The following is a 55,358-nucleotide window of genomic DNA, read 5'->3' on the forward strand; positions in this document are numbered from 1 at the left end:
GCGTCCGCCCGCCGCCGGGCCCGGTCGCCCGTCCCGGCCCGGTCAGGGCCCGCTCAGAACGGGCACGAGCTCTCGTACTTCTCGACGTCCGAGAGCCACCCCGTCGACGGTCCGGGGCAGAGGAACGGCGTGTACCGCGTGTCGTCGTCCACGAACCGCTTGAGCCAGGAGATCGAGTACTTCGCGATCGTGGTGTTGGAGGTGTTGGGTGCGAAGTGGCTGGCCCCGTCGAGCTCGAGGTACGCCTTGGGCAGGTCCTGCTCGAAGGACTCGTAGAACGGCTCGGCGTGCGTCTCGTGGCGGGCGACGGAGTCGTTCTCCGCCGCGAAGATCAGCGTCGGGGTGCTGACCGACGACCAGTCCTTCTGCGGGTGCCACGGCGTCATGGGGATGGCGGCCTTGATGTCGGGGTTGTCGTCCACGGCGCGCAGGGTCCCGCCGCCACCCATCGAGTGGCCCATCAGCGCGAGCCGGTCGGCGTCGATGCGGTCCGCCACCGGGCTCGAGCCGGTGAGGTAGTCGAGAGCCGACTGGAGCTGGCGGGCCCGGGAGTCGGGCTGGTCGTAGATCGAGTTCGTGGCCATCGTCAGGACCACGAAGCCCTGGGACGCGAGGCGGGGGCCGAGCCACGCGACGGTGCTCTCCGTGCCGGTGTACCCGGGCGAGATCACCACCGCTCCGAAGTCGCCGTCGCTGGTCGTGGTCGGGTAGTAGATCGTCCCACCACCGAACCCGGAGACCCAGCGGGAGACGGAGCGCTCGGAGACCGCGTAGCTGCCGCGGAGCGCCTCGATGCTGGACTCGGTCGGGTCCGGGCCGCGCTCGTGGGGGTTGTCCGCGCCGTGCGCGGCCGGGCCGGCCGCGATGCCGACGCCCACGGCGACGGCGAGCGAGGCCAGGACGGCGGTGACCCGCTGCCGGGTCTTCGAGGTGCTGATGGAGTGCTGCATCGTTCGTCCTCTCTGACGGGGCTCCTCGACGGAGCCGTGTTGCTGCCCGGCCAGCGTGCGGGGCGCACGGGCACGGCGGCATCGGCAGGATCGCCGGTCCGTCACCGTCGGGACCGGGCCGAGACACCGTCTCAGGCCGTGGCGGCGGCCGGTACCGTGTCCTCACGACACGGGGTGCGCCCACCGGGAGCTGAGATCACACCCGTCGAACCTGATGCAGTCCGCACTGACGAAGGGATGTCGCCCATGCCGTCGACCCTGCCCGCCGCCGCCCGCCCACCGTGGCGACCCCGTCCCGTCCCGCGCGTGCTGTCCGTCGCGGGCTCGGACCCGTCCGGCGGTGCCGGGGTCCAGGCGGACCTGAAGGCGGTGGCGGCGGCCGGAGGCTACGGGATGGCCGCGGTCACGGCGCTGACCGCGCAGAGCACCCGCGGGGTCAGCGCGGTGCACGTGCCACCGCCGTCGTTCCTCGCCCAGCAGCTCGACACGCTCCGTGCCGACGTCGCGATGGACGGGGTCAAGATCGGGATGCTCGCGTCGGCCGAGGTGGCGGAGGTGGTCGCCCGGTGGCTGGACAGCAGCGGACCGGCGGGTCGTCCGCCCGTGGTCGTCGACCCCGTCATGGTCGCCACCTCGGGCGACCGCCTGCTGGAGCCCGCCGCCGAGGACGCGGTGCGCGGGCTGCTCGACCGTGCGGACGTCGTCACGCCCAACGTGCCGGAGCTCGCCGTCCTCCTGGGCGACGCCGACGCGCCGTCGTGGGACGGTGTGCTCGACCAGGCGCTCCGGCTGGCCGACCGGCACGACGTGCTCGTGGTGGCCAAGGGGGGCCACCTCGCGGGCGACGAGGTCCCGGACGCACTCGTCGGGCCGCGCGGCGTCGTGGCAGAGCTTCCGGGGCCGCGCGTGCGGGTCTCGAGCACGCACGGCACGGGGTGCTCGCTGTCCAGCGGGCTGGTCACCCGGTACGCCCGGCACGGCAGCTGGGAGCGGGCGCTGCGAGAGACCAAGTCCTGGCTGGCGGGGGCCATCACCGCGGGTCCCGCCCTCGAGGTCGGCGGCGGTCGCGGACCGGTCGACCACTTCTGGGCCTTGCGCGAGGCGCTCGTCGAGGGGTGACGGCCGGCGGTGCCCGGTCGGCCGTCAGTCGAACAGGTCGCCGAGGTCGCCGATCTCGTCCAGGATGCCGCCGAGCACCATGCCGCCCAGGACGGCGCCGAACGCCCCCGAGCCCGCGCGTCCGGCCGGTGCGGGCCGTCGGCCGTCCCACGGCTGGTGGTGGCCGGCGTGCGAGACGTCGCGTCGGGCGAGCTCGGCGGCCTCCGCGGCCAAGGCTGCGGCCCGGCGGGCCTGGTCGACGGCGGACTCGGCGTGGGTGGCGTTCCGTGCCGCGGTGAGCTCACGCTCCGCCTCGGCGAGCCGGGTGCGCGCGTCGGGACCCACCGGCGCGCGGTAGTCGTCCACGAGGGCCCGGGCCGCAGCCACCTGGCGGGCCGCGTCGTCGAGGGCGGGGCCGCGCTGCGCCGACGCTCGCCGGGACCGCTCGTCCTGCTCGATCCGGTCTCGCACGGCGTCGTCCAGGGCGGTGTTGGCCTGGCGCAGCCGGGTCAGGGCGGCGACGGGGTCGGTGGGATCCCCGGGCCCCGGCAGCGTCCGCAGGGCCTCCTCGAGGGCGTCGGCCGCGAGGTCGACGGCCCCCCGACGCCGGGTCGCCGGCATGGCGCGCGCCTGGGCGAGCTCGGTGCGCGACTCGGCGACGAGCGCCCCGAGAGCGGCTTCGGCCTGCAGCGCCTCGGCCTCGAAGCCGTCGACGGCGGCGAGCAGCCCCTCGGCGCGCAGCACGGACTCCTCGGCGGCCCGCGTTCCGGCCACGGCCTCTGCGACCTGTTGCGAGGCGAGCCGGCGGCGGGCGGTGGCCGCGCTGCGGGCGGCGAAGTCCAGCAGCCGGCCCGCCTGCGCCGGGTTGTCCGCCACGGGCGCGAGCGCGTGGTCCGTGTAGTCGGTGCGCAGCCGCTCGACGTCGGCGCGGGCCGGCCCGACGGCCTCTCGCACGGCCGCGACGCGCGCCTCGACCCGGTCGATCGCCTCCGGCGTCGAGCGGGCGGCGCGACGCCGGTCCGCCAGCCCGGCGTCGAGGTCGTCGAGCGCCGCTCCGGCGGTGCGGCACAGCTCGACGATGCGACCCGACCACTCGCGGCGCTCCACGTCGGTGTCGGGTACGTGGTCGTGCAGGAGCTGGTTGAGGTGGAACGCCTCGCGCAGGTGCTCGCGTGCTCGCCGCAGCGCCGGGCCGGCCTCGGCGGTGGCCGGCTCGCCGAGCTCCGCCACGGCGAAGGACAGCTCGTCCTCGGCCAGCCGGGCGCGCTCGTCGGTCCGGACCAGCGCCGACCCGGCCGCCGTGGCGAGCCGGTCGAGCTCGGTCCGGTCCGCCTCGCGCCGCCGCTCCCGCCGGCGTCGCCCGCGGAGCACGAGCGCCAGCCCCGCCACGACCACCAGCACCACGCCCGTCACCACACCGACCAGCTGCACGCCATCCATGCCGGGCATCGTACGGGCTGGGGTGGCCACGGGCTCCGACGGTTCTGCGGGACAGCGGCACCGATGGTCCGACAGCTTCAAGAGCTCAGCTCAGCCTGCGCGCGACGACCTCGAAGGTGTGCCAGTGCTTCGTCCCACCGAACGCGGGGCCGTCGTGCTCCCGCTCGTCGACGACGAGCACGTCCAGGCCGTCGAGCAGCCGGTCGACCTCCGCCCAGGGGTGGAAGGTCAGCACGTCCGCCATGGCCGGGTCCGTCGCCCAGCCGTCGCGCTCGCCGAAGAGCGTGACCCCGAGCCAGCCGCCCGGTGCGAGCGCGGCGCGGACGCCGTCCCAGACGTGCGCGAACTGCGACGGCGGCACGAAGGGCAGGGCGTAGGACGCGTGGACCAGGTGGGCGCCCGGGAGCGGGAACACCTCCTGGACGGCGGCGACCCGGACCTGCAGGCCCGCCCGGAGCGCCGGGGGGACCTGACGCGGCACCAGGTCCGCCGTCGCCGGCGCCGGGTCCACGGCGAGCACCCGCCATCCCGCGCGCACGAGCGCCGCGGCCTCCACCCCGCTGCCGGCGCCGAGGTCGACGGCCTGCCGGCCCGCACCCTCCCCGGCGCGCGCGAGCAGGTCGCGGCACAGCTGCCGCGGCGCGCGCCCCACCTGGTCGGCGTTGTACAGGTCCCAGTGCGCGAGGTCGAATCGGGTCACCCGCAGATCATGCCCCGGGCAAGCATGTCGGTGCTCGGTGGGAGAATGGCGGCGATGCCACCCGTCCCGCCAGAACCTCCCGCGCCCGCGGGTTCCCAGCTCGGCACGATCGCCTCGGTGCTGCGGCTGCTGCCCGCCGTCCGTCCGGCGCTGCCGCGCCTCGTCGCCGGGCTCCTCGCCTCCCTCGGCGCGAGCCTCGCCGCGCTCGCCATCCCGCGCGTGCTCCAGCGCCTCGTGGAGGGCCCGCTCGCGCAGGGCGTCGCCGCCCACGACTACGCGGCGCTCCTCTGGCCGACGCTGGCCGTCCTCGGCCTCGGCGTGACCGAGGCGGGGCTCATCCTGCTGCGCCGCAACCTCGTGATGTACCCCGGCACCCGGGTCGAGGCCGCGTTGCGCACGCAGCTGTTCCGCCACCTGCAGCAGCTCCCCGCGGCGTTCCACGACCGGTGGTCCGGCGGCCAGCTACTGAGCCGCTCGATGGGGGACCTGGGCCTGCTGCGACGGTGGCTCGTCTTCGGGCTGCTGCAGCTCGTGGTCAGCACGGTGACGATCGCCGTGGGTGTCGCGCTCCTCCTGGCCACCGCGGGCTGGCTGGGCCTGGTCTACCTCGCCGGCGCGATCCCGGTGACGATCATCGCCTTCCGCTTCTCGCGGCGCTATCGCGTGATCGCCCGGCTCTCGCAGGACCAGTCCGGCGACCTCGCCAACACCGTCGAGGAGTCGGTGCACGGCATCCGCGTGCTCAAGGCCTTCGGCCGCGGTGAGGACGCGCTCGAGTCGTTCTCGGGGCAGGCCGAGGAGCTGCGTCGCACGGAGATCCGCAAGGCCGGCAACCAGGCGACCGTCACCACCGCGCTGCAGCTCATCCCCGAGCTGACGCTCGCCGTGTGCCTGGTGCTCGGGGTGTGGCAGGCGGCCGAGGGGCAGCTCAGCGTGGGGGCGCTCGTCGCGTTCTTCCTCACCGCAGCCGTCGTCAACGGACCCGTCGTCGACCTCGGCATGACGCTGTCCATGACGCTCAACGCCCGCACCGCCGTGGACCGCTACTTCGAGGTCATGGACACCCCCAACCCGTTGACCGACCCCGTCGACCCCGTCGAGCTGGGCGAGGGCCGCGGACACGTCGTCCTGCGCGACGTGGGCTTCCGGTACGACGACGCCCAGGAACCCGTGCTCGCCGGCGTCGACCTCGAGCTGCCCGCCGGCACCACGACGGCGCTGGTCGGCCTGACCGGGTCCGGCAAGTCCACCCTCGCGATGCTGGTCCCGCGCCTCGCCGACGTCACCACGGGCGCCGTGGAGATCGACGGGCACGACGTGCGCCACCTGCGCCGCCACGACGTACGCCGGGCCGTCGCCGTCGCCTTCGAGGACCCCACCCTGTTCTCGGCGTCGGTACGGGACAACGTGCTCCTCGGCGTCGACGACGACCTGCCCCCCGAGGCGCGCGAGGAGCGGCTGCACGAGGCCGTGGAGGTCGCCCAGGCCGGGTTCGTCCACGACCTGCCGCACGGCGTCGACACGCGCATCGGCGAAGAGGGCCTCTCCTTGTCCGGCGGCCAGCGCCAGCGTCTCGCCCTCGCCCGGGCCGTCGCCGCGCGGCCCCGGGTGCTCGTCCTGGACGACCCGCTCTCCGCTCTGGACGTGACCACCGAGGAGGCCGTCACGGCCCGGCTGCGCCAGGTGCTCGAACGCACCACCAGCCTGATCGTCGCCCACCGGCCGTCCACGGTGGCGCTCGCGGACCGGGTGGCCGTCCTCGCCGAGGGGCGCATCCGGGCGGTGGGCACGCACCGAGAGCTCCTCGCCGCCGACGACCACTACCGCTACGTCATCGCCTCCCTCGAGGCGGACTGGCAGAGCAGCGAGCACGACCACGAGGCGGAGGCGACCCGATGACCGCGACGTCCAGCACGCCACCGGCCCGCCGGGACCCTCGCGACGTCCACGCCGACGACGCGGCGCTCCTCGACCGGACGACGTCGCGCGCGGTGCGACGCCGTTCGTTGCGGCTCCTCGGCGAGCTGCTGCGCCCGCGGTGGCGCCCGCTCGCCTGGGCCGGGTTGCTGATCGTGGTCGGGACGCTGGGCCAGGTGGCCGGGCCGCTCCTGGTCCAGGCGGCGATCGACACCGCGCTGCCGGCGCTCCGGGACGGCGACCCCGCTCGCCTCGCGGCGATCGGCGGCGCCTACGTCGCGGCCGCGGTGCTGGGTGGGATCTGCGCCGGTGCCTACGTCCGGGCCGCGGCCCGTGTCGCCCAGAGCGTGCTGCTCGAGCTGCGTCGTCGGGTGTTCCGGCACACCCAGCGTCTCTCGCTCGAGTTCCACGAGTCGTACACCTCGGGACGCGTCATCAGCCGCCAGACCTCGGACCTGGAGGCGCTCCGCGAGCTCTTCGACGGGGGGCTGACGGGCGTCGTGTCCTCCCTCATGCTCATGGTGTTCACCGGGGCGGCGCTCTTCGTCGTGGACTGGCGGTCGGGCCTGGTGCTGACGGCCGCCCTCGTCCCCGCCTGGTTGCTGACCCGCTGGTTCCAGCGACGTTCGCAGCGCCACTACCGCGAGCAGCGCAGCGCCTCGGCACGGCTCATCGTGAAGTTCGTCGAGACGATGACGGGGATGCGGGCGGTGCAGGCGTTCCGGCGTGAGCCCACCACCCAGGCCGAGTACGCCCGCCTCGGCGAGGAGTACCGCGACGCGAACCTGCGCATCTTCGGCGTCAACGGCCGCTACCAACCGGGACTCGTGCTGATCGGCAACGTCACGGTGGCGGCGGCGCTCGCCTACGGCGGGTGGCGCGTCTTCGAGGGACAGCTCGAGCTCGGTGCGTTGGTCGCCGTGCTGCTGTACGTCAAGCGTTTCTTCCAGCCCATCCAGCAGCTCGGCATGTTCTACAACGCCCTCCAGTCCGCCGTGGCCGCGCTGGAGAAGGTGTCCGGGCTGCTCGCCGAGGAACCGACCGTCGCCGAGCCGCAGCGTCCGACGCCGCTGCGCAAGGCCCGCGGCGAGGTGCGGCTCGCGGACGTCACCTTCCGGTACGGCGCGGGGCCGGTGGTGCTGCCCGGGCTGGACCTGACGATCCCCGCCGGGCAGACCGTCGCGCTCGTGGGCTCCACGGGGGCGGGGAAATCGACGCTGGCCAAGCTCGTCACGCGGTTCTACGACGCGAGCGACGGACGGGTGCTGCTGGACGGCGTGGACGTGCGAGACCTGTCCACGCCCGACCTGCGGCGGGCGGTGGTGATGGTGACGCAGGAGGCGTACCTCTTCAGCGGCACGGTGCGGGAGAACATCGCGCTGGGCCGCCCGGACGCCACCGACGAACAGGTCGAGGCGGCCGCCCGCGCGGTCGGTGTGCACGACGTGGTCACCAGCCTGCCCGACGGCTACGACACCGAGGTGAACAAGCGGGGCGGTCGGGTGTCCGCGGGGCAGCGCCAGCTCCTCAGCTTCGCCCGTGCCTTCCTCGCGGACCCCGCCGTGCTGGTGCTCGACGAGGCGACGAGCTCGCTCGACGTCCCGGGGGAGCGGTGGGTCCAGCGCGGTCTGCAGACGCTGCTCGCGGACCGGACGGCCATCATCATCGCCCACCGGCTCTCGACGGTCGCCATCGCGGACCGCGTGCTCGTCATGGAGGGCGGGCGCGTCGTCGAGGACGGGACACCGCAGGACCTCGTGGCGCAGCGGGGCCGGTTCGCCGCCCTCGACGCGGCATGGCAGGAGTCGCTCGTCTGACCCTCTCGGCGCCAGACCGACCGGACGGTATGCTGTGTGTCCGTCCAGAGAAGGGGTGCGACACCGTGGTCGACGTCCGAGAGAGACCGAGCGGCACCCGAGGCCGCGTCATCACGTACCCGGTCGCGCTGCGCGCTGCCAGACGGCGGTTCGCGGCGTCCGGGGGACTGGCGATGGATCAGCTCACCGAGGACCTGTGGGTCAGCAGGGCGACGCTGTACCGGGTCGTCGGCAGCCGGGACCGCCTCCTCGGTGACGTGCTGTGGCAGCTCGCGGCACGGACCCTGGACCGCGCACGCCAGGAGGCGGACGACGCGGCCAGGACGGGCGTCGGTCGTCTGCTGGCGATCGCCCAGCGGTTCGACGACGAGGTCAGGCTCGACGAGCCGCTGCAGAAGTACCTCGCCGTCGATCCCGTCGACGCCACCCGGGTCCTGTTCGGCGCCACGGCACGGGTGCACGTGCGCAACGTCGAGGCGTGGGCGGCGCTCATCCGCCGCGAGCAGGAGTCCGGCGCGCTGGGCCCCTTGCAGTTCTCGGTGGCCGAGACCGCCTTCGCCTTCGTCCGCATCGGCGAGTCGGTCCTGTTCGGCTCGATGCTCGCCGGGATCGAGCCCGACAGGCGCCTCGGCGAGCACCTGCGCCGGACGGTCCTGCCGATGGGCTAGGGCCCGCCGCGGCCGGCTGCCGGCGGGTGGTCCCTCAGGGATGGCCGGCCGCGACGAGCCTCTCCACCAGCGCGGCGGCCGGGGGAGTGGGGGCCCCCACGGTGAGGGCCAGCACCGACCGCCGGGCGCCCGGCAGCGGCACGGTCGCCACCTGGGGGTTCCGGTGCGCCCGCAGCGCGAGACCGGGGAGCAGGCTCACGCCGGCGCCGGCGGCGACGAGCGCCTGCACGGCGACGTAGTCGTCGGTCTCGAAGGCGAGCCGCGGGGCGAAGCCGGCCGCCGCGCACCGCGCGAGGAGGTCGGCGCGGCACCGTTCGCAGCCCGCGATCCACGCGTCGTCCTCGTGCGCGCGCAACAGGGGGGTCCCCGAGTCGCCGGAGCCCGCGGCGGGCCCCCGGCCGTCGCTCGCCGTCACGAGGTGCACCGTGTCGTCGAGCACGCGCGTGGTCTGGAAGCGCGAGAGGTCGTCGACGGCCCGGGCATGACGCACGTCCGCGTGCTCGAACACGAGGGCGACGTCGACCTCACCGGACCGGAGGGCCGCGACGGCCTCCGGGGGCTCCGCCTCGACCAGGCTGACGCCGATGCCGGGATGGTCGCTCCGCAGCCGGGTGACGGCCTCCGGCACGATGGTCGCGAGGGCGGACGGGAAGGCGGCGAGCCTCGCCCGGCCGGCACGCAGGCCGGCGAGGGCGTCGAGCTCCCGCTGCGCCCCCTCGACGCGGGCGATGATCTCGCCCGCACGGTCGGCGAGGAGACGCCCGGCCTCCGTGAGGCGTACGCCGCGGCCCGCGCGCTGCAGCAACGGGATCCCCGCCTCGGTCTCGAGCCGCGCGAGATGGTGGCTCACGGACGGCTGGGCGTAGTGCAGCTCGCGGGCGGCGGCCGTCACCGAGCCGGTCCGGGCCACGGCGGCCAGCACGCGCAGCCGGGTGAGATCGAGCTGCGCGGCGGGGGGCGGGACGTCGGTCATCGCACCAGGATACGAACCACTCATCGACGACGGCGATGGTTCAGGTCACAAGATGGCATTGGACCGATGGATGTGGTGCGGCCGATGCTGGGCGTATGCCTCTCGACCCGCCGACCGTCGCCGATGTCCTGACCGCGCAGCGCCGCATCGACGGGCTCGTCGTGCGCACGCCCGCGTCGACCTACGCCGAGCTCGACCGGCTGGTCGACGACGCCGGAGCCTCCGGGGCGCACGTCGTCGTCAAGCACGAGAACCTCCAGCGCACCGGTGCGTTCAAGGTGCGCGGCGCGCTCAACCTGCTGCTGCGGATGTCCGACGACGCCCGTCGGCGCGGGATCGTCGGCTACTCGACGGGCAACCACGCGCAGGCGCTCGCCGACGCCGCACGGCACGTGGGCGCACCGTGCACGATCGTCATGCCGACCGCACCGAACCCCGTCAAGGAACGCGCCGTGCGCGCTCTCGGAGCGGACGTCGTGCTGCACGGGGAGCGGCTGGAGGACGCCTGTGCGCACGCCGAGCGGCTTGCCGAGGACCGTGGTGCACGCCTGGTGAGCGCCGCCGACGAGCCGGACCTCGTCGCCGGGGTGGCGACGGCGACCCTCGAGCTGCTGCAGCAGCGACCAGACCTCGACGTGGTCGTCGTGCCGGTCGGCGGTGGCTCCGGGGCGGCCGCCGCGTGCCTCGTGGCCGCAGCGGTGGCTCCCCGTGTCCGGGTCGTCGGTGTGCAGGCCGCGGCCTCCCCGGCCGCGCACGACTCCTGGCGCGCCGGCGAGCTCCTCGTCCGCCCCAACCGCACGCGGGCGGAAGGGCTCGCCGTCGGGCGGGGCTTCGCCCTCACCCAGGGGCTGCTCCGTACCCACCTGAGCGACTTCCTCCTGGTGGACGACGACGCGATCGCCCGTGCGCAGCGCGTCTACCTCACGGCGGCCCGCACCGTGTCCGAGGGGGCCGGGGCCGCCGCCCTGGCGGCCGTGCTGACGCATGCCGAGCGCTTCGCCGGTGTGCGCACCGGGGTCGTGTGCTCCGGCGGCAACGCCAGCGAGGCGGAGCTGCGCCGAGCCCTGGCGAGCGCCTGACCAGCGGGACGGCGCCGCCTCGGCGTAGCCTGTCGAGATGGCTCGCCTCGTGGACATCCACCCCGTCGACCCGCAGCCGCGTCTGGTGAGCCAGGTCGTGGCGGCCTGGCAGGAGGGTGCGCTCGTCGCCTACCCGACGGACTCCGGCTACGCCCTCGGCTGCCGGATCGGGCAGCACGACGGCACCGAGCGCATCCGGCAGATCCGGCGCCTGGACGCCAAGCACCACTTCACGCTGGTGTGCTGCGACTTCGCCCAGCTCGGTCAGCTCGTGCGGCTCGACAACTCGGCCTTCCGCGCCATCAAGGCGGCGACGCCCGGCCCCTACACGTTCATCCTGCCGGCCACGTCGGAGGTCCCCCGGAGGCTCGCCCACCCGAAGAAGAAGACCGTGGGCGTGCGCATCCCGGACTCGCGCGTGGTCCGCGCGCTGCTCGGCGAGCTGGGCGAGCCGCTCCTCAGCTCGACGCTCATCCTGCCGGGGGACGCCGAGCCCCTGACCGAGGCGTGGCAGGTCGCCGAGACGCTGGACCGGTCGGTGGAGCTGGTCGTGGACTCCGGCGACGTCGTGGCGGAGCCGACCACCGTCGTCGACTGGTCGGCCGGCTATCCGGAGGTCGTCCGCGTCGGAGCCGGGGACCCTGCACCGTTCGAGTAGCGACGGGACGGAGCCGCGGGTCGCAACGCCCGCGTCGCGGACCGTCCACCGGCCGGACACCGGGCCAGGCTAGGGTGCTCGTCATGAGCGATCGTGGACTCGAGCTGGCCCGGGACAAGATGGAGAGCGCGGGGGTCGCACCGGCCGCCGTCGACGTCTTCAGCCGCTTCTACCGGCTGCTGGAGGGCGGCCAGAGCGGCTACGTGCGGGAGGACGACGTCGAGCCCCTGACGGGCCTGACCCGGCACGCCGATCTGGAGGTGGATGCGGCGGACGCGTCCGCCGCCCTGGCGAGGACGGCCATCATCAAGCTCAACGGGGGTCTCGGCACCTCGATGGGCATGGACCGGGCGAAGTCGCTGCTCGAGGTGCGACGCTCGGCCGAGGGCGAGTCGCTGAGCTTCCTCGACGTGATCGTCGGGCAGGTCCGGGCGGCGCGCCGGACGACCGGTGCCCGGCTGCCGCTGGTGCTCATGAACTCGTTCCGTACGCAGGAGGACACGCTCGCCGCCCTGTCGGGGTACGGCGACCTCGCCGTGGAAGGTCTGCCGCTCGACTTCCTGCAGAACCGGGAGCCGAAGCTGCGGGCGGACACCCTGGAGCCGGTCGAGTGGCCGGCCGACCCGTCGATGGAGTGGTGCCCGCCGGGGCACGGCGACCTGTACCCCGCGCTGCACGCGAACGGTGTGGTGCGGGCGCTCCTCGACGCCGGCTTCCGCTACGCCTGCGTCTCCAACTCCGACAACCTCGGTGCCGCACCCGACGGCGAGATCGCGGCCTGGTTCGCCGGCACCGGCGCCCCGTACGCCGCCGAGATGTGTCTCAAGACGCCTGCGGACGTCAAGGGCGGCCAGCTCGTGGTGCGCCGGTCCGACGGCCGGATCATCCAGCGCGAGACGGCGCAGACGCACCCGGACGACATGGACGTCTCGCTCGACCCCGAGCGCCACCGCTACTTCCACACCAACAACTTGTGGTTCGACCTGGAGGTCCTGGCCGCCGAGCTCGACCGCACGGGCGGCGTCCTCGAGCTGCCGCTGATCCGCAACGCCAAGACGGTCGACCCGTCGGACGCGACGTCGCCCGAGGTCGTCCAGATCGAGTCGGCCATGGGCGCGGCGGTCGCCGTGTTCGAGGGCGCCACCGCGATCGAGGTCGGCCGGGAGAGGTTCCTCCCCGTCAAGACCACCAACGACCTGCTGCTGCTCCGCTCGGACGTCTACGAGCTCACCGACGACTACCGGCTCGTCGCCCAGGTCGAGGCGCCCCTGGTGCAGCTGTCGAAGACCTACAAGACCATCGGCGCCTTCGACGCGCGGTTCCCGGCCGGGCCGCCGTCCCTGCGCGAGGCGAGCGGGCTCTCGGTCGCCGGCGACTGGTCCTTCGGTGCGGGGGTGCGCGCCACGGGCGACGCGGCGCTGCCCGAGCCCGACGGGGGAGCGGGGACCGTCCCGGACGGAGCCACGCTCACCGCCGGCGGCATCGCCTGACCGTCACGTCGGGACGTCGACGATCCGCTCGTCGCCCACGACGGGGCTGAGCCGCCCCGCCGTGGCCGCCGCGACGTCGTCGGCCAACCGTGAGACCTTCTCGGGCGGCACGAGCACCGTGAGGCGTGCCTGATCGGCATACGCGGTGTCGCCGACGGCGGCGTCGTGCGTCCCCGCCCACTCGCGGAGCAGATGCTCGAGCCGGCCGGCCTCGGCGTGCGGGGCGTCGAGCGTGACCTCGACGAGGGTGCGGCGGCCGACGATCAGTCGGCGGCGCTCGGCAGCGTCGAGCGCCGCCGTCACGGCGCCGGAGTAGGCACGGACAAGACCGCCTGCGCCGAGCAGCACGCCGCCGAAGTAGCGCGTCACGACGGCGACGACGTCGGTCACCTGCCGGTGTCTGAGCACCTCCAGCATCGGGACACCGGCCGTGCCCGTCGGCTCGCCGTCGTCGGAGGAGCGTCGACCGTCCGCGCGGGCGCCGAGCACCACCGCGACGCAGTGGTGCCGCGCGTCCCAGTGCTGCTTGCGCCGGCGGGTGACGACGTCGTCGGCCGCGGCGCCGTCGGTGACCGGCGCCACGTGCGCGAGGAACCGCGACCGCTTGACCACGAGCTCGTGGTCCACGGGCGCGGAGAGCGTGCGGGGCAGGGACATCCGTCGATCCTACGAGGGGTGACACGCCGACGAGCCTGTTCTTGAAATAGTGTGCCAAGCGACATGATTCTCCCATGACGCACCCTGAGGGAGCCCCGCGCTCCAACGACGGCAACGACGATCACCAGGTCCAGCCGCAGGCCGTCCGCTACCCCCGGCCCACCGTGTCGCTCGACGAGGCCGAGTGGGTCTGGCGCCAGCTCTCCGTGGAGGCGCTGCGACCGGACGGCAAGCCCGAGATCGTCCGCCTCGCGGTGATCGCCGGGCTGACCCGCGCGACCGGTGCGCGGTACGGAGACCTGCTGCGGGTGCGGGCCGAGGACCTGGACCTCGGCCCCGACGACGGAGCCGGGCGAGGTCGCGTCGGTGGTGTGCGCGCTCCGGGGGAGGGGAGGGTGCTCGTGCGCCACGGGAAGCACCGCACGCTCCGCCGGCACCGCGTGCCGGGCGAGGTCGTGGTGGTGCTGCGGCACTGGATGGTGGTGCGCACCGAGCTCGCGGCCGAGCTGGAGGGCTCCGTGCCGCGCGCGCTGCTCCTGACGGTGCACCACACGCACGACAACGGCACGACCGTCTCCAGCGGGTTGCCGATCACCCGGCAGGGGCTGGTGCTGTCGTGGAGGCGGTTCGTGCACCGGACGAACGCCCGCTACGGGGCGACGCGCCCGCCGCTGCCGACGAGGTTTGAGCAGGTGCGCAGGGCCTGGACGGACGCCGGGATGCCCGATCCGGGCACCTCGGTACACGAAGCAAAATAGTGTGCCAAGCGCCGAAACTACGCGCACCCACCCGAAGCCGCCGGTACAACAAACGCCTCGAAAGCGGGGGCGGTCCGAGCTCAGCCGGTCGTGATGCCGAGCAGCGGCCGGGTGGGGGTGTGGGAGGCGAGCTCCACGAACCCCAGTCGGTCGTAGAACGCCCGGGCGCGCGTGTTCGCCGGGTCGTACCCGAGGTGAACGCCCGGGACGCCCCGAGCAGCGAGGGCGGCCCGCAGCGTGTCCACGAGCCGGCGGCCGAGACCCTGACCCTGCGCCTCGGGGACCAGGTCGATGTGCAGGTGTGCCGGGTGGGTCTCGAGCTCGCCGCCCTGCAGGCCGCGCACCATCCGCTGCGGATCGCGACCGTCCTTCAGCAGCGCGTCCTCGGAGTAGGAGGGGTCGGCCGCGGTCGCCGGGCCGGCCACGGGGTGCCGCGCGACGAAGCCCGGCGTCCACTCCCGTTCCCACCATGTCGCGAACTCGGCCGTGTCCGCCACGGCGATGACGTAGCCCACGAGCCGTCCGTCGTCGACTGCCAGCGGCCCGCTCGGGTCGGCGTCCTGCTGCACGACGACGAAGGCCAGGTCGGGGGCGTGGTCGACGTACGGCAGGGCGTACACCTCGGGCATGAGCAGGTCGTCGGAGTAGACGCCCCGGGCGTCGCTGCCCCCCGCGGCGGTCCGGACGCACACCTCGGCGACGGCGTGACGGTCGGACGTGCGGTAGGGGCGGATCATGGTCTCAGTCATCGGGTCATCGTGGCAGCACGCGCCATGCCAGGGCCAGCAACGCCCCGCCGCCGACGAGCGCGAGGCCGGCGACCGTGGCTCCGGACGCCGCCCAGGCCGCACCGCCGACGGCCACCGCCAGCCCCAGCAGCACCAGGTCGCGGCTCCCCGTGCGGCGCAGGGCCGTGACCTCCACCCGCGTGCGCCATCCGACCTGCCCCGCCCACCAGCCCAGGCGCACGGCCACGTACGCCGCGGGAGCGAGCCAGAGCGCGGCGGGGTCGAACGGAGCGGCGGTGGAACCGAGGAGCAGCAGCGCCGTGAGGACCACGGCGGTGTGCGCGGGGACCGTGCCCGGGCGCACGAGCGCCCAGAGCGCCATGCCGGCGACGGCCGCCACCTCGAGCTCCGCCACGAGGGTGGTGCGGGCAGCGCCCGCCCATACCAGTCCCGCCACGGCACAGACCGCGGCGAGCCGCAGCACGCTGCCGGGGACGACCGGGCCGTGCCCGACGCGCACGACCGGAAGCGGTCGTTCACGACGGCGTCGCACCCAGTCGTGCACCTCGGCGCGCAGGCTCATCGTCGGCCGTCCGTCACGTGCCGTCGCGAGGCCCAGCGGGACGCGTCGGCCGGTCGGGGGCGCCGGAGCTGGGGCGGTGTGTGAGGCACGCCCCCGAGGATCCCACGGCCGAGCAGCCGTGTCAGCCACGTCGTCGCTCGACGCGCGCGCCTGGCCTGCGACCGGGAAGCGCCTGTCCGCCGCCACCTGGTCACCGACGTCGCGACCCGACGCCGGCGTGCGAGCAGCCCGGGGCGGCGGGACGCTCGTGGCGGTCCCGCACGGAGCACACCGTGCCGTCCGCCGAACCGGGAGGTAGCCCATGACCACGACCGACGCCCGTCCCGCCACCCGTACCCTCGAGCGGCTCGATCCGGCGACCGGCCGGCCGGGCCGCGCCGTCGTGTGCGCCGACGCCGACCAGGTCGCCGCGGCCGTGCGCACCGCCCGCTCGGCCTTCGCCGGCTGGCGTGCGACGTCGCCCGCCGAGCGTGCCGGGCTCCTGCGCGAGGCGGCGACCGCCGTCCGTGCTGAGGCGGACGAGCTCGGCGACCTGCTGTGCTCGACCACCGGCCGCCTCCGTGGTGAGGCGCGCGAGTCCGCCGTGGTCGCCGCGGACCTGCTGGACGAGGCGGCGGTCGCGGGGCTCGGCCGCGCGGGCCGCGTGCTGGCAGGAGCCCCCGCCGCGATGGACGTGGTGCGCCGTGAGCCGCGCGGCATCGTCGCCGTCGTCACACCGTGGAACGACCCGTACCCGGCCGCCGCCGGACTGATCGCCGCGGCGCTCGTCACCGGCAACACCGTGGTCCACAAGCCGTCCGAGCGCAGCGACGCGCCCGGCGTCCGGCTCGCCGGGCTCGTGGCCCAGGCGCTTCCCGCCGGCGTGCTCGAGGTGGTCAGCGGCGACGCCGCGACCGGGGAGGCGCTCGTGGCGCACGACGACGTCGCGCTGGTCGCGCACGTCGGCTCCTCGGCCGCTGGCCGGCGCATCGCTGCGGCGGTCGGGCAGCGCGGAGCGCGGGCGCTGCTGGAGAACGGCGGCAAGGACCCGCTGGTCGTGGACGCCGGCGTCGACCCGGCGCGCGCCGCCGAGCAGATCGCGACCGGGGCCTTCGCCAACGCGGGCCAGCTGTGCACCGCCGTCGAGCGGGTGTACGTGGTCGAGGAGGTCGCGGACGCCGTCGTGGCCGAGCTCGCCCGCCGTGCCGAGGAGCTCGTCGTCGGCGACCCCGCCGACCCGGCGACGACCACGGGACCCCTCGTCGACGCCGACCAGCTCGCCGTCGTCGCGGCGCACGTGTCCGGCGCCGTCGAGGCGGGCGCCCAGGTGGTCACCGGCGGCCACCGGCTGGACCGTCCCGGCTCGTTCTACGCCCCGACGGTGCTCGACCGATGCCCGGACGACGTGTCGCTGCTGCGCGAGGAGACGTTCGGCCCCGTCGCCCCGGTGGTCCGGGTCGCCGACTTCGACGAGGCCCTGCGCCGTGCCTCCGCCTCGGCGTACGGGCTGGCGGCGACCGTGCTGACGCCACTGCTCGACCACGCCCTGCACGCGGCCGACGTCCTGGAGGTGGGGACCGTCAAGGTCAACGCCGTCTTCGGCGGCGCGCCGGGCGGTTCGGCCGACCCGCGGCGGGCGAGCGGCGGAGGAGCCGGGTTCGGGCCCGACCTCCTCGAAGAGATGACCGTGCGCAAGGCGGTGCACCTCGAAGGGCTGTGACGAGCCTCAGCGCCGCACCATCGACAGGCTGACCGGGTCGACGACGACGGCGACCTCGCGCCGCACCCACCAGTCGCCGGTGCGCCGCCGCTCCTCGGGCGTCGAGAACCGGTAGCGGTACAGGCGTGCTCGCACCCAGCGTGGCCGCTCGCCACCGAACGGGTCGTGGCGCAGCAGGCGCAGCGTCGCCCGGTCCGCCTCGAGCAGCCGCAGCAGGAGGCGCTCGAACCAGAGCGTCCCGCCGGAACCGAGCGGCACGAACCACAGCAGCCAGTCGAGGCGCAGGTGGTACGGCGCGACCTGCGGTGGCCGGCGGCGCACGTCGCCGGGCTTGCCACGGAACTCGTACGCCTGCCAGTCGCCCGGTCCGGGGTGCGGTGCGAGCGTGCCCTCGACGACGACCTCCTCGCGGCGGCGGGTGACCGACCCGAAGGCGCCGTACGCGTTGACCAGGCGCCAGGGCTCGAAGCTCGCGTTCATGCTCTGGTGACGCGAGGCGAGGTTGCGCGCGGGCCGCACGGACAGGACGGCGAGCACGGTAACGACCGCGGCGACCGCCACCACGTGCGCGACGGACAGGTCCGGGCTCGGCCCGGCCTGCGCGCCGTCGGGCCCGGGCCCCACCGCGCCGAGCATCGTCGACCATGCGCCGTCGGAGATCATCGCCGCACCCAGCACGATCGTGGCCCAGTTGAGCCACGCGAAGTTCCCGGTGACCACGAGCCACCCCTGGGTGAGGACCACGACGACGCCGGCGATGCTCGGCAAGGGCTGGGGCAGCCACAGCAGCCACGGCACGCCGAGCTGGGAGACGTGGGTGCCGACCACCTCGACCCGGTGCCACCAGCGCGGCAGGTGGTGGGCGTGCCAGCTGAGGGGGCCCGGCATGGGCTGGGTCTCGTGGTGGAAGTCGAGCGCCGTGAGGTCACGCCACTCGCGCCCGCCGCGCCACTTGATCAGGCCCGCGCCGAGCTCCACGCGGAACAGCAGCCACCGGGCCGCCAGCACCAGCAGGAACGGCACCGGCACGGCCTCGGAGCCGAACCAGGCCACGAGGAACGTCATCTCGCACAGCAGCATCTCCCAGCCGAAACCGTAGAACCGCTGGCCCACGTTGACGATCGACAGGTAGAACCACCACAGGACCAGCAGCACGAGCGTCGGCACCCACCAGGGGCCCGCCTGGGGCAGGCCCGCGACGAGGCTTGCGGCACCGACCACGCCGGTCCACGCCACCGTCGCGAGCAGCCGGTCGCTGTAGCGCCACTGGAACAGCGACGGCGCGTCGCGGAACCGGACCTGGGCGGTGAACGTGCGCACCGGTGTCAGACCGTGGTCGCCGAGCAGCGGACGGAACTGGCCCAGCGCCTGCAGGAACGCCAGGCACAGCAGCACCCCGACGCCACGCTGCAGCACCTGGCGGGCGACGTCGTAGTCGCCGGCCGCCCACCAGCTCTCGAGCCAGGTCGTCCACGCGGGCATGCCACCACGCTATCCAGGCCTCGCGATGCTCACCGCCGCGGACGCCGGCCCGGCCTCAGGTCAGGTGCCGCACCGAGGAGCCGTGGTGACGTTCCGCCGCCCGCACGATCGCCTCGAACCGGGTGGGCGCCTCGGCCCGGGCGGTGCCGGCCCACGCCACCACCGGCACGCCTTCGCTCCTGAGCTGCCGCAGCCGGTCCTCGCGCTCCATGCTGGTCACCCGCCACGCGATGCGCAGGTGCTCCTCGTGGACCGGCCGCACGGCGGGCAGGGTGTCGACGACCACGACCCGGTGCCCGCCCTCGTGCCAGGTGCGCACCATGCGCACCGGCTCGTCGTCGAGCACCGTGGAGAACAGGTACACGACGGCGTCCGCCGGCACGCGCGGCGGACGCAGCCGCCGCGCCGGTGGGCCGAGCGGGCTCGACGTCGCCAACCCGTGCAGGACGCGCCGCAGGTGTCGTCGCCCGGCGGCCGGCGGCACGGGTCGGCGCCGGCGCCCCAGGTCCTCCAGGCCCACCCGGTCGCCGGCGTCCACGACCGCCCGGGCGACCGACGCCGCGGCGTGCCGGGCGAGGTCGAGCGAGGTCGGTTCGTCGATGCGTTGCGGTCCCTCGCCCCGCCAGGTGCGCAGGTCCGGGCCGACCTCGTCGCGGGAGTCGACCACCAGCATGGTCGTGGCCTCCGCCGTCGCGTGGGTGCGACGCACGTAGAGCTCGTCGAGGTCCGGGGCGCGCCGCGCGGTGGTACGCCAGTCGATGCGGCGCAGCCGGTCGCCCGGGGTGAAGGGATGCACGTCACGCAGCTCGCTGCCGTCGCCGAGGCGCCTCGAGGTGTGCGGGCCGGTCAGGCCGCGCAGCCGGTGGGGCAGGGGCACGCGTCCGAGCGGCATCACCTGCGGCAGGACGAGCCGGTCCGGCGCCGAGGAGCGGACCGGGTCCTCCGCCGTCGACCCGCCCGCCCCGTGACCGCGGACGTCCACGACGAACGTCGACTGCGGACCGGTGCGCACCGTCGCCAGACCGAGGCGCACCGCACGCCGGGTGGCGGGCAGCACGACGTCGACCGGGACGTGCCCAGGGGCCGCGACGCGTGCCTGGAGCAGCTCCGCCCCGGGCGGCGGGTCCAGGAGCAGCGTCGCGCCGAGCTCGCCCGGGCTCGCCTGCTCGTCGTCCGACGTCAGCCTGGTCCGGGTGACCCGGTCCGGCACGCCCTGGGCGAGCGCACCCGGTCTGCCGGACCAGCTGGCACCCACGAGGACCGGCAGGCCCACGAGCGCCACGTCCGCACGCCCGGCGAGCAGCCCCACCGCCAGGAGCAGCAGCCCCACCGACGTCCCGACGACGCCGTGCGGCGTCCGGCGCCACACGGGCTCCCCGGGCCGGCGCGTCCCGCGCTCCTGGGCCCTGGCACGCTCCGTGGTCTCGAACGTCACCGGGCCGACCCGACGGCAGCGGGCCCGGGGACGGACGCCAGCAGCTCGCGGACCACGTCCTCGGGGCGCACGGCGGCCGCCCAGGCGGTCGGGGTCAGGGTCAGCCGGTGCGCGAGCACGGGGACCGCGACCCGCTTGACGTCCTCCGGCAGGAGGTGGTCGCGCCCGTCGAGCACGGCGACCGCGCGTCCCAGCAGCAGGAGGTTCTGCGACCCGCGGGGCGAGGCACCCACCTCCAGCGAGGGGTGCGCGCGGGTCGCGGCGGCGAGGTCGACGCAGTAGCCCGCCACGTCCGGGTCGACCTCGACGGCCTCGACGCCCGCCTGCATGGCCAGGACGGTCTCCGCGTCGACGACACGGCGCACCGGTGCGGCCTCCTGCCGCCGCGCGACCCGGCGCAGCAGCACGTCGCGCTCCTGGTCGCGGTCGGGGTAGCCGACGGCGAGCCGCACCATGAAGCGGTCGAGCTGTGCCTCGGGGAGCGGATAGGTGCCCTCGTACTCCACCGGGTTGGACGTCGCCACGACGTGGAACGGCCGTGGCAGCGGGCGGGTCGTGCCCTCCGCGGACACCTGGCGCTCCGCCATGGCCTCCAGGAGCGCCGACTGCGTCTTGGGCGCCGTCCGGTTGATCTCGTCGGCGAGGAACAGCCCCGTGAAGACCGGCCCGGGCCGGAAGACGAACTCGCGGGTGGCGGGGTCGAAGACGCTCGAGCCGGTGACGTCGCTGGGCAGCAGGTCGGGCGTGCACTGCAGCCTGGCGAAGTCGAGCCCGAGCACCGTGGCGAGGGACCGCGCGGCCAGCGTCTTGCCGAGGCCGGGCACGTCCTCGAAGAGCACGTGCCCGCCGGCGAGCACCGCCGCGAGCGCCAGCTCGAGCGAGTCGCGCATGCCGACGACGGCGGTGCCGATCTCGTCGAGGACGGCGCGGCCGCGGTCGGCGACGTCGGCGACGGGCAGCGGGGTGGCGGGGTGGTTCATGCGGAGGGCCTTCCGGTGCGCGGGGGGTCGGGCGGGATGCGTTCGACGGCGTCGAGCCAGCGGTGCAGGGTGCGCGGCGTGGGTGGCCGGCGGGAGCGGAGCTGGTCGACGACGTCGGTGCCGAGGATCGTCGCGGCGGCGTCCCGGTGGTGCGGGTCGGTCAGGTCGATGCCGTGGGGGGCGAGCCGGTGCTGGGCGATCGCGTGGACGCGGCGGGTGATGCGGGCGGAGACCCGCCCGTCACGGGTGAAGGCGGCCCAGCCGAGGTCGGTGACGTCGTGGCGGGCGCCGTGGCGTCGTTCGGCGGGCGGTGCGGGCCAGGCGGCCTCGGCGCCGTCGTCGATGGTGCGCCAGGCGTGCCAGACGACGAGGCCGGCACAGGGCAGCAGGAGGGCGTGGAGGGGGTCGAGCGTGCCGGTGGCGGCCAGCGCGAGGGCGGTGAGGAGCGCGACGGCGGTCGGCAGGTGGCGGCGGGTCATGGTGCGGTGCCCCGCGTGTCGAGGCTGCGGGCGATGCGGGTGAGGGCGGTGCGGGCAGCGGTGACGTCGTCGTCCTCGGTGGGGTGGGTGGTGAAGCGGGCGCGCTGGTAGAGGGTGCGCAGCGTGGCGACCTGGCCGGGTGGGGCGGGCGTGGTGGCGAGGATCGCCTGGGTGAACTCGGTGGGCGTCTGGGCGGGGTCGCGTGCGGTGCCGTGCTCGGCGGCGGCGTCCTCGAGCGCCACCCAGGCGGCGATGACCGCGTCGGTGGGGGTGCGCGCGTCGTCGAGGTGCTGCAGGGCGCGGGTGACGGCGTCGGCGAGCTCGGGCAGGGGGACGGTGGGGACGGCGGCGGTGGCGAGGTCGCCGCCGGGGTCGAGGGTGTCGGGTTCGGGCGGCTTGCGCGGGGCGTCCCGCAGCGCGCGCAGGATCGTGCGGCCGGCGGCCCACAGCAGGAGCACGAGGATGATCGCCCCGAGCACGATCAGGGTGGTCAGGATGGTGTCGTCGGGTTCGCCGGTGGAGGCGTCCGTGCGGGGCGCGGCTGGGGGCGGGGACGGCTCGGTGGAGGGGAGTGGTCGGCCGGGTCCGGCGTCGAGGAGGAGCTCGGGCACGGTCAGGTGCCAGGGGGTGGCGGTGGCGGCGCCGAGGACGGCGAGCACGGCGAGGATCAGCAGGGCGGATGGGTGGGAGAAGACGGTGGCCGAGCGCGTCCGCTGCCCGGCGGCTGTCATGGGAGCAGGTCGCGGGCGTGCTGGCCTGCGACGGCGGCCGCGACGAACGCCGCGGGGTCGGCGTCCAGGCCCCGGCCCATGGTGGACAGCCGCGCGGGGCATCGGCGCAGCGCCTCGAGGAGGTCGGTGGTGGCGGGGACGTCGACGAGGCGGTGGCGCGCACCGAGGGTGGCGGCCTGGTCGTGGACGCGACGGGTCAGGGCGGCGCCCCAGCCGGGCAGGTCCTGCAGGGTGTCGTCGGGGTGCGGCACGACGACGTCGGCGCGCGCGAGGGCGACCCGGCCGTACGCGGTCAGGGAGTGGTGGGACACGCCGAGGTGCCGGTCGCGCGCGTCGGCGCCGGACACGCGCAGGGAGGCGACGGGCCGGCCGCCGAGGGTGGCGGCGGCGTTGACGGCCTCGCCGGCCGTGACCCCGGAGAAGCCCCATCGGGTCCCGGTGCCGAGGTTGCCGGGCCCCTGGGCCACGACGACCAGGTCGGCACCGACGACGTGGTGGGCGGCGAGCAGCCCGCTGTGCACGCTGACGGCCTCGTGGTCGCCGCCGAACGCCTGGCCGACGGTGAGGGTCGCCTCGAGCCAGCCGTGCTCGCGCAGCGCGGCGACGGTGCGCGAGAACGCGGCGGGCAGCGCTCCACCGTCGGTCATGAGGTAGGCGACCCGTGGTGCCGCCGTGCCCGCGAGCGCCGCGGCGTACCGGGCGCCCGCGACGATCGCGGGCACGGCGGAGTGCAGGTCGGCGACGACGACGGGAGTGGCCGCCAGGTCGTCGGCGTCGCGCAGGACGTCGTGGTGGGCGGACTCCTGCTCGTCGACGCCGAGCACCATCGCCTGCAGCGGGGTGTAGCGGGCCTTGACGAGGTGACCGGGTCCGGGAAGCGGGTCGGGGGGCACGGCGTGGGGGTCGGCGGGGGCGACGACGAGGGCGTACCCGCCGGTCCCGAGCCCGCGGGCGAGCGCCGAGACGTTCAGCGCGAGCCGGTCGCCGACCTCGGGGTCCCCGACGAGCGTGGTGTAGGCCAGGGCGCGGACCTCGCGGACGCCGTCCCCGCCGTCCGGCGCGGGCAGCGGTTCGCCGAGCCGGACGGTGAGCTCGCGCGCGCCGGGCCAGGCGCGGCCCCGGGCGGTCACGGAGCCGGTGCGCCAGGTCACGTGGTCGGCGGCGGTTCGTCGGTGGGTCGGCCCTGTCGTCACCCGTGGAAGCGTACCTGGGACTACCGTGGTGGCCGATGGCAGGTGATGACGCGGCGGGCGGCCCGCCGACCCGACCGGACGAGCGTCTGCTGAACCTCGTCATCGCCCTGGTGAACACCTCGGCGGCCATGACGAAGCAGCAGGTGCGCTCGGGCGTGCACGGATATGACGGCGCTCCGTCCACGGAGGCGTTCGAGCGGATGTTCGAGCGCGACAAGGACACCTTGCGCGCGCTCGGCGTCCCGATCGTGACGGTCGAGGGCTCGGGGCACAGCGACGAGGTCGGCTACCGGATCGACAACGAGGCGTACGCCCTGCCCCCGGTCGACCTGACCCCCGCGGAGCTCGGCGTGGTCTCGCTGGCCGCGCAGCTGTGGTCGGACAAGACGCTGCGCACGGACATGTCCCGGGCGATGACGAAGCTCGCGGCCGCCGGTGCGGCGGACGCGGCGGGCGACGCCGTCGCCGGGCTGACGCCGCGGCTGCGGGCCGCCGGGGACGCCTACGGGCCGTTGCTCGAGGCGGTCTCGGAGCGCCGGGTGGCCACGTTCCGCTACCGGGCGGCGAACACGGGCCGGGTGCGGGTGCGCACCGTCGAACCGTGGCGGATCGCCGCGCGCGGCGGCGCCTGGTACGTCGTCGGGCACGACCGCGACCGGGAGGCGACGAGGGTGTTCCGGCTGTCGCGCATCGACGGCCGGGTCCGGGTGGGTCCTGAGGCCGGTGCGTTCACCATCCCCGACCGGGTGGACGTGGACGCCGCGCTGGGCGCCCACGTCGGCTCCGAGCGCACCGCGCACCTCGCCGTCGTGCCCGAGCGTGCCCCGGTGCTGCGGGCGCGCGCCGTGGAGCCGGCCGGTGCGGTGCCGCGAGCGCCGCAGGGTCGTGACGTCGTGACGGTGCGGTTCCGGTCGTTGACGGCGCTGGCGGACGAGGTCGCGGGCTACGGGGCGGCGGTGCTCGTCCTGGAGCCGGCCGAGCTGCGCGCGGAGGTGCGCCGGCGGCTGACCGCCGCGGCGGGCCTGGACCGCGCTCCAGGGGCTACGGGCGGGCCGGACGGGGCCGGCGGGACCGGCGGGCCGGAGGAGCGTCATGGTTGAGCGGGCGGACGACCGGCTGGTGCGGCTGCTGGGCATCGTGGCCTACCTCGACGGTGCCGGTCCGGTGGGCGTGGACGAGCTGGCCCGGCAGTTCGGCGTGACGCCGGAACGTGTCCGCCAGGACATCGACGCCCTGTGGGTCTCGGGCACGCCGGGGTACATGCCGGACGACCTGATCGACTTCGACGCCTACTCCCTGGAGGAGGGGCTGGTGTCGCTGACCCAGGGTCGGGGCCTGACGCGACCGCTGCGGCTCGGCACGCGTGAGGCCGTGGCGCTGGTGGCGGCCCTGCGCGCGATGCACACCACGCCGGCGGTGCAGGCCGACCCGGAGCGGGCCGCCGTGGTGGCCTCGGCGCTGGACAAGCTGACGGCGGCCACGGGGGAGGCCGCCCAGGCGGTGGACGTGCGCCTCGGTGGCGAGGGCGACGCGCGGGTGCTGGGCGTCCTGGCGCACGCGGTCACGACGGGGCGGCGGGTGCGGCTGCGGTACGTCGACGCGGCGGACACCGTCAGCGAGCGCGACGTCGACCCGGTGCGGCTGGTCACGCAGGACGACGCGACCTATCTGGTGGGCTGGTGCTACCGGGCGGCGGGGCGGCGCACGTTCCGGGTGGACCGGGTGCTGGACGCCGTGCCCACCGGTGAGGCGGTGCAGGACCGCGAGGTGGACGGTGACGTGGACGTGTTCGCCCAGGTGGCCGCGGAGGCGGGGCAGTCGGCCCAGGTGGCGGTGCTGCGTCTGGCGTCCCCGGCGCGCTGGGTCGCCGAGGAGGTCCCGGTCGAGTCGGTCATCGACCTGCCCGACGGCTCGTTCGAGGTGCGCCTGCGGGTGACGAACCCGGCGTGGCTGCGCCGGCTGCTGCTGACCAACGCCCCGGACGTCCTGGCGGTCGAGCCCGCCGACGTGGCCCGGGAGGTGGCCGACGCGGCCCGCGAGGCCCTCGCGGCCGACGACGGCGACCCGCCGCGGCTAGGCTGAGCGCATGCCGGGTTGGGGATGGACGCTGCTCGTGGTGTGCGCGCTGGTGCTCCTGGGCTGGATCGCCTGGGGCGTGGTCCGCGCCGGCCTGGCGCTGCTGCGCGAGGCGACGGTCGCGGGCCGCACGTTCGGTGCGGCCTCCGAGCGGGTCGCGGACGCCGTCGCCCGGGCCGAGGCCGCGCGTCCCGACACCTCCGCGACGATGTTCGCCCCCCGCGCGTCCCTGCACGCGCGCGTGCAGGGACGGCGTCGTGCCGGTGACCGACGCCGGGTCGCGCGCCGCGCGCGCCAGCGCGCGACCTGGCAGGCGTGGCGGTCCGGGAGCTGGCTGGAACGACGTCGCGCAGGTGTTCCACCGCACCGTGGCGTAGGCATAGACTGATGTGGCGCCGGCCCGTGGCGCGCACCGAACGCTTGGGAGTTGAAGTCCGTGGGTATCTTCCGAAACCCCGCCGTCATCATCACGCTCATCCTGCTCGTCGTGGTGCTCTTCGGTGCGCGACGCCTGCCGGACGTCGCCAAGAGCGTCGGAACCTCCTTGAAGATCTTCAAGAAGGAGGTGCGTGAGCTGCGCGACGACGACGAGGACGAACCGCGCCGCAGCACCACCGAGAGCGCCTCCACGGAGGCCGGGTCCGGCACCGGTGCCCCCGCCGGCACCAGCGCCACCACGCCGGCGCCGCCGACGTCCGCCGCCGGCACGAGCGACCCCGGCCCCGGCGCGGGCGAGCACCGGAACGCCTGAGGGGTCCACCGTGCCCCGCACCCCCCGGGACCCCGAGGGGCGCATGCCGCTGCGCGACCACCTGGTCGAGGTCCGCAAGCGCGTCGTGCGCATCGCGTTGGGCCTGCTCGCCGGCGCCGTCCTCGGCTGGATCCTCTACGACCCGCTGCTCGCGGCACTCGTGCAGCCGCTGCAGGAGGCCGCCGCACGGCGCGGCGCGCTCATCGGCCTGAACTTCGACGGCGTGGCGACCGCGATCGACATGCGGGTCAAGGTCTCGCTCTTCCTCGGCGTCCTGGTCTCCAGCCCCTGGTGGCTGTACCAGGTCTTCGCCTTCGTCAACCCCGGCCTGACCCGCAGCGAGCGGCGCTACGTCTACGGCTTCCTGTTCGCCGCCGTGCCGATGTTCCTCGCCGGGGCCGGCCTGGCCTGGTACGTCCTGCCCTACGTCGTGCAGGTCCTCAACGACTTCGTGCCCGAGGGCAGCTCGAACCTCGTGGGCGCCCAGCTGTACCTCAGCTTCGTCATGCGCCTCATCCTGGCCTGCGGCATCGCGTTCCTCGTGCCGGTGTTCATGGTGGTGCTCAACCTCATGGGCACCGTGCGCGCACGCACCTGGCTGGCCGGCTGGCGGTGGGCGATCCTGGTGTCCTTCCTCTTCTCCGCGATCGTCACCCCCACCATGGACGTGCTCAGCATGTTCGCGATCGCCGGTCCCATCTGCGCCCTGTACTTCATCGCGACCGGGATCTGCTTCCTGCACGACCGGCGCGTCGACCGCCGCCGCGTCGCGCCCGTCGGGTGACGCCGGCCGTCACCGGCGGCGCACGACGCCTGGGTGTGGTGGTCAACCCCGTGGCCGGCGGCGGGCGCGGCGCCCGGGCCGGGCGCGAGCTCCTCGACGCGCTGCGCGCCGCCGGGCACGACGCCACGGACCTGTCCGGCAGGGACCTGCAGCAGGCCACCGCGCGCGCCCGCACCGCCGTCGCGACCGGGAGCCTGGACGCGCTCGTCGTCGTGGGCGGGGACGGCATGGTCCACCTGGGCACGCAGGCCGTCGCCGGCACCGGGACGCCGCTCGGGGTCGTGGCGGTGGGCACCGGCAACGACTTCGCCACCTGCCTCGGCCTGCCCGTGCGCGACCACGTCGCGGCGGGCTCCGGTCTGCTGGCGGCGCTGGCAGCCGGGGCCGAGCGCACCGTCGACGCGATCCGGGTCACCTCGCCCGGCCGGCCCGACCGGTGGGTCGCGGGTGCCGTGTCCGCCGGGCTGGACGCCGCCGTCAACGCCCGCGCCAACGCCATGCGGCACCCCCGCGGTCCGGCGCGCTACACCCTGGCCGCGCTCGCCGAGATCGTCGCCTTCCGCGCCTGGGCGTACACCCTGCACCTCGAGGACGTCACCGACGCCGCAGACCTGCCCCTGACCCAGCCCGACGGCGGCACCGGCGCACGCACGTGGACCGGCCGCGCCGCCATGGTCACCGCCGCGAACACCGACCGCATCGGCGGTGGCATCCGCGTCGCCCCGCACGCCAGCGTCGACGACGGCCTGCTCGACGTGCTCGTGGCCCCGGTGCTCACCCGCGCCGGCGCCGCGACGATCTTCCCGCTGATGTTCTCCGGACGGCACGTGCACCGCCGTGACGTGCATCTGCTGCGGGCCCGTGCGGTGACCATCGCCCCGGCACCGCCACCGGCCGCCGACCTGCCGGCCGGCACCACCTCGCTGCCCGAGGCGCACGGCGACGGTGAACGGCTGGGCCCCCTGCCCGTGACCGCCCGTGCCGTGCCCGGCGCCGTCCGGCTGCTGGCCGACGGGCGGCCCTGAGCATCGCCCCTGACGGCCCGCACCGACCACCGAGCAGCGGGTGGACGCCGAAGTCACCGTAGGCTGGCGAGCATGACGGCCGACCTCAGCCCCGCCGAGCGGTACGCCGCCGCTCGAGCCCGCTCCGCCCGCGACAAGGCCGACGCCCTCGGCGAGCTCGGACGGTTCCGCACGGTCCTCGACTTCGAGCTCGACCCGTTCCAGGCCGACGCCTGCGCGGCCCTGGAAGCCGGACGCGGTGTCCTGGTCGCCGCCCCGACCGGCGCCGGCAAGACGGTCGTGGGCGAGTTCGCCGTCCACCTGGCGCTGGCCTCCGGCACGAAGGCCTTCTACACCACGCCCATCAAGGCGCTCAGCAACCAGAAGTTCAACGACCTGGCGCGGCGCCACGGCGCCCAGAACGTCGGCCTGCTCACCGGCGACACCTCCATCAACGCCGACGCCCCGGTGGTCGTGATGACCACCGAGGTGCTGCGCAACATGCTGTACGCCGGTTCGACCGCGCTCGAGGGTCTGTCCTACGTCGTCATGGACGAGGTGCACTACCTCGCCGACAGGTTCCGCGGTCCCGTGTGGGAAGAGGTGATCATCCACCTCCCCGACCACGTCCAGCTGGTCTCGCTGTCCGCGACCGTGTCCAACGCCGAGGAGTTCGGCGACTGGCTGGCGACCGTGCGCGGCGACACCGCCGTGGTGGTCAGCGAGCGCCGGCCCGTGCCGCTGTGGCAGCACGTCATCACCGCACCCAGCGAGCCGCGCGGCGTGCCACGGCTGTTCGACCTGTACGCCGGGCACGTCGACCCGACCGACCCGGGCACGAACCCGCCGATCGACCCGGACCTGGCGCGGCTGTTCCACACCCACGGGCGGTCCGACGGCGGCACGCAGCGGGGCCGTCGTGGTCGCGGAGACCGCGGCAACCGGGGTCGCGGCGGTGCGCGCCCCGCCGGGGGAGCGGTGCCGCAGCGTCGCACGCCGCGGCGCTTCGGCGTCGTCGAGGCGCTGGACTCCGACGCGCTGCTGCCGGCGATCTACTTCATCTTCTCCCGGGCGGGCTGCGAGGGGGCGGTCGAGCAGTGCCTCGGGGCCGGCCTGCGCCTGACGGACGCGGAGGAGGAGGCGGAGATCCGGCGGGTCATCGACGAGCGCACGGTGACCATCCCGCCGGAGGACCTGGAGGTGCTCGGCTTCTGGTCCTGGCAGCACGCGCTGTGCCGGGGGATCGCCGCGCACCACGCCGGCCTGCTGCCGGTGTTCAAGGAGACCGTCGAGGAGCTGTTCGCCCGCGGGCTGGTCAAGGTGGTGTTCGCCACCGAGACCCTCGCGCTGGGCATCAACATGCCGGCCCGCTCGGTGGTGCTCGAGAAGCTCGTCAAGTGGGACGGCACGGCGCACCAGCCGGTGACGCCGGGGGAGTACACCCAGCTCACGGGGCGGGCGGGCCGCCGCGGCATCGACGTCGAGGGGCACGCCGTGGTGGTCGACCACCTGGGCCTGGACCCGGTGGCGCTGGCCGGTCTGGCCTCCCGCCGCCTGTACCCGCTGCGCTCGAGCTTCCGCCCGACGTACAACATGGCGGTCAACCTGGTCAGCCAGGTGGGTGCGGAACGAGCACGGGAGGTGCTGGAGACCAGCTTCGCGCAGTTCCAGGCGGACCGTGGCGTGGTGGGGTTGGCCAAGCAGGCGCAGGCGCACGCCGAGGCCCTCGAGGGCTACTCCGAGGCGATGACGTGCGAGCGCGGCGACTTCGCGCAGTACATGTCGATCCGCCGGGCGCTGACCGACCGCGAGAAGGAGCTCTCGCGCGCCGAGCAGGGCGCCCGGCGAGCCGACGCGGTGGCCTCGCTGGAGAAGCTGCGCCGCGGTGACGTCGTCGAGGTGCCCACGGGACGCCGCCGCGGGTACGTGGTGGTCCTGGACCCGGGCCGCGGCGAGGGCGGGTTCGACGGTCCGCGACCGACGGTGCTCACCCAGGAGAAGCAGGTCAAGAAGCTCACGCTGGCCGACGTCCCCGGCGGGGTGCGCACCGTGACGAGGGTGAAGATCCCCTCCGGGTTCAACCCGCGCAAGCCGGAATCCCGCCGCGACCTGGCGTCCTCGATGCGCAACGCCCTGGGCGCGTTCTCCGACGACGGCGGCAGCGGGCGGGCGCCCGGGAGCCCCGGACGCCGGGCCGACGCGGCCTCGGACGCGCGGGTGCAACGGCTGCGCGCCGAGCTGCGCGACCACCCGTGCCACGACTGCCCGGGGCGCGACGACCACGCCCGGTGGGCGCAGCGGGCCGACAAGCTGCGCCGTGAGCGCGCCACGCTCGTGCGGCGCATCGAGGGCCGCACCGGCTCGATCGCGCGGACGTTCGACCGCACCTGCGTGGTGCTGCGCGAGCTCGGCTACCTGGCCGCGGACGACTCCGGCGCCCTGCAGGTGACCGACGAGGGCCGCTGGCTGCGTCGGCTCTACGCCGAGGACGACCTGCTGCTCGCCGAGTGCCTGCGCCAGGGGACCTGGGACGACCTGCACCCGGCCGAGCTCGCCGCCGCGGTCTCCGCGGTGGTCTACTCGGGCCGACGCGACGAGGTGGACGACCCGTACGTGCCGGGCGGCCCGCAGGGTCGGCTCGCCACGGCGCTGGACGCCACGGCGCACGTCTGGTCGCAGATCACGTCGCTGGAGGCCGCCTACCACCTGGAGGCCACCGGGCCCCTGGACACCGGTCTGGCCGGGGCCGTGCACCGGTGGGCCTCGGGCAAGAGCCTCGACGCGGTGCTGCGCGGCACCGACGTCGCCGCCGGGGACTTCGTGCGGTGGTGCAAGCAGGTCGTCGACGTCCTCGACCAGCTCGCCGTCGCGGCGCCCCGGCCGGGTGTGCGGGCCGCGGCGAGCACGGCGCAGGACGCCGTCCTGCGCGGGGTGGTGGCCTACTCGAGCCTGTGATCGTGACAGCATCGTGAACCGGCTCGTGGCGGCCGGGGCGACCAGGTGCTCTAGGCTTTCGGCCGTGACCTCCACCCTGTACCGCAACGGTGTCGTCCACTCCTCCGCGGACCCGTTCGCCGAGGCGATCCTCGTCGACGACGGGGTCGTGGCCTGGCTCGGGGCCGAGGACACCGCTGCCGGCCTGGCGGCACGTGCCGACGCCGTCGTCGACCTCGACGGGGCACTGGTGACACCCGGGTTCGTCGACTCCCACCTGCACACCCTGGAGACCGGGCTCGCGCTGGAGTCGGTCGACCTGAGCCCGGGGGCCGCCGGCGACCTGCCGGCCGCCCTCGAGGCGCTGGCGGCCGGGGCCCGCCGTCTCGAAGCCCGGGACCCGGGCGGCAGAGAGGTCCTGCTGGCCTTCGGCTGGGACGACGACGCGTGGCCCGCCGGACGCGCACCCCACCTGGGCGAGCTCGACGGGGCCACCGGCGGGCGCCCCACCCTGGCGGTCCGCGTCGACGGCCACACGGCGCTCGTGTCCTCGTCGTTCGCTGCTGCCACGGGCATCGACCGTGACCCGTCGTGGGACGGCTCCGGCGTCGTGACCGGCGAGACCTACCTGCGTGCCCGGGCCGCCGCCCACGACCTCGACCTCGCCCGGCGTACCCGCGCCTACCGGCAGGCGCTGCGGCAGGCGGCCTCGCACGGCATCGTGTCCTTGCACGAGATGAGCGCTCCGCACGTCGACACCCGCGCCGGGCTGACCGAGCTGATGGCTCTGGCCGCGGACCCCGCCGAGCCGTTGCCGCACGTGGTCGCCTACCGCGGCGAGCTGTGCGCGTCGGTCGACGACGCCCGTCAGCTGCAGGCCGAGCTGCCGTTCCTGACCGGCATCGGCGGCGACCTGACGGTCGACGGCTCGATCGGCTCGCGCACCGCCGCCATGCGCGCGGCGTACGCCGACCTGCCGTTCCCCTCCCCGTCGGGGACGTCCACGAACGGGCAGCTCTACCTCTCGGCGGAGCAGATCGCCGCCCACCTGGTCGCCTGCTCGGAGGCCGGGCTGCAGGGCGGCTTCCACGTCATCGGCGACCGCGCGATGGACGAGCTCGTGCACGGCCTCGAGGCGGCCGCCGACCGAGCCGGCGCGGGGCTGCTGCGCAGCGGGCACCACCGTGTCGAGCACGCCATGCTCGTGGATGCCGGGGCGCTGGCCGCTCTGCTGCTGTATGGCGTGGCCCTGTCGATCCAGCCGGCGTTCGACGCCACCTGGGGCGGACCGCACGGCATGTACGCCGCCCGGTTGGGCGGACCGCGGGCCTCGAGCCTGTCGCCGTTCGCGGACCTGGCCGGCGCGGGCGTGCCCCTGGCGTTCGGCTCGGACTCGCCGGTGACGCGCCTCGACCCGTGGGAGGCGGTGCGCGGCGCCATCAGCCACGCCGACTCCTCGCAGCGCATCAGCGCCCGTGCCGCGTTCCGCGCCCACTCCCGTGGCGGGTGGCGCCTCGCCGGCCTGGACCACACCGGCGCCGGCGAGCTGCGGGTCGGTGCGCCGGCGCACCTCGCGGTGTGGCGCGCCGACTCCCTGGCCGTCCAGTCCGCGCCCGGCCGGCTGTCGCAGTGGAACCCCGAGGCGCGCTCCGGCCAGCCGCTGCTGCCGGACCTGTCGCCCGGTACGCGCGCGCCGCAGTGCCTGCGCACCGTGCGCGACGGCGTCGTGCTGTTCGACGCGATCGACGCCTGAGACCATGGTGACCAGCGTGGACCCCGACGTCGGCCGCACCGCCGCCGCACCGCCGCCGCCCGCGGCGCGACCTGACCGGTGGACCTCCCGGCCGGTGACCCTGCTGCTCGCGGTCGCGGCCGGGGCCGGGCTCTGGGCCGCGTTCCCCGACGTCGACGCCTGGCCGCTGGCCTTCGTCGCCGTCGGCCTGCTGTACGCGGCGCTGCGGCGCGACGGGCGCCGGGCCGCCGCGTGGAACGCCCTGGTCGGTTTCGTGGCGATGCTGACGTTCTGGCTGCCGCACATCTGGTGGGCCAACTTCGCCACCGACACCGTCCCGTGGTTGGCCCTGTCGATCCTGCAGGCCTGCTTCGGCGCCGTCCTCGGTGTGCTGTGGACGTGGGCGCGACGGCTGCCACCGCTGCGGCTGCGCGGGGCCGGTCGACCCGGCGGGTCGACCACCGTGCGCGCCTGGGGGCGTGCCGTCGCGCACGCAGGCGCGTTCGCCGTGGTGCTCGTCGCCGTCGAGCAGTGGCGTGCGGAGGTCCCGTTCGGCGGGTTCCCCTGGGGTCGGCTGGCCTGGACCATGGTCGACGCGCCCACCGGTCGGGCCGCGTGGCTCGGCGGCACCACCCTGGTCTCCCTGCTCGTCGCGTTCGCCGGCACCCTCGGCGCCCTGGCGCTGGCACAGGCCGTCGTCGCCTGGCGCACGCGTGCTGCCCGGCCGCGGGACCGCCGTCCGCTCACCGTCGCCGCGGGACTCGTCGCCGTCGGCGCCCTGGCTGTGCTGGCACCGGCCGCGCTGCCGCTGCCGGCCGGGTCCGCCGCGGCGCCCGTCGCCACCGCCGAGCTGGACACCACGGTCGTCGACGCCGGCACGGCCACCCACGAGGCCGACGGTCCCGTGCTGCTGGCCGGAGCCGTCCAGGGCAACGTGGCCGAGCCCGGCCTGGGTTCCTTCGCCAACCGGGCCGAGGTCCTCAACAACCACCTCGAGGGCACCGCCGTCCTGGCCGACCGCGGCGAGGACCTCGACGTCGTGCTGTGGCCCGAGAACGGGTCCGACCTGGATCCGCAGGAGGCACCCGAGGTCGCCACGGCGCTCGACGAGGCCGCCACCGCGGTGGGTGCCCCGATCCTGGTGGGCGCCCAGGAGTACCCCGACACCGGCGGGCGGTACAACGTCTCGCTGCTGTGGCAGGCCGGCCGCGGCGTCACCGACCGGTACGCCAAGCAGCACCCCGCGCCGTTCGGGGAGTACATCCCCCTGCGCAGCTTCGTGCGGGTCTTCTCCGACCAGGTCGACCGGGTCACCAACGACATGCTCCCGGGCGCGGAGCCGGCGGTCGTCGAGCTGCCGCGCGACGACGGCACCACGGTGCCCATGGCCACCATCATCTGCTTCGAGATCGCCTACGACGAGATCGTGCGCGACGCGGTGGTGCGCGGCGCCGAGGTGCTCGTGGTGCCGACCAACAACGCCTCGTTCGGCTACACGGCCGAGTCCACCCAGCAGCTCGCGATGACGCGGATGCAGGCGATGACGACGGGCCGCGCGGCCGTGCAGATCTCCACCGTCGGCGTCTCGGGGGTCGTGACGCCGGACGGCACGCTCGTGGCGCGGACCGAGCTGTTCACCGCGGACCAGCTCGTCGCCGCGCTGCCCCTGCGCACCACGCTGACGCCCGCCGTGCAGGCCGGCTACTGGCCGGGCTGGGTGGTCGGCGGGCTCGCCGTCGCCCTGGTCGTGGCCGGTGCGGCCACCGCCGCCCGCGAGCGCCGCTCACGGGCCCGCTGATGCGGACGCTGGTGATCGTGCCGACGTACGACGAGCGCGAATCGTTGCCGGTGCTGCTGGACAGGCTGGACGCCGTCGCTCCGGAGGTCGACGTGCTGGTGGTCGACGACGCGTCGCCGGACGGCACGGGGGAGCTGGCCGCACGCCGGGCCGCGGACGACGACCGGCTGCACGTGCTGCACCGGGCGGGCAAGGGCGGGCTCGGTGCGGCGTACGTGGCGGGCTTCGGCTGGGGGCTCGAGCGCGGGTACGACGTGCTGTGCGAGATGGATGCCGACGGCTCGCACCGGCCCGAGGAGCTGGAGCGCCTGCTGGACCGGCTGGCGGGCGACGACGTCCCGGACCTGGTGATCGGGTCGCGCTGGGTGCCGGGCGGGCGGGTCGTCAACTGGCCGTGGCACCGGATGCTGCTCTCGCGGGCGGGGAACACCTACGTGCGCCTGGCGCTGGGGATCGGTGTGCGGGACGCGACCGGCGGTTACCGGGCGTTCCGCGCGGACACGTTGCGGGCGGTCGACCTGGCGGCGGTGGAGTCGCACGGCTACTGCTTCCAGGTCGACATGACCTGGCGGGTGCTCCGGGGCGGAGGAACGGTGGCGGAGGTCCCGATCACCTTCGTCGAGCGCGCGGCGGGGGTCTCGAAGATGTCGCGCTCCATCGTGGTCGAGGCGCTGACGAAGGTCACGCTGTGGGGTCTGCGGTTCCGGTGGGGTCAGCTGCGCGGTCTGCCGGCACCGCGCTGAGGAGCCGCGGCGAGAAGCACGAAGTGCGGCCCTCCGGGGACGGAGGACCGCACTGGTGCTGCGCACGACCGTGGTGTGCCCACGGCGGGGCGTCAGGCCGAGCGACGCAGCTTGCCGGCGCGCAGCAGCTCGAGGCGCTCGTCGAGGAGCTCTTCGAGCTCGGAGACGGAGCGCCGTTCGAGCAGCATGTCCCAGTGGGTGCGCTGCGGCTTGGTCGGCTTGGCCTCGGGGCGTTCCGCGTCGCGCAGGAGCGCCTCTCCACCGCACTGGCACTCCCACAGCGGGGGGACCTCGGCCTCGGTGGAGAACGGCAGGATGATGGTGTGGCCGTTGGGGCAGTCGTAGTGCGCCTGGAACCGCGGGGCGAAGTCCACGCCCTCGTCGGACTCCATGCTCTTGCTGCCGATGCTCATGCCGCGCAGGGAGCGGTCGGGCATGTCGTCCTCCACAGGTCGATGGGTTAGGGGCCTTGGTGTCCAACGCGCGCCTGACGGCGGTTGTTCCGCCGGGGCGTGAAGAACCGGTGAAGCGTACCGGCTCGGTCCGGGGTGGGGCCGTGTGCAGGTCAAGGCTGGCCAGCGCGGGCCCGCCACGCAAGTCGAGAACGGTCGCAGGGACCGGGTTGTGGGTGACGTCACCTCGTCGCTGACTGCGGCGCGACCGGGGGACGGGAACAATCGGGGGGAGCGGCAGGTTGGCACGGTCGATACATGCAGATGCATGAATCAGTGAGCGATCCAGGGAGTCATCGTGCAGTTCGGCATCTTCTCCGTCTCCGACATCACGCCGGACCCGACCACCGGACGGGTCCCGGACGACACCGAGCGTGTGCGCGACATGCTCACCATCGCCCGGCACGCCGACGAGGCCGGGCTCGACGTCTTCGCCACCGGCGAGCACCACAACCCGCCGTTCGTGGCCTCCAGCCCCACCACCATGCTCGGTTACCTGGCGGGGGTCACCCGGAACATCACGCTGTCGACCGCCACCACGCTGATCACCACCAACGACCCGGTCCGCCTGGCCGAGGAGTACGCGATGCTCCAGGTGATCTCCGACGGCCGCATGGACCTGATGATGGGTCGCGGCAACACCGGACCTGTCTACCCCTGGTTCGGTCAGGACATCCGCAACGGCATCCCCCTGGCCGTGGAGAACTACGCGCTGCTGCGCCGGCTGTGGACCGAGGACGTCGTGGACTGGGAGGGCACGTTCCGCACCGCGCTACAGGGCTTCACCTCCACGCCCCGCCCGCTCGACGGCGTGCCGCCGTTCGTGTGGCACGGCTCGATCCGCTCGCCGGAGATCGCCGAGCAGGCCGCCTACTACGGTGACGGGTTCCTGCACAACAACATCTTCTGGCCCATGCACCACACCCGGCAGATGGTCCGCTTCTACCGCCAGCGCTACGAGCACCACGGCCACGGCCGCGCCGACCAGGCGATCGTCGGGCTCGGAGGCCAGGTGTTCCTGCACCGCAACAGCCAGGAGGCCGTGCGGCAGTTCCGGCCCTACTTCGACGTCGCACCCGTCTACGGCCACGGGCCCTCGCTCGAGGACTTCTCGGCCCAGACACCCCTGACCGTCGGTTCGCCGCAGCAGGTCATCGACCGGTACGCGTCGTTCGTCGACGACGTCGGCTACTACCAGCGCCAGATGTTCCTCATCGACCACGCCGGTCTGCCCCTCAAGACCGTGCTGGAGCAGATCGACCTGCTCGCCGGCGAGGTCGTGCCCGCGCTGCGCACGATCGTCGAGGCCAAGCGCCCCGCCGACGACGTCCCCCTGAACCCGCCGACCCACGCCGAGCGCGTCGCGGCCGCCCGCGCTGCCGGCCGGACCGCCGCGACCCACGTCGGCGACGGCGTCGACGACGTGACCGGGACCCTCGCCGAAGGAGCACGCGCATGAGCACCGAACGTCTCCTCACGGTGGTCGCGGCGGGGCTGTCCCAGCCGTCCTCCACGCGGCTGCTGGCCGACCGGCTCGCCACGGCGACCACCGACGAGCTGCACCTGGCCGGCGTGCCGGTCCGGGTCGAGGTCGTCGAGCTGCGCGACCACGCGCACGCGATCGTCGACGCGATGCTCACCGGCTTCGCCGCGGGCGACCTCGCCGAGGCCGTCCGGCACGTCGAGCAGGCCGACGGGATCGTCGCGGTGACCCCGGTGTTCACCGCCAGCTACTCGGGACTGTTCAAGTCGTTCGCCGACATCCTCGACCCGGCCGCGCTCACGGGTGTCCCGGTCCTGCTCGGCGCGACCGGCGGCACCGAGCGCCACACGCTGGCGCTCGAGTACGCCCTGCGCCCGCTGCTGTCCTACCTGCACGCCGACGTGGTGCCCACCTCCGTGTTCGCCGCCACCGCCGACTGGGCGGGCGCCTCCGCCCCCGACGGGCCGCGGGACGGCGCCGGCGGGCTGCCGCAGCGCATCGCGCGCGCCGGCCAGGAGCTGGCCCGGGCCGTCGCGGCCCGCGAGCCGCGCGGCGAGCAGGCCGACCCGTTCGCGAGCACGCCGAGCTTCTCGGACCTGCTCGGCGGCTGACCCGACCACCGCGTCCGGGTCGTGACCGGCGCCCGGGCCGCCACCGCGGCCCGGGTAGGGTTGGGGCCATGCGCGTTCTGGTCTCCGGCGGTGCCGGCTACATCGGTTCCCACACCGTCCTGTCCCTGATCGCCTCCGGGCACGACGTCGTCGTGGTGGACGACTTCTCCAACGCCAAGCCCACGGTGATCGGCCGGCTCGAGTCGCTGTCCGGGACGCACGTGCCGGTCCACGCGATCGACCTGACCGACGCCGAGAAGACCGACCTGCTCTTCGCCCACGAGCGCTTCGACGCCGTGGTGCACTTCGCGGGGTTCAAGGCGGTGGGGGAGTCCGTCGCCAAGCCGCTGGAGTACTACCGCAACAACCTCGACTCCACCCTGTCGCTGCTCGAGGCGATGCGCCGCCACGACGTGTCCCGCCTGGTGTTCTCCTCCTCGGCGACCGTCTACGGCGAGCACGCGCCCGTGCCGTACCACGAGGACTACGAGCACCTGTCGTCCTCCTCGCCCTACGGCCAGACCAAGGTCATGATCGAACGCATCATGACCGACGTGGCCGCCGCCACCGAGGGCTTGCGGGTCGCGCTGCTGCGGTACTTCAACCCGGTGGGCGCCCACCCGTCGGGCGAGATCGGCGAGGACCCGCAGGGCATCCCGAACAACCTCATGCCGTTCATCGCCCAGGTCGCCGTGGGCCGGCGCGAGAAGCTCACCGTGTTCGGCGACGACTACCCGACCACCGACGGCACCGCCGAGCGCGACTACCTGCACGTCGAGGACCTCGCCGCCGGTCACGTGGCCGCCCTGGAGCACCTCGACACGATGGCCACCCCCGTGCGCGCGTTCAACCTCGGCACCGGTACCGGCACCTCGGTGCTGCAGATGCTGCACGCGTTCGAGCGCGCCGTCGGGCGCGAGCTGCCCTACGAGGTCGGACCGCGGCGCTCCGGCGACCTGCCGGCGTTCTGGGCCGACCCGACCCGGGCGCAGGAGGAGCTGGGCTGGCGTGCCGAGAAGTCCATCGACGACATGTGCGCCGACACGTGGCGCTGGCAGTCCGCGAACCCCCAGGGCTTCCCCGACTCCTGAGGCCGGCTGCGCCCGCCGACCGCTTGCGCGACGTCGACCCTGGGCGCGAGGATGATCCCATGACCGACGACGGCCGCACCCGCCCTGACCAGCGCTGGAACCCGGGCGCCCGGTACCGGGGCCCCATGCCGGCTCGTCGGCCGGCGAGCGCTGCCGCGGACGTCCAGCCGCTGGCCGGTCGCCTGCGCCGCGGCCCGGCACGGCGCACCGCCGTCTTCGACCGTGACGTGTGGCGGCCCGCGACCGCGGGCGTGCGCCCCCAGGTCGCCGAGGCGCTGTCCGCGGCGGCCGAGCGCTACCGGCGTGGTGCGGTGAGCACCAGCGGTCTGGTCCGCGCCGTGGGGCACGCCCTGGCCTCGTGACCCGCTGAGCATGTCCCGGCGCGAGCTCGTCGTCCTGGGCACCGCGAGCATGGTGCCCACCCGGACCCGCAACCACAACGGGTACGTGCTGTTCTTCGACGACACCACGATCCTGTTCGACCCCGGCGAGGGCACCCAGCGCCAGATGACCCACGCCGGTGTGTCCGCCACCGACCTGAGCCGCATCGCGCTCACCCACCTGCACGGCGACCACTCGCTGGGACTCGCCGGCGTCGTCCAACGGATCTCCGGCGACAACGTCCGGCACACCGTGCCGGTGTCCTTCCCGGCGTCCGGCGAGCCGTGGGTGCGCCACCTGCTGGCGGCCAGCGCGTACGACCACCACGAACGCCTGGCGCTGCAGCCCCTGTCGGTGCGTGCCGACGACGGCCCCGTCGTCGTGCCCCGCGTGACTGGGGAGCGGGGCGCACCCGCGCCCGGCGACCCCCGTCCGGGCGCCCTCGTGCTCACCGCCCGGGCCCTGGACCACCGGGTCGACGCCGTCGGCTACCGCCTCGACGAGCCGGACGGCGTCTCGTTCGACCCGGCGGCCCTCGCCGCCGCGGGCGTCACGCTCGGCCCCGACGTCGGTCGCCTGCGCCGGGACGGCGTCCTCGCCCTGCCGGACGGACGCGTCGTCCTGCGGGCACAGGTGAGCGTGCCGCGCCCCGGCCAGTCGGTGGCCTTCGTCATGGACACCCGCCTGTGCGACGCCGTCCATGCCCTGGCCGACGGCGTGGACCTGCTGGTCATCGAGTCGACGTTCCTGCACCGCGACGTCGAGATCGCCGAACGGTTCGCCCACCTGACCTGCCGTCAGGCGGCGTCGGTCGCCGCGAGCGCCGGGGTGCGCCACCTGGTGCTGACGCACTTCTCCCAGCGCTATGCCGAGCCGGACGAGCTGCCGCTCGCCTTCGAGCGGGAGGCGCGCGAGGTGTTCGACGGCGAGGTGACGGTGGCGGCGGACCTCGACCGGGTGCCGATCCCGCCCCGGCGTCGTGCCGGCGGGGTCACAGCACGTCCCTGACGGACACGTGCTCGAGGCCGTGCGCCTCGGCGACGCCGGCCTGGACGACGGCGCCGTCGTGGGTGTTCAGGCCGTGGGCGAGCGCCGGGTCCGCGCGCAGCGCGTCGCGCCATCCGGAGTCGGCCAGCGCCACGACGTAGGGCAGGGTCACGTTGGTCAGGGCGTAGGTGGAGGTCCGCGGCACGGCGCCGGGCATGTTGGCCACGCAGTAGAAGATGCTGTCGTGCACGCCGTAGGTGGGGCGCTCGTGCGTCGTGGGGTGCGAGCTCTCGAAGCAGCCGCCCTGGTCGATGGCGATGTCGACGAGCACGGAACCGGGCCGCATGCGGGCGACGAGATCGTCCGGGACGAGCACGGGGGCCTTGGCGCCCGCGACCAGCACGGCGCCGATGACGAGGTCGGCGTCCAGCACGGTGTGGGTGAGGGTGAGGCGGTTCGAGGAGAGGGTCTGCACGCGCCCGCCGAGCTCACGGTCCGCGGCGCGCAGGGCGTCGGCGGAGGTGTCCAGCAGGGTGACCCGCGCACCCATGCCCACGGCGATGCGGGCGGCGTTCATGCCGGACACCCCCGCGCCGATGATGACGACGTGCCCGGCGGCGACCCCCGGCACCCCGCCGAGCAGCACGCCGCGGCCACCGGCGGCCTTGAGCAGGGTCGCCGCGCCGACCTGCGTGGCGAGCCGGCCGGCCACCTCGGACATGGGGGCGAGCAGCGGCAGGGAGCCGGCGGGTGTCTGGACCGTCTCGTAGGCGACGGCGGTGACGCGGCGGGCCAGGAGCTCCTCGGTGAGCGCCTTGTCGGCCGCGAGGTGGAGGTAGGTGAACACCAGCTGGTCCGAGCGCAGCCGGTGGTACTCCTCGGCCACGGGCTCCTTGACCTTGAGCACCATCTCGCCGGCGGCCCAGGTGGCGTCGGCGCCGTCGACGAGGACGGCGCCGGAGGCCGCGTACTCCTCGTCGGTGATGCCGGCGCCGAGCCCCGCTCCCGCCTGCACGTGCACGGTGTGGTGGTGCGCGGTGAGCTCGTGGACCCCGGCGGGGGTGATCGCCACCCGGTGCTCGTGGTTCTTGACTTCCTTCGGGACCGCGATGTCCATGGTGTGCCGCCTTCGGTGTGGCTCCGGTGGGAGCGTGCTGCTGCGCCCGTCGGGGTGTGACGGCGCTCACCACCAGTGTGGTCCAGAAGTTCGACGCCGTGCCACGAACCGGACGATCCTTCGGTAGATTGCCGTCATGGTGCCAGATGCTTCGGGGCGCGGGGCGGATAGAGCGGCGCGCCCGAACGATCTTCGGACCCGCGTGGGTGGCCAGTCGGGTCTCGAGCGCCGCCCTGTGGCGACGCTGCGGCTGGACGACGTCGACCACCGCCTGCTCGCCGCGCTGGCCGAGGACGCCCGCCTGGCGAACAACGCCCTGGCCCGCCGGGTGGGGATCGCGCCGTCGACCTGCCTGGCCCGGGTGCGTCGCCTGCGCGAGGAAGGCGTCGTCCGTGGCTTCCACGCCGACGTGGACCCGGCGCTGGCGGGCCGGCCGCTGCAGGCGATCGTCGCGGTGCGGATGCACGGCGCCGCCCGTTCCAGGCTCAAGGCGTTCCTGCGCGAGCTTGCCGAGCTGCCCGGCGTGATGAACGTCTACCTGCTGGGCGGCGCGCACGACTTCTTCATCCACGTCGCCGCGCCCGACTCGGACGGCCTCAACGACTTCGTCATCGAGAACCTGTCCGCGAACCCCGGCGTCGCGCTGACCGAGACCAACCTGATCTTCGAGCACGTGCGGGCCAGCTGGTACTGAGCGACCGACGAGGCCCGCGTCAGGGCGCGCCGGAGGTCACGCGGACCAGCCAGCGGTGCAGCTCGGTGGCGAGCGCGACCGGGGCGTCGAGCTGGATCAGGTGCCCGGCGTCGGGCACGAGCGTCACCGTGCTGCCCGCGACGGCGGCCGCCAGCCGTGCTGCGCGGTCCGGGGGGATCCAGGTGTCCTGCTCGCCCCAGACGATGTGCGTGGGCACGTCGATCTCGCCGAGGTGCGGCTCGATCTCCGCGGTGAAGCGTTCGTCCGCCTGGGCGATCTGCCGGTAGAAGGCGGCCTGCCCGACGGGGTCGCGCCACGGTGCCAGGAGCGCCGCGCTCTGCGCGGGGGACAGGCCGCGGTGGCTGGCACCGGCGACGTAGGCCTCCAGCGCCCCGAGGTGCACCGGCGCCGGCAGGCGACCGAACGTGTCGGCGTGCTCGGCCACGAGGGTGAAGAACGGCGAGCCCCACGGCCGCAGCGCGACGACGTCGACCAGGCACAGCGACGCGAACCGCCGTCCGTGCAGCAGGTGCGCCCGCAACGACACCGCGCCGCCGTAGTCGTGGGCGATCACGTGCGGGGCCTCGAGGTCCCAGTGCTCCAGCAGTGCCGCGAACGCCTGCCCCTGTATGCCGAGGTCGACGTCGTGCTCCGGTGCCTTCGACGAGGCGCCGTACCCGGGCATGTCCCACAGGTGCACGGTGAACTCGGCGGCCAGGGCGCGGGCGTACGGCGCCCAGAGCCACGACGACCACGGCGTGCCGTGGCACATGACCACCGGCGGGCCCGACCCGATCGACGTCCAGGCGATCTGGCGTCCGCGCCACGCGAACCGGCGGTCGAGCTGCGGCCCTGTGTCGTGCACGGCCGCCATCAGTCCCGGCCCCTGGCGTCGGTGTCACGGGCCTCGGAGCGCCGTGCCTCCAGGGCCTGGCGCAGGCCGGCCACCTCGCCCTCGGCCTGTGCGCGGGCCGCCTCGGCGGTGGCCCGCTCCCGCTCGGCCAGGCCGGCCTGCTCCCGCGCGGCCTGCAGTTCCTGCCGCAGTGCCGTCGTCTCACCCTCGAGGCGCGCGACGGCACGCTGGGCGGCCGCGCGCTCGGCGTCGGCCTCGGCGCGGTCCTCCTGGGCCCGCAGGCTCGCGGCCCGGGACCGCTCCAGGGTGGCGCGGGCCTCGGCCAGGGCCTCCCGGGTGCCCTCGACCGCTCCGTGCGCCTGGGCGCGGGCCTCGGCCTGCTCGGTCCGGCCCCGCTCGGCCTCGGCGAGCCGGTCGCGCAGGTCGGCGAGCTCGGTGCGCACCTGCGTGAGCTCGCCGTCCAGCGTGGCGGCCTGCCCGACGGCGTGGGCGGCCTCGGCGCGCGCGTCGTCGCGCGCGGTGGTCGCCGCCTCCAGCCGGTCCGCCAGGGTGGCGGCCTCCTCACGGGCAGCGTCCAGGTGGGGACGAAGAGCCGCGTAGTCGGTCTCGGCACCGTCCAGCAGCGCGGCGACCCGGGCGGCGTCCTCGCGAGCGGCGTCCAGCTGCTCGCGCGCGGCCGCCCGCTCGGCGGTGTGCTCGGCGCGGGCCGCCCGCACCGCCTCGGCCCACAGCGCCGTGACCCCCCGCTCGACGAGCAGGCCGACGCCGCGGGGGAGTGCGGGCAGCTGGGCCGCCTCCGCCTCGGCCGCGGCCCGGTCGGCGCGCCACCGGCGCAGGAAGGTCGTCGCGACGGCGTTGGAGCAGCCCGCTCGCTCGCGCACGGTCGTGACGGTGACGGCGGCGTCCTCGGCCGCGAGCGCGTCGGCGGCCGCGTACACCCGGTCGCGGGCGCTGGCCGGCATCGCCCCGGGCTGCGGCGCGGGGTCGGAGGGGCGCTCCTCGGCGTCCGGCTCCCTCGCCGGGACCGTCGTCCCTGTCGTGCCGGCCGTCGTGGCGCTCATCGTCGCGGTCGTCGTCGAGTCCATCTGGGCGTCCTTGGTTCAGGTCGGAGGAAGAGGAGAAGTTTCGCCAAACTACTCCTACTTCTCTCGCGGAACTACCGACACCCGCTTTTCCAAAGCGGGTGTCGGTGCATGACGTCGAGCGGCCCTGAGCGGGGTGTTCTACCTGGTCAGCGCGTTGCGAGGCGAGGCAGCGCGCGGACGTCCGGCACGCTGGTCGAGCCATCGGTGAGCGTGTGGTGAGCAACGGATGTCAGGCTCTGCGCCGCGAACTGCGCGGACATCGCCTCGCCCAACCGGTCGAGGTCGTCCTCGAACAGGCCCGCGTAGGTGCGCAGCGTGAGCACCGGCGACTCGTGCCCCAGCATGCGCTGGACGGCCTTGACGCTCGCACCGCCGGCGATGGCCAGCGAGGCGGCCGTGTGGCGCAGGTCGTGCAGCGTCAGCGGCTCGAAGTCCTCCGCGCCGGCGCCGAGGGTGAGGCGGGCCGCGACGCCCAGCCGGTGGCTGCGGGCGACCTTGGCGGCGCGGGACAGCTCGCCGCGGTGACGGCGGTCCTCGGCGACCAGCACCTCCCAGGTGGCGGCGTCGACGACTCCGGTGACCGGCAGCCCGCCCTGCGTCTGGACGCGGCGCACCGCGGCGAGGGTCTCGGCGTCCACGACCCGGGTGCCGCGCACCCCGAGCAGCTCCTGCAGCGTCGTGACCGCTCCGCCCGCTGCCCGTACCGCGGGGCGATAGGCGTTGCGGTCGAAGCTCTCGCGCCGCAGCGGGCCGCCGTCGCGCCCCGCGAACAGCAGGCCGGTTCCCCGGGCGGCCAGGAGCACGGACAGGTCGGCGGCGAGCACGCCGGGCACCGGCACCTCGCGCCGTGCGTGGGTCTTGGTGTCGCCGAGCAGCAGCGTGCCGTCGTCGAGCCGGGTGTAGGCGCGCTCGATCACGATGCGTCCGCGCAGCAGGTCGACGTCGCCGGTGCGCAGCGCCGAGATCTCGCCCCACCGCAGGCCGGTCAGCCCGGCCAGCAGCACGAGCGTGCGTCCCTGGTGGGTGCGGGCGGCGTCGGCCACCCGCCGCAGCTGTTCGTGGCTCAGGTAGCGGTGCGCCTTGGTCCGCGGCGCCCGGGGCAGGCCGGGGACCCTGCCCGACGGCGTGCGGGCGGGGTTCGTGGTGAGCCGGCGCGAGTCGACGGCCGCGTCGAGCAGGGCGACGAGCAGGCGCACGGCGTCGCGTCGGCGCGCCGGCGAGGCCACCTCACCGGTGCGCGGCGCCCGCATGCCGGCCGCCCAGCGCGAGACGTCGTCGTGGGTGATGCGCCGCAGCGGGGTCTCGCCAAAGGTCGGTGCCACCAGGGAGCGGAACCGCTCGCGCTCGGCCTCCAGGGTGCGCGGGGCGCGATCGGCCCGGCTCGTCTGCCAGTCCGCGAACCACCCGGCCAGCGTGATCGCCGACCCGCGCGGGTCCACCCAGGCGCCGAGCTTGCCGGCCTCCTCGGCGCGGCGCGCCTCGGCCAGCGCGTCCCGCCGCGACCGGAAGGCGCGCGTGCTGCGCAACCGGCCGTCGACGCGGAACCGCCCGACGTAGGAGGCCCCACCGGTGCGGGTGTCGCGCTTCTCGGTGTAGGCCATGGCCCGACCCTAGCGCCCGGCGCACGCCGCTGACCTGCGGCGGCGCTCAGGACGCGGCGGCCCGGGCCCGGTCGCGACCCTGGGCCGGGGCGACCGGGGCCAGCGTCATGAACACGCTGTGCGGGTCCTCGACGTAGCTGCCGAACGGCCCGCACCCGACGAACCCGTGCCGCGCGTACAGCCGCCGCGCGGCGGCGAAGTAGTCCTGGGGCCCGGTCTCGAGACTCACGCGCGTATACCCGCGCTCGGCCGCGAGACCGAGCAGCCGGTCGAGCACCGCCGTCGCGACACCGCGGCCGCGGGCGGCCCGCGCGGTGCGCATCGACTTCAGCTCGCCGTGGCCGGTCGCACCGGGGCCGGGGGACGGCAGCTCGCTGAGCGCCCCGCACCCCAGCAGGGTCCCGTCCGCGTCGCGCGCCGTGAGGAAGGTGACCGACGGTGCCAGCAGGGCCGCGTGGTCCAGGGCGTGGACGGACTCGGGCGGCGAGGTCGCGAACATGTCGGCCAGGTGCTCGTCGAGCAGGGCGCGCACGTCCGGGGCGGCCGGGGTCTCCTGGGTGATCTTCACGGGGTCATCCTGCCCGAGTGGACCACGTCCGTGCACAGCCCGCCGGCCGCCAACTAGGGTGTGCGCGTGAGTCCTCGTGCACTGCACAACGTGCGCGCCGTCGGTCCGGTCGACGGCACTCCGCTGGTGCTCGCCCACGGCCTGGGCTGCGACCAGACGATGTGGCACCGGGTGGTCGACGCCTTCGCGGTCGACCACCGGGTCGTCCTGTTCGACCACGCCGGTGCCGGTGGCGCCCACCCCAGCACGTTCGACCCCGACCGGCACGCGTCCCTCGAGGGGTACACCGACGACGTCGTCGCCCTGCTCGACGACCTGGCCCTCGGTCCGGTGGTGCTCGTCGGTCACTCCGTCAGCGCGACGATCGCGCTGCTCGTGGCTGCCCGGCGCCCGGACCTGGTGGACCGGCTGGTGCTCGTCGGGCCCAGCCCGCGCTACCTGGACGACGACGGGTACCGCGGCGGGTTCAGCGCCGCGGAGATCGACGAGCTGCTCGCCACCCTGGAGACGAACTACCTGGGCTGGTCGGACGTCATGGCACCCGTGATCGCCGGCAACCCCGACCGGCCCGAGCTCGGCGCGGAGCTCACCGCCTCCTTCCGGCGCACCGACCCGCAGGTCACCCGCGCCTTCGCCCGCGCGACGTTCCTGTCGGACAACCGGGCCGACCTGGCCCGGGTGCGCACCGCGAGCCTGGTCGTGCAGTGCCGCGAGGACGCGATCGCGCCCGTCGAGGTCGGTCGGTACGTCCACGAGCACCTGGCCGGTTCCCGGTTCGTCCTGATCGACGCCGTCGGGCACTGCCCCCAGCTCAGCGCACCCGAGGAGCTCGTGGCGGTCGTGCTCGACTACCTGGCCGGACCGCCCGCACCATGACCGGCCCGGCGAGCACCGAGTCCCGTGCCTGGTCCACGGCGCCGCTAGGGCTGCTCCACCTGGATGCCGACGGCTACGTGCTGCGGGCGAACGACACGTTCGTCGGGTGGGTGGCGGGCCAGGACGCCGGCACCGGGGTGGCCGGGCGGCGGATCGGTGACCTGCTCACCGTCGGCGGACGGATCTACTGGGACACGCACGTGGCGCCCGCGCTGACCCTGGCGGGGCAGGTGGAGGCGGTGCGGGTCGAGGTGCGCATCGCGGCGGGTCCGCTGCCGGCGCTGCTCACGGCGCGGACGCGTCCGCGCGACGGAGCGATCGACGTCGCGCTGCTGGCGGTCCGCCGCCGGGCCGAGTTCGAGCAGGAGCTCGTGCGCGCCCGCTCGGCCGCCGAACGGTCGACCGAGCGCCTGCGCTGGGTGCAGCACGCCACGGCCGCGCTGTCGCACGCCGCCGGGCCCGAGCAGGTCCGCGCCGCGCTGCTCGCGGCGGTCGCGGCGCACCCGGGCGTCGCCGCGGTGCGCCTGCAGGCGGCAGGTGGCCTCCAGGCCGGTGACCCCACGGGCGGGCGGCACCCGGGTCCGGACGGGCGCCTGAGCGTCCCGGTCACCGGCGCGGCGGGGCCGCACGGGGACCTGGTCGTGGAGGTGCGCGGTCGTCCCGCGGAGGCGACCGTCGACGCCGACGCCCTGGCCACGATCGCTCAGCAGGGCGGCGTGGCGCTGGACCGCGCCCTGCTGCACGAGCGCAGCATGTCGGTCGCCCACGAGCTGCAGCACGCCATGCTGACGATCGACCTGCCGCGCCGCGAGGACGTGACCGTCTCGGCCGGGTACCGGCCGGCGGACAGCGGGATGGAGGTCGGCGGCGACTGGTACGACGCGTTCTGGGTCGCGCCCGCCGTCCTGGCCCTCGTCGTCGGTGACGTGGTCGGGCACGGGCTGCTGGCCGCGACGGCCATGGGTCAGCTGCGCACCGCCACCCGGGCGCTGGCCGGTCCCGGCCTGGGGCCGGGCCGGGTGCTCGACCGCGTCGACGGGTTCGTCGTGGACCGGGAGACCGGGTTCGGCTCCACGCTGGTCTACGCCGAGCTCGACACCGGTTCCGGGGTGCTCGCCTACGCCTGCGCCGGTCACCTGCCGCCGCTGCACGTCACCGACGCCGGCGCCGAGTTCCTGTGGGAGGGGCGCTCGACGCCCCTCGGCGTGCACCACCGGCGGGTGGGCCCCCCGCGTCGCCAGGGTCGGGTGCGGCTCGCGGCGGGCGACACGGTGCTGCTCTACACCGACGGGGTGGTCGAACGTCGTGACGTGCCGCTGACCGACGGGCTGGCCGGTCTGGCGCGCACCGCAGGACGACCGGCGGCGGGCGCGGCGCTGACGACCCAGGTCCTGGACGCCGGACCGAACCGTCGCGACGACGCCTGCGTGCTCGCCGTGACGTGGTCCGGCACCGCCGGCACCTGAGCGGCGTGGTGCACCCACCCGTCACCACGCCCGCGGTGCCTCCGGTGAGGTGCCTCCGGTGCGGCCGTGCCAGGATCACGCCCATGGCATCCTTCGAGCTCGCCCAGGTCAACGTCGCCCGCCTGCTGGCCCCGCTGGACAGCGCCGAGCTCGCCGACTTCGTCGATCTGCTGGCACCGGTCAACCAGCTCGCCGAGGCGTCGCCGGGCTACCTGTGGCGGCTGCAGAGCGAAGGGGGCGACGCGACGGACATCGAGGGCTTCCGCTTCGACGTCGACGACTCGCCGGGCGTGATCGTCAACATGTCCGTGTGGCGCGACGTCGCCTCGCTGTCGGGGTTCGTCTACGGCGGCCTGCACCGTCAGGTGCTGCGCCGCCGCCGCGAGTGGTTCTCCCGGATGACCGAGGCGTACACGGCGTGCTGGTGGGTGCCCGCCGGGCACCGGCCGACGGTCGCCGAGGCCGAGGAGCGGGTGCTGCACCTGCGGGCCCACGGTCCGTCCTCGTGGGCCTTCACCCTGCAGCGGGCCTTCGACGCCGCCGGGGCACCGGCGGCGTCGGACGGTGTGCCGGACGCTGTGCCGGACGCTGTGTTGGACGTGGACCGCGCGAGCCGTCCCGCCTGAGTCGGCCGCACCGGAGCACACCCAGGGCGCGCAGGGCGTGTCAGGGGGGCGTCAGGGGGCGTGGACCGTCGGGTCGGCGCGCAGCACGTCCAGCAGCAGGGCGCGCACCGCGTCCGGCAGCTCGAGGGCGGGCAGGTGCCCGGCCCGGTCCAGCTCGACGAGCTCGGCGCCCTCGACACCGTCGCCGACGCGGGCCGCGACGGCGCGGAAGTGGTCCATGTCGTGCGCGCCGGTGACCACCACCGTCGGCACCGCGACCGCCGCCAGGTCGACCTCGATGCGACGGGGCGCGGGCGGGTCGTCGCTCGCGTCGGCGGCGAGCTGGACCTCGAACGCACGGCGCTGCATGGCTGCGAGCGCCTCGCGCACGGACAGGTCGGCCGCGGGCCCGAGCCAGGTGTCCACGTTGAGCCGCACGGCGCCCTCGAGGTCGCCGGCGGCCAGGAGCCGGTCCTCCTCGGTGTCGAACGCCGCGGCGGTGGCGCTCGGCTCGACCCCGCGCAGGTCCGGGTTGAGCAGGACGAGCTCGCCCACCCGGCCCGGGTGGGTCGTGGCGAGCTCCAGGGCGACGCGTCCGCCGAACGAGGAGCCGACGACGGCGACGTCGGCCACGTCCAGGTGGTCCAGGAGCACGGCGAGGTCGTCGGCGTCGGCGTACTCGCCGCCGGGCAACGGTGTCTCGCCGAACCCGCGCAGGTCGGGACGGATCACCCGGAAGGCGTGGCTGAGCGCGGGCACCAGCGGGTCCCACATGCGGCGGTCGGCCACACCGGCGTGGATCAGCAGCACGGCGGGTCCCGTGCCGGCGTCGTCGTGGGTCAGGATCACGGCCCGAGACTACGCCGCCGCCCGTCGTCGCCGCCCCCGGGCGGGAATGTCGCCCGGGGCCAGACGTTGACGCCGGTATGAAGCGCATCGGGTTCCTGTCCTTCGGCCACTGGACCGACCACCCCTCCTCGGCGACGCGCAGCGCCGCCGACGTGCTGACCCAGTCCATCGAGCTGGCGGAGGCGGCCGAGGAGGTGGGGGCCGACGGCGCCTACTTCCGGGTGCACCACTTCGCCCGCCAGCTCGCCAGCCCCTTCCCGCTGCTGGCGGCCGCCGGGGCGCGCACCCGTCGCATCGAGATCGGCACCGGCGTGATCGACATGCGCTACGAGAACCCGGCCTACATGGCCGAGGACGCCGGGGCGGCCGACCTGATCTCCGGCGAGCGCCTGCAGCTGGGGATCTCGCGGGGGTCACCCGAGCAGGTCGTCGAGGGCTACCGCCACTTCGGCCACGAACCGGGCCCGGGGGAGTCGGACGCCGACATGGCACGCCGGCACACCGCCCGGTTCCTCGACCTGCTCGACGGTGAGGGCTTCGCCGAGCCGAACCCGCAGCCGATGTTCCCCAACCCGCCCGGCCTGCTGCGCCTCGAGCCGCACTCGCCGGGGCTGCGCCGCCGCATCTGGTGGGGCGCCGGGTCGCGCGCCACCGCCGAGTGGACCGCCGCGCAGGGGATGAACCTGATGAGCTCGACGCTGCTGACCGAGGACACCGGCGTGCCGTTCCACGCGCTGCAGGCGGAGCAGATCCAGCGCTTCCGCGACGCGTGGGCCGCCGCCGGTCACGACTGGGAGCCGCGCGTGTCGGTGTCACGGTCGATCTTCCCGATCACCGACGACCGCGACCGCGCCTACTTCGGGCTCGAGACGCAGTCGACCGACCAGGTCGGCATCATCGACGGCGGCCGGGCGCGGTTCGGCAAGACCTACGCCGGCGAGATCGACGAGATCGTGGCCGCCCTGGCCGGCGACACCGCGATCGCGGCGGCCGACACCCTGCTGCTCACGGTGCCCAACCAGCTCGGCGTCGACTACAACGCCCACGTCATGGAGAACGTCGTGGCGCACGTCGCCCCCGCGCTCGGCTGGCGCTGAGTCTCAGGCGGCCTGCGCCAGGGCCAGGTCGACCAGGTGGCGACCGTGCGCCTCGACGGCGGCATCACCCGCCTGGTAGGCGCGCACGGCCGTGCCGATCGCCTCGCGCACGACGGCGCGGCGCCACACGTCGCCGCAGCGCGGGTCGGCGCCGTACCCGGCCACGAACGCGGCCACCAGGTCCGTACGACCCTCCAGCCGGCGGTCCAGGCGGACGAGGTCCGTGCACGGTGCCCGCCACCCCGCGCGGCCGAAGCCGACGAACCGGACCACACCGTCGCCGAGGACCCAGCTGCGCGGCCCGACGTCACCGTGGGTGGGCACCACGAGCACCGGCGGGTGGGCGTGCGACGCCAGGACCGCCCGCAGGCGCTCCTCGAGGCGGGCTCCGAGACCGTGCGGCCCGTCCAGCCACCGCATCGCGCGTGCGTCCTGCGCCGCCTCCCAGTCGCCGTCCACCCGGGTGCCCAGCGCGTGCAGGCGCGCCAGGAGCTCGCCCGCCTGCCGGTAGGTGGCCGGGTCGTGCTCGGCCGCCGTGCCCTCGACCGGCTCGCCCGCCAGCCACGCGGTGGCGAGCAGGTGGCGCTCGCGGTCAGCGTGCAGCAGCCGGGGCACGCGACCGCCGGGCACCAGCGGCGCCAGCAGCGACTCGTGGGCGGTGATCTCCGGTGCGAGGCGCAGGTCGGCCGGCCCCGAGGCCTTGAGCGCGACGTCCGTGCCGTCCGTGCCGTCCGCGGCCCGCAGCCGCAGCACCGTGACGCCGGTCGACCCCCGCGAGTGGTCGGCGACCAGCGTCACCGGACCGCACCAGGCCGCGACGAGCTCGCGCTGGGCGGCGTCCAGGCCGGGCAGGTCGCGGGTCACCCGTGCACGGTACCGGTCGGCGGCATACTGGGCCCCGACACATCGGTCCCACCGGGCGGCAGCGTCGCCGCCCGAGAAGGAAGGCATCGTGGCTCTTCCCAGCCCCAGCTACACCATCACCCTGCGCGTGCAGGTGCCGGCCTCCCAACGAGCCACCTCGACGGTGGTGGGTGCGGTCGCCGACGCCGGCGCGGCGGTCACCGGCGTCGACATCGCCCACTCCACACCCGCCGGCCTGGTCGTCGACGTCACCTGCGACACCGTCGACACCCAGCACAGCGAGCAGGTCGTGGCCACCCTCGAGGCGCTGGACGGCGTGCACGTGCTCAAGTGGTCCGACTCCACGTTCCTGCTGCACCTGGGCGGCAAGATCGAGGTCGCCCTCAAGGCGCCCATCACGACCCGGCGCGACCTGTCGCGCGCCTACACCCCCGGCGTGGCACGGGTGTGCACCGCGATCGCCGACAACCCCGACGACGCCCGCCGACTGACGATCAAGCGCAACACCGTCGCCGTGGTCACCGACGGCACCGCGGTGCTCGGCCTGGGCGACATCGGCCCGGCGGCCGCGCTGCCCGTCATGGAGGGCAAGGCCGCCCTGTTCAAGCAGTTCGCCGGCGTGGACGCCTGGCCGGTGTGCCTGGACACGACCGACACCGAGGAGATCATCGCCGTGGTCAAGGCGATCGCACCCGTCTACGGCGGCGTCAACCTCGAGGACATCTCCGCGCCGCGCTGCTTCGAGATCGAGGCCCGCCTGCGCGACGAGCTCGACATCCCCGTCTTCCACGACGACCAGCACGGCACCGCGATCGTGGTCCTCGCGGCCCTGGTCAACGCCCTGAAGGTCGTCGACAAGAAGCTGGCCGACGTGCGGATCGTGGTCTCCGGCGTCGGCGCCGCCGGCAACGCCATCATCCGGCTGCTCAAGGCCCAGGGCGCCGAGCACATCGTCGCGTTCGGACGCGGGGGAGCGCTCGGCCCGGACACCCTCGACGGTGACCCGCACCGCAACTGGATCTCGGCGAACACCAACACCGACCGGTTCGCCGGCGCCCTGCACGAGGGCCTCGCCGGCGCCGACGTGTTCATCGGGGTGTCCGCCGGCAACATCCTGACCGGCGCCGACATCGCCCGCATGAACGCCGACGCGATCGTGTTCGCCCTGGCCAACCCCACCCCCGAGGTCGACCCGATCGCCGCGGCCGAGACCGCCGCCGTCGTGGCCACCGGCCGCTCGGACTACCCCAACCAGATCAACAACGTCCTGGCCTTCCCCGGCCTGTTCCGCGGCCTGCTCGACGTCGGCGCCACCGAGATCACCACCGAGCTGATGCGGGTCGCCGCCCTGGCGATCGCCGACGTCGTCGCCGACGACGAGCTTAACAGCGCCTTCGTCATCCCCGGCGTGTTCGACCACCGCGTCGCCGAGTCCGTCGCCGAGGCGGTGCGCGCCGTCGCGGCCCCGCCCGCCCCGGACACCCGCACCGCCTCCGGGCGCCGACCGGGCGCGAGCACTAGCCTGGCCCGGTGACCGCACGCCGCGCCCCCCGCACCCTGCTCGCCGCCCTGCTGGGCACGCTGCTCGCCGCGACGGCGCTCGCGGCCTGTGCGGGGGGCGCGGGCGACGTCGCCGGTCGCACGTTCGTCGTGACCGACGTCGTCGGCCGCGAGCTCGCCGGCGGGTCGCCGATCGTGCTGGCGTTCACCGAGGACTCCGTCGGTGCCCAACCCGGGTGCAACAGCATGTCGGCCCCGGCCACGTGGGACGACGGCACCCTACGACTGACCGGCGAGATGCGATCGACCCTGATGGCCTGCTCGGACGAGCTGATGGACCAGGAGACGTGGTTCAGCGAGCTGCTGCGCGCCGAACCGACGCTGGCGCTCGACGGCGAGACCCTCACGCTCACCGCACCCGACGCCACGGTCACGCTCGTCGAGCAGACCTGACCGGCGCCCCTGCCTGCGACCTGCCTGCGACCTGCCCGGCGTCCGCATCGCGGTGCCCGGCGCGTGCCCGCCCGGCTCCCGTGCCACGATGCCCGCACAGACCTGGCGCGAGCAGCACACAGGAGGACACGTGGAACTCACCGAGCAGGTCCGTCGGCGACCGGACGGGCTGCTGATGTTCGCGATCACGCCGCCGCGGCGCACCACGACCCCCGCCGACGCCCAGCGCATCGCCGACCGCACCCTCGAACGGCTGGCCGGCCTCGACCTCGACGCGCTCGTGCTGTACGACATCGACGACGAGACCGACCGCAACCCCGACGAGCGCCCCTTCCCCTACCTGCCCACCCTCGACCCGGCCGAGTTCCGCAGCCGCTACCTGACCCGCTGGCAGCGACCCGTGGTCGTCTACCGCAGCGCCGGCAAGTACAGCCCCGCCGAGCTGGCGGACTGGGTCACCGCCCAGGACCCGCACCAGGTCAGCACCGTGCTGGTGGGCGCCTCGTCCGGCGACAGCGCCGTACGCACCACGCTCGGCGAGGCCCAGCGGCTGTGCCGCGAGCACGCTCCGGACCTGCCGCTCGGGGGAGTGGCGATCCCCGAGCGGCACGAGTCGCGCGGCGACGAGCACCTGCGCATGCGCCGCAAGCAGGCCGCCGGCGTCGGCTTCTTCGTCACCCAGGTCGTCTACGACGTCGGCGCCGCGAAGTCGATGGTCTCGGACTACCACTACGCCTGCCGCGACGACGGGCAGCAAGCCGTACCGGTCGTCTTCACCCTCTCGGTGTGCGGCTCGCCCAAGACCCTCGAGTTCCTGGAGTGGCTCGGCGTGCACGTGCCGGGCTGGATGCGCAACGACCTGCACCACACGGACGACCCGCTGGCCACCTCCTTCGACCAGTGCACGGCCATCGCCGAGGACCTCGCCCAGTTCTGCACCCGCCACCAGATCCCCTACGGGTTCAACGTGGAGTCCGTGTCCATCCGGCGCGCCGAGATCGAGGCCTCCGTCCGCCTCGCCGCGCACCTGCAGGCCCGTTCCCACGCCGGCCGGCACGCCGTCCTCTGAACCGGCCCCTGACCCACCGACCCCGCGGAGCGCACCCCGGCCGGAGGGCCCACGACATGGCAGCATCGACCACGTGAGCACCCGCAGCGCCACCGACCAGCACCTGCGCGACCTCGCACTCCTGCGCCGCGTGCGCGACCGCATCGACCGCGAGTACGCCAGCCCCCTCGACGTCCCGGCGCTCGCGGCCGACGTCGGGCTGTCCGCCGGGCACCTGAGCCGCCAGTTCAAGGCCGCGTACGGCGAGGCCCCGTACAGCTATCTCATGACACGCCGGGTGGAACGGGCGATGGCCCTGCTGCGCCGCGGCGACCACACC

At 75.0% G+C, this 55,358-nt stretch carries 54 protein-coding genes and 1 riboswitch (1 of these 55 running past the window's edge); of the genes, 33 read left to right on the top strand and 21 right to left on the bottom strand.

From position 1 onward, the window contains the following. Positions 1-53 precede the first annotated feature (53 nt). A complete protein-coding gene (locus tag MWU57_RS00005; protein WP_246906517.1) occupies positions 54-950 on the bottom strand; it encodes a dienelactone hydrolase family protein in 897 nt (298 codons plus the stop codon). A gap of 160 nt (positions 951-1,110) precedes the next feature. Further along, a riboswitch (TPP riboswitch) is annotated at positions 1,111-1,205 on the top strand. Here MWU57_RS00005 and thiD point away from each other — a divergent pair. Further along, entirely contained in the window at positions 1,197-2,069 is an 873-nt protein-coding gene (gene thiD, locus MWU57_RS00010) for a bifunctional hydroxymethylpyrimidine kinase/phosphomethylpyrimidine kinase (RefSeq protein ID WP_246906519.1), read from the top strand. (Overlaps the previous riboswitch by 9 nt.) Before the next feature lie 24 nt (positions 2,070-2,093). On the opposite strand, the gene MWU57_RS00015 is transcribed toward thiD, so the two are convergent. After that, on the bottom strand, positions 2,094-3,488 hold the full coding sequence (locus MWU57_RS00015; RefSeq protein ID WP_246906521.1) for a hypothetical protein: 1,395 nt from the start codon (positions 3,486-3,488) through the stop codon (positions 2,094-2,096). A gap of 85 nt (positions 3,489-3,573) precedes the next feature. Continuing rightward, positions 3,574-4,188: a methyltransferase domain-containing protein gene (locus tag MWU57_RS00020; protein ID WP_246906522.1), complete on the bottom strand. Its 615-nt coding sequence runs from the start codon at positions 4,186-4,188 to the stop codon at positions 3,574-3,576. Between the two features lie 45 nt (positions 4,189-4,233). Between MWU57_RS00020 and MWU57_RS00025 the strand changes: the two genes are divergently transcribed. The 3 genes from MWU57_RS00025 to MWU57_RS00035 all read left to right on the top strand — a co-directional run bounded on the left by MWU57_RS00025 (position 4,234) and on the right by MWU57_RS00035 (position 8,590). Next, positions 4,234-6,087 (top strand): ABC transporter ATP-binding protein, encoded by a 1,854-nt coding sequence (locus MWU57_RS00025; RefSeq protein WP_374108506.1) that lies wholly within the window; start codon positions 4,234-4,236, stop codon positions 6,085-6,087. Next, on the top strand, positions 6,084-7,922 hold the full coding sequence (locus MWU57_RS00030) for an ABC transporter ATP-binding protein (protein ID WP_246906526.1): 1,839 nt from the start codon (positions 6,084-6,086) through the stop codon (positions 7,920-7,922). Before MWU57_RS00025 ends, MWU57_RS00030 begins: the two co-directional genes overlap by 4 nt. 173 nt (positions 7,923-8,095) lie before the next feature. Next, positions 8,096-8,590, top strand: coding sequence for a QsdR family transcriptional regulator (locus MWU57_RS00035; protein ID WP_125206579.1), 495 nt, complete (start codon positions 8,096-8,098; stop codon positions 8,588-8,590). A 34-nt stretch (positions 8,591-8,624) separates the two neighbouring features. Here MWU57_RS00035 and MWU57_RS00040 read toward each other — a convergent pair whose 3' ends face one another. Then, positions 8,625-9,563, bottom strand: a complete 939-nt coding sequence (locus MWU57_RS00040; RefSeq protein WP_106269287.1) for a LysR family transcriptional regulator — start codon at positions 9,561-9,563, stop codon at positions 8,625-8,627. A 95-nt stretch (positions 9,564-9,658) separates the two neighbouring features. Here MWU57_RS00040 and MWU57_RS00045 point away from each other — a divergent pair, with 95 nt between their 5' ends. The 3 genes from MWU57_RS00045 to MWU57_RS00055 all read left to right on the top strand — a co-directional run bounded on the left by MWU57_RS00045 (position 9,659) and on the right by MWU57_RS00055 (position 12,790). Further along, a complete protein-coding gene (locus MWU57_RS00045) occupies positions 9,659-10,642 on the top strand; it encodes a threonine/serine dehydratase (RefSeq protein WP_246906529.1) in 984 nt (327 codons plus the stop codon). 37 nt (positions 10,643-10,679) lie between these two features. Next, positions 10,680-11,300, top strand: coding sequence for an L-threonylcarbamoyladenylate synthase (locus MWU57_RS00050; RefSeq protein ID WP_246906532.1), 621 nt, complete (start codon positions 10,680-10,682; stop codon positions 11,298-11,300). Between the two features lie 83 nt (positions 11,301-11,383). Beyond that, a complete protein-coding gene (locus MWU57_RS00055; protein ID WP_246906535.1) occupies positions 11,384-12,790 on the top strand; it encodes a UTP--glucose-1-phosphate uridylyltransferase in 1,407 nt (468 codons plus the stop codon). Positions 12,791-12,793: 3 nt separating this feature from the next. Here MWU57_RS00055 and MWU57_RS00060 read toward each other — a convergent pair whose 3' ends face one another. Beyond that, complete coding sequence (locus MWU57_RS00060; protein WP_246906538.1) at positions 12,794-13,447, bottom strand: YigZ family protein; 654 nt, start codon at positions 13,445-13,447, stop codon at positions 12,794-12,796. 74 nt (positions 13,448-13,521) lie between these two features. On the opposite strand from MWU57_RS00060, the gene MWU57_RS00065 reads away from it, so the two are divergent. Beyond that, a complete protein-coding gene (locus tag MWU57_RS00065) occupies positions 13,522-14,205 on the top strand; it encodes a hypothetical protein (RefSeq protein WP_246906540.1) in 684 nt (227 codons plus the stop codon). An 80-nt stretch (positions 14,206-14,285) separates the two neighbouring features. Here the strand turns inward: MWU57_RS00065 and MWU57_RS00070 are convergent, their stop codons facing one another. Both MWU57_RS00070 and MWU57_RS00075 read right to left on the bottom strand, forming a co-directional pair. After that, complete coding sequence (locus MWU57_RS00070) at positions 14,286-14,954, bottom strand: N-acetyltransferase (protein WP_246906543.1); 669 nt, start codon at positions 14,952-14,954, stop codon at positions 14,286-14,288. Between the two features lie 4 nt (positions 14,955-14,958). Further along, positions 14,959-15,516, bottom strand: coding sequence for a hypothetical protein (locus MWU57_RS00075; protein WP_106269283.1), 558 nt, complete (start codon positions 15,514-15,516; stop codon positions 14,959-14,961). A 301-nt stretch (positions 15,517-15,817) separates the two neighbouring features. Here MWU57_RS00075 and MWU57_RS00080 point away from each other — a divergent pair, with 301 nt between their 5' ends. After that, a complete protein-coding gene (locus tag MWU57_RS00080; RefSeq protein WP_246906546.1) occupies positions 15,818-17,215 on the top strand; it encodes an aldehyde dehydrogenase in 1,398 nt (465 codons plus the stop codon). Between the two features lie 6 nt (positions 17,216-17,221). Here MWU57_RS00080 and MWU57_RS00085 read toward each other — a convergent pair whose 3' ends face one another. Genes MWU57_RS00085 through MWU57_RS00110 form a run of 6 tightly spaced genes read right to left on the bottom strand, consistent with a single transcriptional unit; the run spans position 17,222 to position 23,515 of the window. Beyond that, positions 17,222-18,697, bottom strand: coding sequence for a lipase maturation factor family protein (locus MWU57_RS00085; RefSeq protein ID WP_246906549.1), 1,476 nt, complete (start codon positions 18,695-18,697; stop codon positions 17,222-17,224). A gap of 55 nt (positions 18,698-18,752) precedes the next feature. Continuing rightward, complete coding sequence (locus MWU57_RS00090) at positions 18,753-20,132, bottom strand: DUF58 domain-containing protein (protein WP_246906552.1); 1,380 nt, start codon at positions 20,130-20,132, stop codon at positions 18,753-18,755. Further along, positions 20,129-21,112 (bottom strand): MoxR family ATPase, encoded by a 984-nt coding sequence (locus MWU57_RS00095; protein WP_106269279.1) that lies wholly within the window; start codon positions 21,110-21,112, stop codon positions 20,129-20,131. Before MWU57_RS00095 ends, MWU57_RS00090 begins: the two co-directional genes overlap by 4 nt. Then, positions 21,109-21,591: a hypothetical protein gene (locus tag MWU57_RS00100; RefSeq protein ID WP_246906555.1), complete on the bottom strand. Its 483-nt coding sequence runs from the start codon at positions 21,589-21,591 to the stop codon at positions 21,109-21,111. The genes MWU57_RS00095 and MWU57_RS00100 overlap by 4 nt, the downstream gene beginning before the upstream one ends. Beyond that, the gene (locus MWU57_RS17940) at positions 21,588-22,322 is read right to left on the bottom strand and encodes a DUF4129 domain-containing protein (protein WP_281495082.1); all 735 of its coding nucleotides are present in this window, start codon (positions 22,320-22,322) and stop codon (positions 21,588-21,590) included. The genes MWU57_RS00100 and MWU57_RS17940 overlap by 4 nt, the downstream gene beginning before the upstream one ends. After that, positions 22,319-23,515 (bottom strand): DUF3866 family protein, encoded by a 1,197-nt coding sequence (locus MWU57_RS00110; RefSeq protein ID WP_246906558.1) that lies wholly within the window; start codon positions 23,513-23,515, stop codon positions 22,319-22,321. The genes MWU57_RS17940 and MWU57_RS00110 overlap by 4 nt, the downstream gene beginning before the upstream one ends. Before the next feature lie 35 nt (positions 23,516-23,550). Here MWU57_RS00110 and MWU57_RS00115 point away from each other — a divergent pair, with 35 nt between their 5' ends. From MWU57_RS00115 to MWU57_RS00160, 10 genes are all read left to right on the top strand, one after another. Next, positions 23,551-24,615, top strand: coding sequence for a YafY family protein (locus MWU57_RS00115; protein WP_246906561.1), 1,065 nt, complete (start codon positions 23,551-23,553; stop codon positions 24,613-24,615). Next, positions 24,608-25,597: a YafY family protein gene (locus MWU57_RS00120; protein WP_246906564.1), complete on the top strand. Its 990-nt coding sequence runs from the start codon at positions 24,608-24,610 to the stop codon at positions 25,595-25,597. Before MWU57_RS00115 ends, MWU57_RS00120 begins: the two co-directional genes overlap by 8 nt. Before the next feature lie 4 nt (positions 25,598-25,601). Further along, the gene (locus tag MWU57_RS00125) at positions 25,602-25,979 is read left to right on the top strand and encodes a hypothetical protein (protein ID WP_246906567.1); all 378 of its coding nucleotides are present in this window, start codon (positions 25,602-25,604) and stop codon (positions 25,977-25,979) included. 48 nt (positions 25,980-26,027) lie between these two features. Further along, on the top strand, positions 26,028-26,342 hold the full coding sequence (locus MWU57_RS00130; RefSeq protein WP_106269272.1) for a twin-arginine translocase TatA/TatE family subunit: 315 nt from the start codon (positions 26,028-26,030) through the stop codon (positions 26,340-26,342). A 10-nt stretch (positions 26,343-26,352) separates the two neighbouring features. Then, positions 26,353-27,126, top strand: a complete 774-nt coding sequence (gene tatC, locus MWU57_RS00135; protein ID WP_308221120.1) for a twin-arginine translocase subunit TatC — start codon at positions 26,353-26,355, stop codon at positions 27,124-27,126. Beyond that, entirely contained in the window at positions 27,123-28,151 is a 1,029-nt protein-coding gene (locus MWU57_RS00140) for a diacylglycerol kinase family protein (RefSeq protein ID WP_246906570.1), read from the top strand. The genes tatC and MWU57_RS00140 overlap by 4 nt, the downstream gene beginning before the upstream one ends. Before the next feature lie 72 nt (positions 28,152-28,223). Beyond that, on the top strand, positions 28,224-31,085 hold the full coding sequence (locus MWU57_RS00145) for an RNA helicase (protein WP_246906573.1): 2,862 nt from the start codon (positions 28,224-28,226) through the stop codon (positions 31,083-31,085). A gap of 64 nt (positions 31,086-31,149) precedes the next feature. Then, positions 31,150-32,817 (top strand): amidohydrolase, encoded by a 1,668-nt coding sequence (locus MWU57_RS00150; protein ID WP_246906576.1) that lies wholly within the window; start codon positions 31,150-31,152, stop codon positions 32,815-32,817. Between the two features lie 16 nt (positions 32,818-32,833). Continuing rightward, a complete protein-coding gene (gene lnt / locus MWU57_RS00155) occupies positions 32,834-34,594 on the top strand; it encodes an apolipoprotein N-acyltransferase (RefSeq protein ID WP_246906579.1) in 1,761 nt (586 codons plus the stop codon). After that, positions 34,594-35,337 carry a polyprenol monophosphomannose synthase gene (locus MWU57_RS00160; RefSeq protein ID WP_106269266.1) on the top strand — a complete coding sequence of 248 codons (744 nt, stop codon included), beginning with the start codon at positions 34,594-34,596 and terminating at the stop codon, positions 35,335-35,337. Before lnt ends, MWU57_RS00160 begins: the two co-directional genes overlap by 1 nt. Before the next feature lie 92 nt (positions 35,338-35,429). On the opposite strand, the gene MWU57_RS00165 is transcribed toward MWU57_RS00160, so the two are convergent. Then, positions 35,430-35,774, bottom strand: coding sequence for an RNA polymerase-binding protein RbpA (locus MWU57_RS00165; protein ID WP_106269305.1), 345 nt, complete (start codon positions 35,772-35,774; stop codon positions 35,430-35,432). Between the two features lie 313 nt (positions 35,775-36,087). Between MWU57_RS00165 and MWU57_RS00170 the strand changes: the two genes are divergently transcribed. The 5 genes from MWU57_RS00170 to MWU57_RS00190 all read left to right on the top strand — a co-directional run bounded on the left by MWU57_RS00170 (position 36,088) and on the right by MWU57_RS00190 (position 40,363). Next, entirely contained in the window at positions 36,088-37,248 is a 1,161-nt protein-coding gene (locus MWU57_RS00170; protein ID WP_246906581.1) for an LLM class flavin-dependent oxidoreductase, read from the top strand. Beyond that, positions 37,245-37,883, top strand: a complete 639-nt coding sequence (locus MWU57_RS00175; protein WP_106269264.1) for an FMN reductase — start codon at positions 37,245-37,247, stop codon at positions 37,881-37,883. Before MWU57_RS00170 ends, MWU57_RS00175 begins: the two co-directional genes overlap by 4 nt. Before the next feature lie 68 nt (positions 37,884-37,951). Then, positions 37,952-38,974, top strand: a complete 1,023-nt coding sequence (galE, locus tag MWU57_RS00180) for a UDP-glucose 4-epimerase GalE (protein WP_246906583.1) — start codon at positions 37,952-37,954, stop codon at positions 38,972-38,974. A 59-nt stretch (positions 38,975-39,033) separates the two neighbouring features. Then, positions 39,034-39,336 (top strand): hypothetical protein, encoded by a 303-nt coding sequence (locus MWU57_RS00185; RefSeq protein ID WP_246906585.1) that lies wholly within the window; start codon positions 39,034-39,036, stop codon positions 39,334-39,336. Between the two features lie 10 nt (positions 39,337-39,346). Further along, positions 39,347-40,363, top strand: a complete 1,017-nt coding sequence (locus MWU57_RS00190) for a ribonuclease Z (protein ID WP_246906586.1) — start codon at positions 39,347-39,349, stop codon at positions 40,361-40,363. On the opposite strand, the gene ald is transcribed toward MWU57_RS00190, so the two are convergent. After that, a complete protein-coding gene (gene ald, locus MWU57_RS00195; RefSeq protein WP_246906589.1) occupies positions 40,347-41,459 on the bottom strand; it encodes an alanine dehydrogenase in 1,113 nt (370 codons plus the stop codon). The genes MWU57_RS00190 and ald overlap by 17 nt on opposite strands. Positions 41,460-41,661: 202 nt before the next feature. On the opposite strand from ald, the gene MWU57_RS00200 reads away from it, so the two are divergent. Continuing rightward, complete coding sequence (locus MWU57_RS00200; protein WP_243401070.1) at positions 41,662-42,153, top strand: Lrp/AsnC family transcriptional regulator; 492 nt, start codon at positions 41,662-41,664, stop codon at positions 42,151-42,153. 19 nt (positions 42,154-42,172) lie between these two features. On the opposite strand, the gene MWU57_RS00205 is transcribed toward MWU57_RS00200, so the two are convergent. The 4 genes from MWU57_RS00205 to MWU57_RS00220 all read right to left on the bottom strand — a co-directional run bounded on the left by MWU57_RS00205 (position 42,173) and on the right by MWU57_RS00220 (position 46,260). Then, positions 42,173-43,018 carry an alpha/beta fold hydrolase gene (locus MWU57_RS00205; protein ID WP_246906592.1) on the bottom strand — a complete coding sequence of 282 codons (846 nt, stop codon included), beginning with the start codon at positions 43,016-43,018 and terminating at the stop codon, positions 42,173-42,175. 8 nt (positions 43,019-43,026) lie between these two features. Then, positions 43,027-44,091, bottom strand: a complete 1,065-nt coding sequence (locus MWU57_RS00210; protein ID WP_246906594.1) for a DNA-binding protein — start codon at positions 44,089-44,091, stop codon at positions 43,027-43,029. A gap of 146 nt (positions 44,092-44,237) precedes the next feature. After that, a complete protein-coding gene (locus MWU57_RS00215; RefSeq protein ID WP_246906597.1) occupies positions 44,238-45,692 on the bottom strand; it encodes a tyrosine-type recombinase/integrase in 1,455 nt (484 codons plus the stop codon). 46 nt (positions 45,693-45,738) lie between these two features. Further along, entirely contained in the window at positions 45,739-46,260 is a 522-nt protein-coding gene (locus MWU57_RS00220; protein WP_106269255.1) for a GNAT family N-acetyltransferase, read from the bottom strand. Between the two features lie 66 nt (positions 46,261-46,326). Between MWU57_RS00220 and MWU57_RS00225 the strand changes: the two genes are divergently transcribed. From MWU57_RS00225 to MWU57_RS00235, 3 genes are all read left to right on the top strand, one after another. Then, the gene (locus MWU57_RS00225; RefSeq protein WP_246906599.1) at positions 46,327-47,136 is read left to right on the top strand and encodes an alpha/beta fold hydrolase; all 810 of its coding nucleotides are present in this window, start codon (positions 46,327-46,329) and stop codon (positions 47,134-47,136) included. Beyond that, positions 47,133-48,602, top strand: coding sequence for a PP2C family protein-serine/threonine phosphatase (locus tag MWU57_RS00230; RefSeq protein WP_246906601.1), 1,470 nt, complete (start codon positions 47,133-47,135; stop codon positions 48,600-48,602). The genes MWU57_RS00225 and MWU57_RS00230 overlap by 4 nt, the downstream gene beginning before the upstream one ends. 83 nt (positions 48,603-48,685) lie before the next feature. Further along, on the top strand, positions 48,686-49,228 hold the full coding sequence (locus MWU57_RS00235; protein WP_246906603.1) for a DUF3291 domain-containing protein: 543 nt from the start codon (positions 48,686-48,688) through the stop codon (positions 49,226-49,228). Between the two features lie 51 nt (positions 49,229-49,279). Here MWU57_RS00235 and MWU57_RS00240 read toward each other — a convergent pair whose 3' ends face one another. Further along, positions 49,280-50,056, bottom strand: coding sequence for an alpha/beta fold hydrolase (locus MWU57_RS00240; RefSeq protein ID WP_246906606.1), 777 nt, complete (start codon positions 50,054-50,056; stop codon positions 49,280-49,282). A gap of 77 nt (positions 50,057-50,133) precedes the next feature. On the opposite strand from MWU57_RS00240, the gene MWU57_RS00245 reads away from it, so the two are divergent. Continuing rightward, on the top strand, positions 50,134-51,153 hold the full coding sequence (locus MWU57_RS00245; RefSeq protein ID WP_106269252.1) for an LLM class flavin-dependent oxidoreductase: 1,020 nt from the start codon (positions 50,134-50,136) through the stop codon (positions 51,151-51,153). Between the two features lie 3 nt (positions 51,154-51,156). Here MWU57_RS00245 and MWU57_RS00250 read toward each other — a convergent pair whose 3' ends face one another. Next, positions 51,157-52,017, bottom strand: coding sequence for a phosphotransferase (locus MWU57_RS00250; protein ID WP_246906609.1), 861 nt, complete (start codon positions 52,015-52,017; stop codon positions 51,157-51,159). A gap of 88 nt (positions 52,018-52,105) precedes the next feature. Here MWU57_RS00250 and MWU57_RS00255 point away from each other — a divergent pair, with 88 nt between their 5' ends. From MWU57_RS00255 to MWU57_RS00270, 4 genes are all read left to right on the top strand, one after another. Then, complete coding sequence (locus MWU57_RS00255) at positions 52,106-53,551, top strand: NAD-dependent malic enzyme (protein ID WP_246906612.1); 1,446 nt, start codon at positions 52,106-52,108, stop codon at positions 53,549-53,551. After that, complete coding sequence (locus tag MWU57_RS00260) at positions 53,548-53,970, top strand: META domain-containing protein (RefSeq protein ID WP_106269249.1); 423 nt, start codon at positions 53,548-53,550, stop codon at positions 53,968-53,970. Before MWU57_RS00255 ends, MWU57_RS00260 begins: the two co-directional genes overlap by 4 nt. 130 nt (positions 53,971-54,100) lie before the next feature. Next, positions 54,101-55,039, top strand: a complete 939-nt coding sequence (locus MWU57_RS00265; protein ID WP_246906615.1) for a methylenetetrahydrofolate reductase — start codon at positions 54,101-54,103, stop codon at positions 55,037-55,039. Positions 55,040-55,112: 73 nt separating this feature from the next. Beyond that, on the top strand, positions 55,113-55,358 hold the 5' portion of the coding sequence (locus tag MWU57_RS00270) for a helix-turn-helix transcriptional regulator (protein ID WP_106269248.1). Its footprint extends 201 nt past the window's final position; 246 of the gene's 447 nt are visible here — the first part of the coding sequence; it begins with the start codon at positions 55,113-55,115; the stop codon falls past the right edge of the window.

The organism is Isoptericola sp. S6320L (assembly GCF_023015685.1).
GTDB classification, from domain to species: Bacteria; Actinomycetota; Actinomycetes; order Actinomycetales; family Cellulomonadaceae; genus Isoptericola; species Isoptericola halotolerans_A.

What these genes read in the sequence shown, in the direction of transcription:
- MWU57_RS00005 (WP_246906517.1), bottom strand. Translation starts at nt 950, where the DNA reads ATGCAGCACTCCATCAGCACCTCGAAGACCCGGCAGCGGGTCACCGCC.
- thiD (WP_246906519.1), top strand. Translation starts at nt 1,197, where the DNA reads ATGCCGTCGACCCTGCCCGCCGCCGCCCGCCCACCGTGGCGACCCCGT.
- MWU57_RS00015 (WP_246906521.1), bottom strand. Translation starts at nt 3,488, where the DNA reads ATGGATGGCGTGCAGCTGGTCGGTGTGGTGACGGGCGTGGTGCTGGTG.
- MWU57_RS00025 (WP_374108506.1), top strand. Translation starts at nt 4,234, where the DNA reads ATGGCGGCGATGCCACCCGTCCCGCCAGAACCTCCCGCGCCCGCGGGT.
- MWU57_RS00030 (WP_246906526.1), top strand. Translation starts at nt 6,084, where the DNA reads ATGACCGCGACGTCCAGCACGCCACCGGCCCGCCGGGACCCTCGCGAC.
- MWU57_RS00035 (WP_125206579.1), top strand. Translation starts at nt 8,096, where the DNA reads ATGGATCAGCTCACCGAGGACCTGTGGGTCAGCAGGGCGACGCTGTAC.
- MWU57_RS00040 (WP_106269287.1), bottom strand. Translation starts at nt 9,563, where the DNA reads ATGACCGACGTCCCGCCCCCCGCCGCGCAGCTCGATCTCACCCGGCTG.
- MWU57_RS00045 (WP_246906529.1), top strand. Translation starts at nt 9,659, where the DNA reads ATGCCTCTCGACCCGCCGACCGTCGCCGATGTCCTGACCGCGCAGCGC.
- MWU57_RS00050 (WP_246906532.1), top strand. Translation starts at nt 10,680, where the DNA reads ATGGCTCGCCTCGTGGACATCCACCCCGTCGACCCGCAGCCGCGTCTG.
- MWU57_RS00055 (WP_246906535.1), top strand. Translation starts at nt 11,384, where the DNA reads ATGAGCGATCGTGGACTCGAGCTGGCCCGGGACAAGATGGAGAGCGCG.
- MWU57_RS00060 (WP_246906538.1), bottom strand. Translation starts at nt 13,447, where the DNA reads ATGTCCCTGCCCCGCACGCTCTCCGCGCCCGTGGACCACGAGCTCGTG.
- MWU57_RS00065 (WP_246906540.1), top strand. Translation starts at nt 13,522, where the DNA reads ATGACGCACCCTGAGGGAGCCCCGCGCTCCAACGACGGCAACGACGAT.
- MWU57_RS00070 (WP_246906543.1), bottom strand. Translation starts at nt 14,954, where the DNA reads ATGACTGAGACCATGATCCGCCCCTACCGCACGTCCGACCGTCACGCC.
- MWU57_RS00075 (WP_106269283.1), bottom strand. Translation starts at nt 15,516, where the DNA reads ATGAGCCTGCGCGCCGAGGTGCACGACTGGGTGCGACGCCGTCGTGAA.
- MWU57_RS00080 (WP_246906546.1), top strand. Translation starts at nt 15,818, where the DNA reads ATGACCACGACCGACGCCCGTCCCGCCACCCGTACCCTCGAGCGGCTC.
- MWU57_RS00085 (WP_246906549.1), bottom strand. Translation starts at nt 18,697, where the DNA reads ATGCCCGCGTGGACGACCTGGCTCGAGAGCTGGTGGGCGGCCGGCGAC.
- MWU57_RS00095 (WP_106269279.1), bottom strand. Translation starts at nt 21,112, where the DNA reads ATGAACCACCCCGCCACCCCGCTGCCCGTCGCCGACGTCGCCGACCGC.
- MWU57_RS00100 (WP_246906555.1), bottom strand. Translation starts at nt 21,591, where the DNA reads ATGACCCGCCGCCACCTGCCGACCGCCGTCGCGCTCCTCACCGCCCTC.
- MWU57_RS17940 (WP_281495082.1), bottom strand. Translation starts at nt 22,322, where the DNA reads ATGACAGCCGCCGGGCAGCGGACGCGCTCGGCCACCGTCTTCTCCCAC.
- MWU57_RS00115 (WP_246906561.1), top strand. Translation starts at nt 23,551, where the DNA reads ATGGCAGGTGATGACGCGGCGGGCGGCCCGCCGACCCGACCGGACGAG.
- MWU57_RS00120 (WP_246906564.1), top strand. Translation starts at nt 24,608, where the DNA reads ATGGTTGAGCGGGCGGACGACCGGCTGGTGCGGCTGCTGGGCATCGTG.
- MWU57_RS00125 (WP_246906567.1), top strand. Translation starts at nt 25,602, where the DNA reads ATGCCGGGTTGGGGATGGACGCTGCTCGTGGTGTGCGCGCTGGTGCTC.
- MWU57_RS00145 (WP_246906573.1), top strand. Translation starts at nt 28,224, where the DNA reads ATGACGGCCGACCTCAGCCCCGCCGAGCGGTACGCCGCCGCTCGAGCC.
- MWU57_RS00160 (WP_106269266.1), top strand. Translation starts at nt 34,594, where the DNA reads ATGCGGACGCTGGTGATCGTGCCGACGTACGACGAGCGCGAATCGTTG.
- MWU57_RS00165 (WP_106269305.1), bottom strand. Translation starts at nt 35,774, where the DNA reads ATGCCCGACCGCTCCCTGCGCGGCATGAGCATCGGCAGCAAGAGCATG.
- MWU57_RS00175 (WP_106269264.1), top strand. Translation starts at nt 37,245, where the DNA reads ATGAGCACCGAACGTCTCCTCACGGTGGTCGCGGCGGGGCTGTCCCAG.
- galE (WP_246906583.1), top strand. Translation starts at nt 37,952, where the DNA reads ATGCGCGTTCTGGTCTCCGGCGGTGCCGGCTACATCGGTTCCCACACC.
- MWU57_RS00185 (WP_246906585.1), top strand. Translation starts at nt 39,034, where the DNA reads ATGACCGACGACGGCCGCACCCGCCCTGACCAGCGCTGGAACCCGGGC.
- MWU57_RS00190 (WP_246906586.1), top strand. Translation starts at nt 39,347, where the DNA reads ATGTCCCGGCGCGAGCTCGTCGTCCTGGGCACCGCGAGCATGGTGCCC.
- ald (WP_246906589.1), bottom strand. Translation starts at nt 41,459, where the DNA reads ATGGACATCGCGGTCCCGAAGGAAGTCAAGAACCACGAGCACCGGGTG.
- MWU57_RS00210 (WP_246906594.1), bottom strand. Translation starts at nt 44,091, where the DNA reads ATGGACTCGACGACGACCGCGACGATGAGCGCCACGACGGCCGGCACG.
- MWU57_RS00215 (WP_246906597.1), bottom strand. Translation starts at nt 45,692, where the DNA reads ATGGCCTACACCGAGAAGCGCGACACCCGCACCGGTGGGGCCTCCTAC.
- MWU57_RS00230 (WP_246906601.1), top strand. Translation starts at nt 47,133, where the DNA reads ATGACCGGCCCGGCGAGCACCGAGTCCCGTGCCTGGTCCACGGCGCCG.
- MWU57_RS00235 (WP_246906603.1), top strand. Translation starts at nt 48,686, where the DNA reads ATGGCATCCTTCGAGCTCGCCCAGGTCAACGTCGCCCGCCTGCTGGCC.
- MWU57_RS00245 (WP_106269252.1), top strand. Translation starts at nt 50,134, where the DNA reads ATGAAGCGCATCGGGTTCCTGTCCTTCGGCCACTGGACCGACCACCCC.